General features: G+C 40.8%; 47 protein-coding genes and 5 tRNA genes (2 of these 52 running past the window's edge). 46 read left to right on the top strand and 6 right to left on the bottom strand.

What is annotated here, in order from left to right; translation table 11 throughout:
* The 5 genes in view from GPM24_RS01335 to GPM24_RS01315 are tightly spaced (at most 33 nt apart) and all read left to right on the top strand, a layout consistent with a single transcriptional unit that may run on beyond the window.
* Positions 1–378 carry the 3' end of a glycosyltransferase gene (locus tag GPM24_RS01335; RefSeq protein ID WP_158824941.1) on the top strand. 531 nt of this gene lie to the left of the window's left edge, so only the last 378 of its 909 coding nucleotides appear in the window; its start codon lies beyond the left edge, outside the window; the stop codon is at positions 376–378.
* Complete coding sequence (locus tag GPM24_RS01330; RefSeq protein ID WP_369409674.1) at positions 378–1,358, top strand: glycosyltransferase family 2 protein; 981 nt, start codon at positions 378–380, stop codon at positions 1,356–1,358. The genes GPM24_RS01335 and GPM24_RS01330 overlap by 1 nt, the downstream gene beginning before the upstream one ends.
* 28 nt (positions 1,359–1,386) lie before the next feature.
* Positions 1,387–2,433, top strand: a complete 1,047-nt coding sequence (locus GPM24_RS01325; protein ID WP_158824939.1) for a glycosyltransferase family 4 protein — start codon at positions 1,387–1,389, stop codon at positions 2,431–2,433.
* 33 nt (positions 2,434–2,466) lie between these two features.
* The gene (locus GPM24_RS01320; protein WP_158824938.1) at positions 2,467–3,390 is read left to right on the top strand and encodes a glycosyltransferase; all 924 of its coding nucleotides are present in this window, start codon (positions 2,467–2,469) and stop codon (positions 3,388–3,390) included.
* Positions 3,391–3,399: 9 nt separating this feature from the next.
* A complete protein-coding gene (locus GPM24_RS01315; RefSeq protein ID WP_158824937.1) occupies positions 3,400–4,542 on the top strand; it encodes a glycosyltransferase family 4 protein in 1,143 nt (380 codons plus the stop codon).
* A 23-nt stretch (positions 4,543–4,565) separates the two neighbouring features.
* Here GPM24_RS01315 and GPM24_RS01310 read toward each other — a convergent pair whose 3' ends face one another.
* On the bottom strand, positions 4,566–5,414 hold the full coding sequence (locus tag GPM24_RS01310; RefSeq protein WP_158824936.1) for a glycosyltransferase: 849 nt from the start codon (positions 5,412–5,414) through the stop codon (positions 4,566–4,568).
* A 198-nt stretch (positions 5,415–5,612) separates the two neighbouring features.
* On the opposite strand from GPM24_RS01310, the gene GPM24_RS01305 reads away from it, so the two are divergent.
* The 3 genes from GPM24_RS01305 to GPM24_RS01295 all read left to right on the top strand — a co-directional run bounded on the left by GPM24_RS01305 (position 5,613) and on the right by GPM24_RS01295 (position 13,462).
* Complete coding sequence (locus GPM24_RS01305; protein ID WP_233268701.1) at positions 5,613–8,432, top strand: TonB-dependent receptor; 2,820 nt, start codon at positions 5,613–5,615, stop codon at positions 8,430–8,432.
* Between the two features lie 79 nt (positions 8,433–8,511).
* Positions 8,512–9,975 (top strand): beta-helix domain-containing protein, encoded by a 1,464-nt coding sequence (locus GPM24_RS01300; protein ID WP_158824935.1) that lies wholly within the window; start codon positions 8,512–8,514, stop codon positions 9,973–9,975.
* 187 nt (positions 9,976–10,162) lie between these two features.
* The gene (locus GPM24_RS01295; RefSeq protein WP_158824934.1) at positions 10,163–13,462 is read left to right on the top strand and encodes a TonB-dependent receptor; all 3,300 of its coding nucleotides are present in this window, start codon (positions 10,163–10,165) and stop codon (positions 13,460–13,462) included.
* A gap of 90 nt (positions 13,463–13,552) precedes the next feature.
* On the opposite strand, the gene GPM24_RS01290 is transcribed toward GPM24_RS01295, so the two are convergent.
* A complete protein-coding gene (locus tag GPM24_RS01290) occupies positions 13,553–15,307 on the bottom strand; it encodes a bifunctional lysophospholipid acyltransferase family protein/GNAT family N-acetyltransferase (protein WP_158824933.1) in 1,755 nt (584 codons plus the stop codon).
* Between the two features lie 68 nt (positions 15,308–15,375).
* Between GPM24_RS01290 and GPM24_RS01285 the strand changes: the two genes are divergently transcribed.
* The 36 genes from GPM24_RS01285 to fcl all read left to right on the top strand — a co-directional run bounded on the left by GPM24_RS01285 (position 15,376) and on the right by fcl (position 51,284).
* Positions 15,376–16,245 (top strand): ComEA family DNA-binding protein, encoded by an 870-nt coding sequence (locus GPM24_RS01285; protein WP_158824932.1) that lies wholly within the window; start codon positions 15,376–15,378, stop codon positions 16,243–16,245.
* Complete coding sequence (locus tag GPM24_RS01280; RefSeq protein ID WP_158824931.1) at positions 16,242–16,769, top strand: adenine phosphoribosyltransferase; 528 nt, start codon at positions 16,242–16,244, stop codon at positions 16,767–16,769. Before GPM24_RS01285 ends, GPM24_RS01280 begins: the two co-directional genes overlap by 4 nt.
* 174 nt (positions 16,770–16,943) lie before the next feature.
* Positions 16,944–17,135, top strand: a complete 192-nt coding sequence (gene rpsU / locus GPM24_RS01275) for a 30S ribosomal protein S21 (protein ID WP_158824930.1) — start codon at positions 16,944–16,946, stop codon at positions 17,133–17,135.
* A 73-nt stretch (positions 17,136–17,208) separates the two neighbouring features.
* On the top strand, positions 17,209–18,099 hold the full coding sequence (locus tag GPM24_RS01270; protein ID WP_158824929.1) for a tyrosine-type recombinase/integrase: 891 nt from the start codon (positions 17,209–17,211) through the stop codon (positions 18,097–18,099).
* A gap of 12 nt (positions 18,100–18,111) precedes the next feature.
* Positions 18,112–18,462 carry an HPF/RaiA family ribosome-associated protein gene (locus GPM24_RS01265; protein ID WP_158824928.1) on the top strand — a complete coding sequence of 117 codons (351 nt, stop codon included), beginning with the start codon at positions 18,112–18,114 and terminating at the stop codon, positions 18,460–18,462.
* 156 nt (positions 18,463–18,618) lie between these two features.
* Positions 18,619–18,691 (top strand) — tRNA-Thr (locus GPM24_RS01260).
* 101 nt (positions 18,692–18,792) lie between these two features.
* Positions 18,793–18,873: transfer RNA gene (locus GPM24_RS01255), tRNA-Tyr, on the top strand.
* A 79-nt stretch (positions 18,874–18,952) separates the two neighbouring features.
* Positions 18,953–19,025 (top strand) — tRNA-Gly (locus GPM24_RS01250).
* Between the two features lie 45 nt (positions 19,026–19,070).
* Positions 19,071–19,142 (top strand) — tRNA-Thr (locus GPM24_RS01245).
* A 58-nt stretch (positions 19,143–19,200) separates the two neighbouring features.
* Positions 19,201–20,388: an elongation factor Tu gene (gene tuf, locus GPM24_RS01240; RefSeq protein WP_158824927.1), complete on the top strand. Its 1,188-nt coding sequence runs from the start codon at positions 19,201–19,203 to the stop codon at positions 20,386–20,388.
* A gap of 97 nt (positions 20,389–20,485) precedes the next feature.
* Positions 20,486–20,556: transfer RNA gene (locus tag GPM24_RS01235), tRNA-Trp, on the top strand.
* A gap of 20 nt (positions 20,557–20,576) precedes the next feature.
* Complete coding sequence (secE, locus tag GPM24_RS01230) at positions 20,577–20,771, top strand: preprotein translocase subunit SecE (RefSeq protein ID WP_158824926.1); 195 nt, start codon at positions 20,577–20,579, stop codon at positions 20,769–20,771.
* A 15-nt stretch (positions 20,772–20,786) separates the two neighbouring features.
* Positions 20,787–21,329 carry a transcription termination/antitermination protein NusG gene (gene nusG / locus GPM24_RS01225; protein WP_158824925.1) on the top strand — a complete coding sequence of 181 codons (543 nt, stop codon included), beginning with the start codon at positions 20,787–20,789 and terminating at the stop codon, positions 21,327–21,329.
* Positions 21,330–21,449: 120 nt separating this feature from the next.
* Entirely contained in the window at positions 21,450–21,893 is a 444-nt protein-coding gene (gene rplK, locus GPM24_RS01220) for a 50S ribosomal protein L11 (protein WP_158824924.1), read from the top strand.
* 25 nt (positions 21,894–21,918) lie between these two features.
* Positions 21,919–22,617 carry a 50S ribosomal protein L1 gene (rplA, locus tag GPM24_RS01215; RefSeq protein ID WP_158824923.1) on the top strand — a complete coding sequence of 233 codons (699 nt, stop codon included), beginning with the start codon at positions 21,919–21,921 and terminating at the stop codon, positions 22,615–22,617.
* Positions 22,618–22,619: 2 nt separating this feature from the next.
* Positions 22,620–23,141 carry a 50S ribosomal protein L10 gene (gene rplJ, locus GPM24_RS01210; protein WP_158824922.1) on the top strand — a complete coding sequence of 174 codons (522 nt, stop codon included), beginning with the start codon at positions 22,620–22,622 and terminating at the stop codon, positions 23,139–23,141.
* A gap of 66 nt (positions 23,142–23,207) precedes the next feature.
* Positions 23,208–23,588, top strand: coding sequence for a 50S ribosomal protein L7/L12 (gene rplL / locus GPM24_RS01205; RefSeq protein ID WP_158824921.1), 381 nt, complete (start codon positions 23,208–23,210; stop codon positions 23,586–23,588).
* A gap of 150 nt (positions 23,589–23,738) precedes the next feature.
* Positions 23,739–27,542 (top strand): DNA-directed RNA polymerase subunit beta, encoded by a 3,804-nt coding sequence (gene rpoB / locus GPM24_RS01200; RefSeq protein WP_158824920.1) that lies wholly within the window; start codon positions 23,739–23,741, stop codon positions 27,540–27,542.
* A 111-nt stretch (positions 27,543–27,653) separates the two neighbouring features.
* A complete protein-coding gene (rpoC, locus tag GPM24_RS01195; RefSeq protein ID WP_158824919.1) occupies positions 27,654–31,940 on the top strand; it encodes a DNA-directed RNA polymerase subunit beta' in 4,287 nt (1,428 codons plus the stop codon).
* Positions 31,941–32,081: 141 nt separating this feature from the next.
* The gene (locus tag GPM24_RS01190; RefSeq protein WP_158824918.1) at positions 32,082–32,393 is read left to right on the top strand and encodes a DUF3467 domain-containing protein; all 312 of its coding nucleotides are present in this window, start codon (positions 32,082–32,084) and stop codon (positions 32,391–32,393) included.
* A gap of 214 nt (positions 32,394–32,607) precedes the next feature.
* Positions 32,608–33,393, top strand: coding sequence for a polysaccharide biosynthesis/export family protein (locus GPM24_RS01185; RefSeq protein ID WP_158824917.1), 786 nt, complete (start codon positions 32,608–32,610; stop codon positions 33,391–33,393).
* Positions 33,394–33,417: 24 nt separating this feature from the next.
* The gene (locus tag GPM24_RS01180; RefSeq protein ID WP_158824916.1) at positions 33,418–35,775 is read left to right on the top strand and encodes a GumC family protein; all 2,358 of its coding nucleotides are present in this window, start codon (positions 33,418–33,420) and stop codon (positions 35,773–35,775) included.
* A 20-nt stretch (positions 35,776–35,795) separates the two neighbouring features.
* Entirely contained in the window at positions 35,796–36,782 is a 987-nt protein-coding gene (locus tag GPM24_RS01175) for a hypothetical protein (RefSeq protein WP_158824915.1), read from the top strand.
* Between the two features lie 56 nt (positions 36,783–36,838).
* Positions 36,839–37,963, top strand: coding sequence for a hypothetical protein (locus tag GPM24_RS01170; protein ID WP_158824914.1), 1,125 nt, complete (start codon positions 36,839–36,841; stop codon positions 37,961–37,963).
* A 68-nt stretch (positions 37,964–38,031) separates the two neighbouring features.
* On the top strand, positions 38,032–38,919 hold the full coding sequence (locus tag GPM24_RS01165; protein WP_158824913.1) for a glycosyltransferase: 888 nt from the start codon (positions 38,032–38,034) through the stop codon (positions 38,917–38,919).
* A gap of 29 nt (positions 38,920–38,948) precedes the next feature.
* Entirely contained in the window at positions 38,949–39,962 is a 1,014-nt protein-coding gene (locus GPM24_RS01160; RefSeq protein ID WP_158824912.1) for a polysaccharide pyruvyl transferase family protein, read from the top strand.
* A 35-nt stretch (positions 39,963–39,997) separates the two neighbouring features.
* Positions 39,998–41,056 (top strand): glycosyltransferase family 4 protein, encoded by a 1,059-nt coding sequence (locus GPM24_RS01155; protein WP_158824911.1) that lies wholly within the window; start codon positions 39,998–40,000, stop codon positions 41,054–41,056.
* A gap of 18 nt (positions 41,057–41,074) precedes the next feature.
* Positions 41,075–42,361 (top strand): glycosyltransferase family 4 protein, encoded by a 1,287-nt coding sequence (locus GPM24_RS01150; protein ID WP_158824910.1) that lies wholly within the window; start codon positions 41,075–41,077, stop codon positions 42,359–42,361.
* 144 nt (positions 42,362–42,505) lie between these two features.
* Positions 42,506–43,870, top strand: a complete 1,365-nt coding sequence (locus tag GPM24_RS01145; RefSeq protein ID WP_158824909.1) for a hypothetical protein — start codon at positions 42,506–42,508, stop codon at positions 43,868–43,870.
* Between the two features lie 8 nt (positions 43,871–43,878).
* The gene (locus tag GPM24_RS01140; RefSeq protein ID WP_158824908.1) at positions 43,879–45,039 is read left to right on the top strand and encodes a glycosyltransferase; all 1,161 of its coding nucleotides are present in this window, start codon (positions 43,879–43,881) and stop codon (positions 45,037–45,039) included.
* 56 nt (positions 45,040–45,095) lie between these two features.
* Complete coding sequence (locus GPM24_RS01135; RefSeq protein ID WP_158824907.1) at positions 45,096–46,232, top strand: XrtY-associated glycosyltransferase XYAG1; 1,137 nt, start codon at positions 45,096–45,098, stop codon at positions 46,230–46,232.
* 90 nt (positions 46,233–46,322) lie between these two features.
* Complete coding sequence (locus GPM24_RS01130; protein ID WP_158824906.1) at positions 46,323–47,117, top strand: glycosyltransferase family 2 protein; 795 nt, start codon at positions 46,323–46,325, stop codon at positions 47,115–47,117.
* An 8-nt stretch (positions 47,118–47,125) separates the two neighbouring features.
* Positions 47,126–47,692, top strand: a complete 567-nt coding sequence (locus GPM24_RS01125; protein WP_158824905.1) for a WcaF family extracellular polysaccharide biosynthesis acetyltransferase — start codon at positions 47,126–47,128, stop codon at positions 47,690–47,692.
* Between the two features lie 171 nt (positions 47,693–47,863).
* Positions 47,864–49,144, top strand: a complete 1,281-nt coding sequence (locus GPM24_RS01120) for a WcaI family glycosyltransferase (RefSeq protein WP_158824904.1) — start codon at positions 47,864–47,866, stop codon at positions 49,142–49,144.
* Between the two features lie 72 nt (positions 49,145–49,216).
* Positions 49,217–50,332: a GDP-mannose 4,6-dehydratase gene (gene gmd / locus GPM24_RS01115; RefSeq protein ID WP_158824903.1), complete on the top strand. Its 1,116-nt coding sequence runs from the start codon at positions 49,217–49,219 to the stop codon at positions 50,330–50,332.
* A gap of 10 nt (positions 50,333–50,342) precedes the next feature.
* Positions 50,343–51,284: a GDP-L-fucose synthase gene (gene fcl / locus GPM24_RS01110; RefSeq protein ID WP_158824902.1), complete on the top strand. Its 942-nt coding sequence runs from the start codon at positions 50,343–50,345 to the stop codon at positions 51,282–51,284.
* Between the two features lie 69 nt (positions 51,285–51,353).
* Here fcl and GPM24_RS01105 read toward each other — a convergent pair whose 3' ends face one another.
* The 3 genes from GPM24_RS01105 to porK form a co-directional block, all read right to left on the bottom strand.
* Positions 51,354–52,241: a class I SAM-dependent methyltransferase gene (locus tag GPM24_RS01105; protein WP_158824901.1), complete on the bottom strand. Its 888-nt coding sequence runs from the start codon at positions 52,239–52,241 to the stop codon at positions 51,354–51,356.
* A gap of 263 nt (positions 52,242–52,504) precedes the next feature.
* Complete coding sequence (porN, locus tag GPM24_RS01100; RefSeq protein ID WP_158824900.1) at positions 52,505–53,668, bottom strand: type IX secretion system ring subunit PorN/GldN; 1,164 nt, start codon at positions 53,666–53,668, stop codon at positions 52,505–52,507.
* Positions 53,669–53,736: 68 nt separating this feature from the next.
* Complete coding sequence (gene porK / locus GPM24_RS01095) at positions 53,737–55,098, bottom strand: T9SS ring complex lipoprotein PorK/GldK (RefSeq protein WP_158824899.1); 1,362 nt, start codon at positions 55,096–55,098, stop codon at positions 53,737–53,739.
* Positions 55,099–55,707: 609 nt separating this feature from the next.
* Between porK and GPM24_RS01090 the strand changes: the two genes are divergently transcribed.
* Both GPM24_RS01090 and rfbD read left to right on the top strand, forming a co-directional pair.
* Positions 55,708–56,295 (top strand): D-sedoheptulose-7-phosphate isomerase, encoded by a 588-nt coding sequence (locus GPM24_RS01090; protein ID WP_158824898.1) that lies wholly within the window; start codon positions 55,708–55,710, stop codon positions 56,293–56,295.
* A 14-nt stretch (positions 56,296–56,309) separates the two neighbouring features.
* The gene (rfbD, locus tag GPM24_RS01085; protein ID WP_158824897.1) at positions 56,310–57,176 is read left to right on the top strand and encodes a dTDP-4-dehydrorhamnose reductase; all 867 of its coding nucleotides are present in this window, start codon (positions 56,310–56,312) and stop codon (positions 57,174–57,176) included.
* On the opposite strand, the gene miaA is transcribed toward rfbD, so the two are convergent.
* Positions 57,148–57,671, bottom strand: partial view of a tRNA (adenosine(37)-N6)-dimethylallyltransferase MiaA gene (gene miaA, locus GPM24_RS01080; RefSeq protein ID WP_158824896.1) — the 3' portion only. Its footprint extends 391 nt past the window's final position; 524 of the gene's 915 nt are visible here — the last part of the coding sequence; its start codon lies beyond the right edge, outside the window; its stop codon occupies positions 57,148–57,150. The genes rfbD and miaA overlap by 29 nt on opposite strands.

Here is a 57,671-nt window from a genome sequence, read left to right as displayed (position 1 = left end):
GCAGTGGGTGAGAAATATACGGTAGCTGTTGTAAACGACATATTGCTAACGCATCTTTCACGGGGTAGTTATGATAAAATGTGGCTTACCGAAAGCTACAAGCTGCATAACAAATGGCGAAAGATATTGCCTAAGGCAACAGAAACTGTCACTAATAAAGAAGTTAGCTATTTAGAAAATGTAGCCTTTTGCCAATTGGTTACAACTGCTTTTAAACTGGAAGCAGGATATTCAATATTATATAAAGTATTTTTCAAATCAATTGGTGTTTTAAACATCAAAACTTTGATGATACCATTAGTAAAAACATTAAAACTTGAGATACAGAAGGGAAGGCGTAAAAAATTAGAAGGTACTAAACAAACTATTTCAATTTAATAATTATCGAAACGCAACCTACATACTTAGCCATCATTATACCTTTTTATAAAGACAGGTATATTTTGGATGCTTTGCAAGCTATTGAAAAGCAAACCAACCAAAACTTTACTGTTTATATTGGTGATGATAATAGTCCAAATTCTATTCAGAGGGCGTTAGATAGCGTGAGTGATGAATTCAGGAAAAAAATAGTCTATCATCGGTTTACTGATAACTTGGGCGGTAAATCTTTAACCAAACAGTGGGAGCGTTGCATTAATTTAAGCAGTGACGAACCTTACATTTGGTTGTTTAGTGATGATGATTTGATGCCAGCCGATGCTGTTGATCGCTTTTACCAATTTATTGGTGATGCATACTCAAGCGACAAAGATTTAATCAGATTTAATGTGCAAATTATTGATGATAACGGCACAATTATCAGACCTGCTCAACCTCATCCCCATTTTGAAACGGCCGAATCATTCTTAACGCGTCGTTTAACCGGCACATGCATCAGCTCGGCTTGCGAATATATTTTTTCGCGACGTATCTATATCGAGAAAAACGGATTTGTAGAATTTCCGCTGGCTTGGTGTGCCGATGACGCCGCCTGGATAAATTTCAGCGAGCAAACCGGTATATATACTATTGGTGGCGCACCAGCCTCTTGGCGAATGGGTGGATTTAATATTTCATCAGACAAAACCAGCAGCTATAAATTAAAAATTCAAGCTTGTATTGAGTTTTTAAAGTTTGCCGAGCAAAAGTTCAGCATTGATCCCCATATTAAAATTGATTGGCTGTTTGGCCATTTAGGCTTGTTGAATCAAACACAAAAAGTGAAATTCTACTTTCATAATGCGTTGTTGAGTAGTGGTTTGTTCGAAAAGACTTTTGTAGTTAAAACTATTGTTTCAAGGTCGGTAGCAAAAGTAAATGAAAAAGCAAAAAAGGCATTCAGTAAAGTTACAGGGCAACCCAAGCAGCTGAGTTAATAAATTAAATTCTAATACTATCCATATAATGAAGGTAAATATACTGGTTAACGGCGTGCCATGGTTCGGAAAATATTCGGGCTACGAATGTTTGGGTAATTACTTTCCGCAAGGTACTAAGGTAACAACAACCTACTCGCCCGATTCTAAACTTATCAGGGCCTTGGGTAAGGGTGTTAATATGTGGTACAACGGTAAGCTGGGCAACATCCGTAATGATGGTATTTGGGCAGCTTACAAGTTTTTGAGAAAAGGAACCAGTCATGATGTTTCCCATATATTATATGCTGATGGCAACCTTAAGCTTTTTGAAACTTTTAACAAAAAAAACAACCTGTTTGGTACTATACACTTTCCTGTGTCTTTTTGGAAAAAGGAGCGTTTAAAGCAGTTGGAGTACTTAAATAACGGAATCATCCTGTATAAAGAAGAACTTGAGCAGTTTGGCGAATATACCAACCCTAACCGGATGAAGTTTATCAGGCATGGCGTGGATACCAACTTTTTTAAACCCGGACCAACGCAGGACGTGAATAAAAAGAAGGTGTTGTTTGTGGGTTCTTTCCTTCGAAACTTTGATATGTTTTTGCAGGTATACAACATGATTGAAAGTAACCTGTCGCGCGAATTTGAATACCATTTCATTGTTCCCGGCCATCAGCGCGGTCATGCAGCGCTCCAAAAGCTGTCAGCTTTTTCGAATGTGTTTTTTCATGAAAAGTTAACTGACGAGGAAATGCTGTGGTATTACCAAACCAGCTACGTATTGCTGATGCCGATGGATGATAGCGGGGCTAATACCGCCATTATTCAAGCTATATCAACCGGCCTACCTGTTATCACTACCGATGTTGGTGGTATCCGATCATACGGTGGCGGCGACATTTATCCATTAATCGCCAATAATGACAGCGTAGGGATGGTAGAACTGTTCAGCAAATTTCAAAGCGATGAAGACTACCGGAATAAAATAGCCAAGCAGCAACGTGACTTTGCTTTAAATGAAATGGACTGGTACAAAATAGCCGGCGAACATTTACAGCATTACCAGCAGGTCATCAGCGCTAATCGTTAAGTCATATAAATTACAGCAAGCATTCATCCTCATATGTTAAGAATTTCGCTCATCATCTGTACACATAATCCTCGTTTAGAGTATTTGAACCGAGTATGGGAATCATTAAAAGTGCAAACTTTAGAATTTGCACAGTGGGAACTACTCCTTATTGATAACGGCAGCAAAACACAGCTTAGCGAAACAATTGATCTTTCATGGCATCCCAATGCACGTATTGTGCGCGAAGATAAGTTAGGCTTAACCCCTGCCAGAATATGTGGTATTGTTAATGCTAAGGCTGATATTCTGTTATTTGTTGATGATGATAACTGTTTGAAAGAAAATTACCTGGAGCTGGGGCTTAACCAGTTTCAGAAAAACCCACTCATCGGAACATTGGGTGCCGGCAAAATCATCCCGGAATTTGAGGTGCAGCCCACCAAAGAAGAAACGCCTTATACCATAATGCTTGCCTTACGTGAAGAGACCAGATCTTACTACTCAAGCGAGGTGAAGTTTAGCAAAGCTATTCCTTATGGTGCGGGTATGTTCATCTTAAAATCCGTAGCATTAAATTATGTTGAATCCTGTGCCAAACGTGCCATATCGGCCGGACTAGACCGTACCGGTGGAGCTTTGCTATCAGGTGGTGATGTTGACTTGGCTTTACATGCCTGTCAGTCTGAATATATAGCCGGAGTAATGCCCGAACTGGAACTGTTGCACATTATCCCTAAATCGCGTTTAGATCATGAATACTTGATCAAAATAGCTGCCGGGCATGCTTATTCACATTATATGCTGGGCAGAATTTGGGGTTACTTTAAAGACTATCCCGAAAATGCTATCTTGAAAAAAATTCGCTATCTGAGCAAAACCAAAAAGATAAGCGGCTTGCGTAAAGCCATATTTATGGCCGAGCATGAAGCCATTGAACAAGCCCGCACGGCCTGGCAAAAATCATCAACCGTATAATTTTACTACATGAAAATTGCTATAGCTAGCTTAGGCGACCCGCGTTCGGTAAAAACCTGGTCGGGTATCCCTGCATATATTATTCCTGCTCTTGAAAAACGCGGACATCAGGTAGTGGGTATCGCTTTAGATAAACCTGCTGAACCTTGGTATTACAACTGGCTTAGAAGATATTATTACCGCTTTCAAAAAAAGTGGTTTATGTCAAGCGTTGAAAAAACGGTATTGCAGGCCATTGGCCGCCAGTTTGACGCCGAGGTAGCGCGTATTCAGCCCGATGTGGTGCTGAGCATTCATGCCGATTTCTTAGCATATACTACATTTAAGCAACCTGCCGTATCTATACATGATACGACTTTTGCTACATTGGTGGGATATTACGGCGATTTTTGTAACCTGACTGAGCGAAGTATCAAAGCGGGTAATGATATGTACGGCAAAGCGCTCGATCGCACAGCGGCAGCCGTATTCTCGGCCGACTGGGCTAGTCAAAGTGCATTGTCAGATTATCATATGCCGGCATCTAAAGTGTTTACTATCCCACTTGGTGCTAACATTACCTATGTACCTAAACCTGATGAAGTAGATAGCTGGATTGATAAGCGTGTTGCTGATAACAATTGCAACCTGCTTTTTTTAGGTATTGCCTGGGAACGCAAAGGCGGGCCTGATGCGTTGCGCATGGTAGCCCATCTAAACAAATTGGGTGTAAAAAGTACATTAACCATTGTAGGAAGCACCCCTAAAATATCTGCCGAATTTGAACCTTTTGTAAACAACGTAGGCTTTTTAAGAAAAAACGTACCTGCCGAAGCGGCGAAGTTTGATGAACTGCTGAAAACTTCAACAGCGCTTATATTGCCTTCACTGGCCGAATGTTATGGCTGTGTGTTTTGCGAGGCTAACGCTTATGGTTTGCCATCATTAGGCCGTAATACCGGCGGCATTCCCGAAATTATAAAAGAAGGTGTAAATGGCTTTATGCTGGGTCAATCCGAATCGGCCGAAGCATTTGCCGAAAGATGGGCTGAAGTTTGGCAGGATAAAGAGCAATATCGATTACTTTCTAAAACCTCACGCAAAGAGTTTGAAACCAGGTTAAACTATGATGTTTTTGCGGAGAAGCTGGAAGAAGTAATCCGTAACATATAACAATCCTGCTTTGCACCTCATCCTCATTTAAGAGATTGCATAGCAAAAAACTTCAACAGCTTTAAATGATTCGTGCTGAAAGGCATTCTTGAAAAATATATTCTCCAATACCGCAGGCTTAAATTTTTTAAGCCTGCTTTGTATGCGCCTAAAATATAATGGTAATAATTGAAGTGCTCTATCTTGGCATTTGATTGAGTATTTATGCGGATAGGCAGTGTTTTTTGATACTTGCTGTGCAAAATGTCTGTTGCTGCGTACCATCCATTATCTATCCGGCCTGCCGAAAAGTGCTCTATTAAAATTTCGTTGGTTACCACAACATCCAGTTGGTATACCTTGGCTTCGAAAGCGATGTTAAGGTCATAACAGTGATAGCCGGGTATAGCTTCGTTAAAGGCTAAGCCGTTTGCTTTGTTTGTACAAATAAACACACCATCTACAGCGGCCACATTCGTATACTTTTCTTCACCTTGCCAACCCACATGCTCCATTACCGATGGATTGTTGGTTCTGTGTTGTAAAATGTGTATCACCCTGTTTTCAACACCATTATCCCATAGGGCAGAAGGGGCCTGAGTTTTGTATTTACTACCTGCAACGCCTAAACAGCCTAGCTTGGGCATTTGAGCAAAGTATTGTATAACCACCTGCCCCCAATTTGCGGTGTGGATATGCAAATCTTCATGAATAAATGCTACAATATCATACTTGGATTTCTGAAACCCTAAGTTGTAAGCTTTCGTTAGCGACATTGCGTTCGCATTTTCAATAACAATTAATTCGTATGCAGTACCAATGGTATCTTCAATATTAACTTTTAAATTTTGAAGTAGTTGTGGTTTGTAACTGGATACAACAATTGAAATCATAAAGCTTATTTGTTTCAATATTACTAATTAAAACAGGCTAAATGAAATAAAATCTTAAAGGCGACGCATGTATTAACTTATGCTAGTGAGTATTGAGTTCGTAATATTAGATTAACAATTCATATAAATACAGGTAATATAACAATAATATTCACCTAATGTAGGGCTGATACTTTTGCCGATATCAATCAGTTAAAAGTGAAACATTCAACTCCCCGCCTTTTATCTTATTCTCTGTTACTTTTTTTATTAGTTGCTATTCAATCCGGTTACGCACAAACAGCCGGAAAATTGTCGGGCAAAATTACCGATACCAAAACCGGCGAAACGCTTATTGGTGCTACTGTATTAATACAGGGTACCAACCTGGGCGCTGCTGCTAATGTTACCGGCGATTATACGGTTGTGAATATCCCGGCTGGTACTTATACAGTATTAGTAAGATACGTAGGTTATCAGAACAAATTAATATCTGATGTTCAGATTAAAGCTAATGCTGCTACACCGCTAAATATCACACTCGACCAGGCGAATACTCAGCAGCTAAAAGAGGTAACTGTTAGAGCTACCTACCGCCAAGAATCGGTTAACTCATTATATGCTCAGCAAAAAAACAGAGCCGTTATTTCAGATGGTATCTCATCCGATCAAATTGCCCGCAGCCCCGACCGTAGTACAGGCGAAGCATTGCGACGGGTAAGCGGTACTACCATTCAGGATAACCGCTTTGTGATAGTAAGAGGTTTGAGCGACCGTTATAATAATGCCCGGCTGGATAACACTACTTTGCCTAGCACCGAGCCTAACCGCAAAGCTTTTTCATTTGATATTGTTCCGGCCAACCTGGTAGATAATATTGTTATCAGCAAAACGGCAACCCCCGATTTGCCGAGCGATTTTGCCGGTGGCTCTATTCAGATTATCACCAAAGATATTCCGGATCAGAACTTTTTGACCTTGAGCGCTGGCGCAAGCTACAATAGCCAGTCAACCTTTAAAGATTTCAATTACGGACCGCGCTTTACAGAAAATTACTTTGCTTTTGATAATTACCGTCAGTTGCCGTCTAACTTTCCTAAAAGTGAAGAAGATTTTGATAACTTATCAAGTCAGCAGCAAATATCTGCCTTAAGAAGATTGCCGCGTGTTTGGACTATTGGTCAGTCAAAAGCCACGCCTTATCAAGATTATCAGGCAAGTATTGGCCGGGTTAAAGAATTTAAAAACGGCGGCCGCTTTGGGTTTGTAGGATCGTTAACCTATCATAACAACGAAACGGTTACACCCGAAATAACCAGAGATTATTTTGTGTATAATTTTAGCGATCGGGCTAATTTGTTTTCAACCAACATCGGCGGATTAGCTAACTTTTCTTACACAAAAGGTAAGAATAAGTTCAGTTTTAAAAACTTGTACAACCGTATTTTAGACGATAAGTATACTTATCGTACGGGTTATGATGAAAGTCGTGGTAGCGATATTCAGTATTACGCAATAGATATGCTTATTAAGGGATTGTTCAAAACAACCCTTGAGGGCGAACATCAGCTTAACGATAAAAACAAATTGAACTGGAATTTATCATATGCTAACGTGGTAAACATCCAACCAGATCAACGTAAGGTTGGTTATCAACGTAATATTACTGATCGGAACAATCCGAACGTGCCGTTTCTTTCAACCAGCACTTCCATTAACCGCGAGAATAATCGCCTGTTTTCTAATTTGAATGAAGACTTGTTTAATGGTAGTGTAAACGACCAATACAATTTCAATATGTTTTCCAAGCCAGCCATTTTGAAGGTGGGGTTGGGTGGTCAGTATCGTAAACGTAGTTTTGATGCTCGTTTAATAGGTCTTGCGTTAAATGCAGCAGATCCGGATATCCAGTCCAGACCATTAAGCACGTTGTATGGATTAGATTTAATTAATAGCGGTGCTTATCGTTTTGAGGAAATTACAGGGCCTGGTGATAGTTATGATGGACATTCGTATACCGCATTTGGTTATGCTATGTTGGATAACAGAATTGGTGATAAATCGAGAGTTGTATGGGGCTTACGTGCAGAAAAATTCAACCTGGACTTAACGCCGATGGGGGTGATTAACCAAGATGCTCACCTGGATAATCTTGACCTTTTACCATCAGTAAATTATACCTACAGCTTAACGACTAAATCTAATTTCCGGGCATCCTATTACCGAACGCTGGCAAGGCCGGAGTTTAGAGAGTTAGCTGTTTTCTCTTACTATGATTATGAAAATATCTTCACACTGCAGGGAAATCCTAATTTGAAGAGAACGCTGATAGATAATTTTGACCTTCGATATGAAATTTTTCCGGGAGCAGGAGAAGTGCTTTCAGTATCGGCGTTTTACAAGCACTTCAACAACGCTATAGAAACCGCTCTTGAAGACCGGAATTCTACTCCTCAAATCGATTATATAAATACAAAAAAGGCAACCGTTTATGGAGCAGAACTGGAAGTTCGTCATTCATTATCGTTTGTTGACAATGGTTCTGCATGGTTAAAGAATATATTTCTTTACGCAAACGGATCATTAATAAAATCTATTGTAAAAAACCCGACTAACGGGGATTTATACCTTCACGCCGAGCGACCTTTAGTGGGACAAGCACCCTATAGCATCAATGCTGGTTTACAATATAATGCCTTTCAAAATAAGCTGAACTTAAGTGCCTTGTACAACCGTATAGGCCGCCGCATACTTTACATCGGCCGGTCAAAGTTTGAAGATGTTTGGGAAGCGCCACGTGATGTACTGGATTTTCAGGCCAGCTACCGTGTGCTGAAAGGTAAAGGACAAATAAAACTAAATACCAGCAACCTGCTTAACAGCCGCACGCTATTCTACTTTGATTATACTAAAGATCATAAGTATAGCGGGGCCAGCACCATTACTGATTCATCAACAGGTGCAGTTCGCTCTGATGAAATATTCAACAAGTATTTTACTGGCATAACTATTTCATTGTCTGTTAATTACACATTTTAAGTAGCCTGCTTACAATCTTTTAACATACCATTCATATTCACATTAACTTCATTTAATTCTTTTGCACAAAACAAAAAGTATGAAAAAACCTCTATTAATTGCACTGTTAGGATTATCCTTATTTGCAACATCTTGCTCTAAAAACAATAGCGACGAAGATTTTACTACTACTAATCCGCCGGTTACCAATACCGGTAATGTAGTTGAAGTTTCGGGTGATATATCAGCAAACACAACCTGGACTGCTGACAAGATTTATTTATTAAAAGGATTTGTTTATGTTACCAACGGCGCAACTTTAACTGTTGAGCCAGGTACTATTATTAAAGGTGATAAAGCATCTAAAGCTACATTGGTAGTTACCAGAGGTGCTAAAATAATGGCTGTTGGTACTGCTGATAAACCTATCGTATTCACTTCAAACGTCGCTTCAGGCGGTCGTCGCGAAGGTGACTGGGGTGGTATCATCCTGTTAGGTAAAGCGCCGGTAAACCAAGGTTCAAACGTAGGTATTGAAGGTGGTTTAACGCCAACCGGCGGTGGCGACGCTGCTAAATACATTCAGTACGGTGGTTCTGATGCAGCCGACAACTCTGGTAAATTGAAATATGTTCGTATCGAGTTCGGCGGTATTCCGTTTTCAGTTGATAACGAAATCAACGGTTTAACCATGGGTGGCGTTGGTAACGGTACTGAAATTGATTATGTGCAAGTTTATCGTTCTGGCGACGACTCTTTTGAGTGGTTCGGTGGTACTGTAAATGCTAAGCACTTATTATCAATTGGCGCTTGGGATGATGACTTTGATACCGATTTTGGTTTCTCTGGTAAAATTCAATTTGCCTTAGCTCAGCGTTATCCGTTGGTAGCCGATCAGTCTGGCTCAAACGGCTTTGAATCTGACAACGATGGTAATGGTTCAGCTTTAACTCCAAAAACTTCAGCTGTGTTTTCAAACATAACCGTAGTTGGTCCTTTAGCTGCTGCTGGTACTAAAATTAACGGTTTCTTCCAACACGCTGCACAAATCCGCAGAAATTCATCAATCAGCACTTTCAATTCAATCTTTGCAGGTTTTCCTGAAGGTATTTATTTTGATGACGAGTCTAAAGCGGGTCTGTCTAAAGCTACTAGCACTAATTACACCAATGGCGACTTAATGTTCAAAAATAACCTGATTTACGGTTGCAACATTAAATCAAACGAAGTAAAAGGTACCAACAAAGCTGACTTTGAAACTAAGCTGCGTGCCGAAAATTCATTTGTAGCAGATAGCTATGCTGCTCTATTAATTGCTGATCCTTACAGATATCCGGCAGATATTGTAGCAGCTAGTGCTAATCCTGGTGCTCCTAATTTTACTGTAAAAGCTGGTTCACCTGCTGAAACTGGTGCTGCATTTACTGATACAAAATTGAACGACACATTCTTTGATAAAACAGTTGCTTACAAAGGTGCTTTCGGTACTACCGATTGGTCTGCTGGTTGGGCTGTTTACAATCCACAAACTTTACCTTACACCACTCCAGGTGCTGTAAAATAAAGTATAGTTAAATAAGGCGCCATTTGTTTAAGTGGCGCTTTATTTACAAAAATTTGCAAGTATATATTATACATCTTCTTTCAAAAACCACTTTAAATAATGATTAACTTAAGATGAATAACATAATTTTATCTTAACATACTCTTAACATGGGCTTGGCAATTTTGCGACAAACAAAATAAGCAAAATGAAAAGGCTCTACTTTATCATCTTATCCGCAATTTTACTGATAACGCATCAGGCGGCGATGGCGCAAATTACCACCGCTACAGTTACCGGACGTGTAACTGATGGCAAGGGCGGTACTTTACCAGGCGTAACTATTTCGGTGGTGAATACATCTACCGGTACACGCTATGGCGCACAAACTAATGCCGATGGTCGTTATACTATAGTGAATATCAACCCCGGAGGCCCCTATACTATATCTGCCTCTTTTGTTGGTTTTAAAAAGGACGAACGTGCGGGCATCAACTTAGGTTTAGGCAGTGTAACTTATAACTTTTTGTTAGGCGACGAAGCTACCGCTTTAAAGGAAGTTACGGTTAAAGCTACTACCGGCGGTACCCGTACCGGCACCGGAACACGCATCAATTCCAACCAGCTCAAAACCCTGCCTACCATTAGCCGTAGTTTGCAGGATTTTACCCGTACTACACCACAAAGCAACAACAATTCATTTTTGGGTACCAACTTCCGTTACAATAACGTAACGCTTGACGGTGCAATTAATAATGATGCCATTGGCTTCAGCCCATCTTTAGGCGGGCAGGGCGGAACATCAGGCCAGCCAGGCAGCAGTACCCGTACCAACCCGGTATCTATTGACGCTATTCAGGATATACAGGTTTACCTGGCACCTTACGACGTGAAAATTGGTAACTTTTTAGGTGGTAGTATAAACGCCGTAACTCGCAGTGGTACAAACGTTGTAAGCGGATCTGTTTATGCCTTTGGCAGAAATGCTAGCATTACCGGTAAGAACAAAGCTGGCGATAACTCTAAACTGCCTTCTTCTTTCCACGAGTATCAAACCGGTTTCCGTTTGGGTTTCCCAATCATCAAAAACAAGTTATTCTTCTTCACCAACGAAGAGATAACCCGTCGTCAGGATCCGGTTATTCTGGCCGCAGGTTCTGCTGATATGCCGATCATCAACCGTGCGCAGGCACAGCAAATACAGCAATATATGTTTCAGAACTATGGGTTAGATCCAGCTAACAATAGCATTGATAACTATAACATATATTCACGTTCAAACAAATTTTTTAACCGTTTAGACTGGAATATCAACGAGAAGAACCAGTTGTCTATCCGTAATAATACCATTACTTCACAAGCTACCAACCTAGAGCGCGATCAGCAAAACTTCCGTTTTGGCAGCATTGATTATAAGCAAGTCAACAATCAAAACTCTACCGTGGCAGAGTTGAAAACCCGTTTCAACAACAGCTTATCAAATAGTTTAATTGTGGGTTATTCAGACATTCACGATTATCGTCAGCCATTGTCAAACCCTGCTTTGCCACAAATTGAAATTGCATCAAACGGTGGTACTATATTTTTAGGTACCGACCGCGAGGCCAGCATTTTTGATATGAAGCAAAAAACTTTCGAGTTTACCGATAACTTTACCTGGGTAAAAGGTAATCATACCTTCACGTTTGGTACCCACAATGAGCTGTATAACATCACTTATGGTTTTGTGAACTCTTGGAACGGCCGTGTGGCGTATAGCAGTGTTGATGATTTTTTGAATAACCGTCCAAACCGCGTACGTACCAACTTTAACTATACAGATAACAGCCGCGATTATATTATAAACAATCCGCCGGCTAAGTTTAAAGTAAACTTGTTCAGCTTATACGGACAAGACGAAATTCAAATAGGGGATAACCTGAAAATTACACCAGGCATCCGTTTTGATTTAGCGGATATGCCAAACAAGCAACCTTTAAGCGCTAAAACAACTAACGCCCCGGTTGATCCTCGTTATGGAACTACTTACACGTATACATTACCAAAAGATATCCGCAATGATTTCTTAGGTCAGGTACAAATATCACCGCGTTTAGGCTTTAACTATGACGTGAACGGCGATCAGAGTATCATTGTACGCGGTGGTACCGGCATCTTTACAGGTCGTATTCCATTTGCCTGGTTAGGTTATGCTTATTATAACAACGGCGCAACTTACGGCGCGTTTGATAAGCGCTATACTTACACTGCAACAGCTACCACCCCAGTTTCACTGCCTGCTGCTGGTTCAGATCCTATTCGCGATGCGTTAACCGGCAGAGGTGAAGCTGGATTTGCGCAGAAACAAGGAGTAAACGTTAATGATGCTAATGGTGCAACACAGGTAGACTTAATTGACAATAACTTTAAAATGCCGCAAGCCTGGAGAAGCAGCTTAGCTGTTGATTATAAAACAGACAACCAGTGGCGCTTTACCATTGAAGGTATATATACCAAAGTTATTCATGATTTGCAGTTTAAGCACATCAACCTGGTTGATAATCCAATTTATTACCCGTATGATGTTAATCATCAACAGCCAATTTATCGTGGAATACCTGCACCTACTGCCAGTAACCCAAATGCAACAACACAAGCCATCAACCCGCTTTATACAAATGCCTACTTGCTGACCAATACCAATAAAGGTTATCGTTACAGCATTACCGGTCAAATTGGTAAAAGCTTCCCATTCGGACTTGATTTAAGTGCGGCTTATACTTACGGACAGTCAAAAGATCTAACCAATGGTATCCGTAACTCAATGGAGTCAAACTGGCAGTTAAACCAAGCGCTTAATCCAAACAACCCGGATCTGGCTTACTCAAACTTTGATATCCGCCATCGCATTGTTTCAACGGCTAATTACCGCGTAAACTGGAATAATGGTGGCAAATGGATTAGCAATTTTTCGCTGTTCTTTAACGCACAATCTGGTACGCCTTACTCGTTAGGTTTTGTGAATAGTACTATCGACGGTACTGCACAAACCGTAAGTTTGGTTTACATTCCAAAAGTAGGCGAAACGGCAAATTTCTTTGCCAATACCCCAGCTGGTCAGGGCCAAGCTGCTGCGTTTGATGCTTATATCAACAGTAATAAATACCTAAGCAGCCGTCGTGGCGATTTTACCGAGCGTAATGGTGCTCGCACACCATGGAACTACCAAGCCGATTTTCGTTTCTCGCAAGATTGGAACATTGGTGGCAATGGTAAGCACAGACATACCATCACCCTTACTTATGATATCATCAACCTGACTAACTTATTGAACAAAAAATGGGGTATTCAGTACTTTTCGCCAAACACGTTTAACTCAACCTCAAGCGTGGGCTTAAAACAAGCTACAGCGGGTACTGCTACTACTAACCCAATTTACACCTTTAGCCAAAATGATGTAACCAGCTATTCTAAAGATTTCTTTGCATCTCGCTGGCAAATGCAGTTCGGCGCTCGCTATAGCTTCTAAACTACAACTAAAACAATAACCAAAAGCCGCCTTTCTCTGTTGAGAAGGCGGCTTCTTTTTTATCTTGTTTGCTGAGTTATTTTTAATTGCCTACATACTCCGGCCAAGCTTTTCTAAAATATCCTTAGGTACTTTCTGTAAATCAAGCACTAAAAAGCCATCCAGGCAATCGGCAAATTTTGGGTCAATATTAAAGCAGATGATCTTGGCATTTAAAGCAATGTATTGGCGCAGCAATACAGGTACCTTTATATTATGTGTTTCAATTTCTGATATCAAATTGTCCAGCGCTTTAAACGTATCATCGCCTTCCAACAGCAAATCGGTATCGATGCTCGAAAAATCTACTTTAAATTGCTTACGTGGTTTCACATATTGCGCCATTTCATGATCGAAATGGTGCCGGGTAATGTAATCAACAATTAATGATTTAGAAAACTTCGAAAATGTATTACTGATACTTACCGGACCAATCAAATAACGATACCGCGGATTTTCTATTAAGTATTTTAAAATGCCTTTCCACAACAAAAACAGAGGAAGGGGTTTGCGCTGGTATTCTTTCCGTATCCAAGAACGGCCTAATTCCAGACTGTTTTTTAGTACATCGGTAAACTGCGATTTAATTTTGAACAGTTCGGCAATGTAAAAACCGTTTTTGCCCATACTCTCAAAAATCTCATCACCTAAACCAATACGGTAGGCACCCACAATCATCTTGGTTTTTACGTCCCAGATAAACAAGTGCTGATAGTAAATATCATATTCATCCAGGTCGGTGCTGTTATTAGTGCCCTCACCAATTTCGCGGAAGGTTACCTCACGCAAACGGCCGATTTCACGAATGATGTTTGGAATTAATGCGGTAGGGGCGATATAAACCTCATAGTTCTTTTCAGTCCATACCCGATAGTTGTCACGCAAAGGTATTACTTCCTGCTCCAGCAAATCGGCTTCGGTAGGTGGAACAATGTCTTTAGCGCTTTTCCAAATTTTAAACAAGTTACGCGGGTTGAATATCTTTTTCTCGTTTTCCAATCCGGCACCCAATGCATAAGTTTTGGCCCGCAAAAAATTCAGCAGCTTGGTAGTGTTATTATAGTAAGGTATATCCTGCACATATATAGGTTTACCAATGCGCAGCTTAATGGTATGTCCTTGTTTATTAAACAGCTCTGATGGTAATTTAGCCGTGCGCAGGGTAGGGTGTATCAGACTTAATAAATTGAACAGCAGCCCATTATTTCCATGAAAGTAAATAGGCACCACCGGAACCTTAGATTTGGCAATGATTTTACCTACTACGGGATGCCACATACGGTCGGTTACCTGCTGGGTGTCTAATTTATAGGTAGATACCTCGCCAGCCGGGAAAATGCCCAGAGGCGTACCATTCTTTAAAAGTTCTAACGTTGTTTTGATTCCGCTGATGCTAGAGGAGTGTTCCACGTTCTCGAACGGATTAACGGCTACAAAGTAATCGCTAAGATTCGGTATCTTCTTTAATATAAAGTTGGCCATTAGCTTAGCATCGGGTCGCGCCATGCATAGTATCTTCAACAGCACCATGCCTTCAATGCCACCATAAGGGTGATTGGCAATGGCGATAAAGCTGCCGTTGGCCGGTAAATTTTTCAACTCGTTTTCATCAAAATCAATGTTAACACCGCATCCTTCTAAAATAGCGTCTACAAACTCGGGGCCTTGTTTGGGCTGGGCCTGGGCAAACAGTTCGTTTACCTTGTTTATTTTCATGAGCTCCATCAGTAAAGCAGCCAAGCCAGGCATCCGCAACTTATTCAATTTAGTGGCCTTGGCAAACTCATCAGTGGTTAGTAATTTCATGGTATCAGGGGTATCAAGACAAATTTTATTAAAAATATGTAATTTAACGGCGCTATTCCTTATCAAGTTTGAAAACGCCCATTAAAAATTACCTTTCTATAACCAAAACCGAATGGAACGGTATGGTGGTGTTAATAGCATTGATTGCAATTGTGCTGGCAGCACCTTATATAGGTCAGTTGTTGCACAAAGATACGACAATAAATTTTAAGAAGTTTGAAGCTGCTGCTGCACAGCTTAGGCAAGCAGGAGGGGACGCCTACCTGCAGGATGACGAACCGGAAACCGGTGACACCGTAGTTGCTCATCCAACGCTATTCGCTTTTAATCCCAATCGCTTACCGGTAGCGCAGTGGCAAAAACTTGGACTCACTATGCGGCAAATTAAAGGCATCAAAAACTACGAGGCCAAAGGTGGCCACTTTTATATCAAAGCCGACGTTCAAAAAATGTACACTTTAACGGCTGATGACTATAAACGATTGGAACCTTATATTACTATCCCAAAAACGGCAAATGAAAGTTACGAGAAGCCATTTGTCGTTGTAGAGTTAAACACTGCCGATTCAGCTAAACTTGTACAATTAAAAGGTATAGGCCCCGGCTTTGCCAGGCATATAATCAGTTATAGACAACGTTTAGGTGGCTTTTGTAAGAAGCAGCAATTAAAAGAGATTTTTGGCTTTGATGATAGTAAGTATCAGGATTTGCAAAAGCAGATAACGGTTAACGCCCGTAAGGTGCATAAAATAGATATCAATCATGCAGAGTTCGAGGATTTGAAGAATTTCCCTTACCTGGGTTACAAGCAGGTTAACGCCATTATACAGTATCGCAAACAACACGGTAATTATGAAACGCTGAACGAGATGCGGAACATTGCCATTATGGATGACGAAATTTTACGTAAAATTGCGCCTTATTTAGTGTTTAAATGATAGAGCAGCAGATAAAGTCGGCCATACGCGATATTCCTGATTTCCCAAAACCAGGAATTGTATTTAAAGATATAACGCCCATTTTGAAAGACCCGATATTGTGTGAAAGAATCATTGACGCCTTTGTGCTGCAACTGTCCGGTACAAAAATAGATGTGGTGGCGGGAGTGGAAAGCAGGGGATTTTTATTTGGTTTACAACTGGCAGGCAAGTTGGGTGTGCCTTTTGTGCCCGTGCGCAAGGCAGGTAAACTGCCTTATACCGTTAAGCAAAAAGTATATGAACTTGAATACGGTAGTGCTACCATTGAATTACATACTGATGCTTTTAAGCCAGGGCAGCATGTACTACTCCATGACGATTTGTTGGCTACCGGTGGTACCGTAACGGCAGCTAGTGATCTGATACAGGAAATGGGAGGCATAGTAGCCGGCTTTTCATTCGTGGTAGGGCTAAGTTCATTAAAGGGTTGTGAAAAAATTGCACCGTTATCTGGTAAAATTGTAGTGTTGGCCGAGTACTAATATGCCGGTTTTAAGCTTTACACATTACTTACTTGTTTGATATTGCGAATTGACCGGGCTATAACATTGATAATCTGATTATTGTAGATAAAAATGAACTATTAATAATAATTTAAAAATTCCAATCCTATTACTTATCTTTGCAGTTCCTGAAAGGAGGTATTTAGAAGGATTATGATTATTATCAATGTAAAAGACGGCGAATCATTAGATAAAGCGCTGAAACGTTTTAAAAAGAAATTTGAAAAAACCGGTGTTTTGCGCGAACTGCGCAGTCGTCAGGCTTACGAAAAGAGATCAGTTACCCGCAGAAATGTGGTGAAACATGCCGTCTACAAACAAGGCTTAAATCAGGAGACCGTTTAATTTTTAAACATCCTTTTTTGATATATTAAAACTATTTGTACTTTGCCTTTCTGGCATTGCACAAATAGTTTTTATGTTTTTAGAGCAGTTTATACAATACATCCGGTACGAAAAGCGGTATTCACCGCACACCGTAGCTGCTTACGAGTCAGACCTGACTCAGTTTTATACTTTCCTTAATCATCCCGAAGCTGAAATAAATCACCCATCCGAGGTAACGCATCATCATATCCGTAACTGGATGGTAAGTTTAATGGATCAGCAATTAACCAGCCGTTCGGTTAATCGCAAAGTGGCCACGCTGCGCAAATATTTTAAGTTTTTATTGCAGGAAGGTATTATTGCCAGTACACCTACAGCTAAAATACAAACGCCCAAAATTTCCAAACAACTTCCGGCAGTAGTAGAAGAGGAGAAGCTATCCAAATTGCTGGATAGCGAAACTGTTTTTACCTCCGATTTCAGAGGTCAGCGCGATAAATTAATAGTTGAACTGCTGTTTGGTACTGGCATACGCCTGGCAGAGCTATTAGGTATAACTGAAAGTGATATCGACGTGTATGAGGGTACGGTTAAGGTGTTAGGTAAGCGCAATAAGCAACGTATTATTCCACTGAACAAAGAACTAAAACTCGTATTGAGCGATTACCTTACGTTAAAGAAAAATGAAATTTTTGCTAACAAATCGTTAAAGCTAATCGTTACAAATACAGGAGCCGACGCTTATGCCAAGATGGTTTACTTGATTGTGCAGAAATATTTAAACTATATATCAACCCAGAATAAAAAGAGCCCACACGTGCTGCGGCATACCTTTGCTACCAGCCTGTTAAACAAGGGCGCTGATCTGAATGCCATTAAAGATTTACTGGGGCACGCCAGCCTTAGTGCTACTCAAGTATATACACATAATTCTGTTGAGCGACTTAAATCTATTTATAAACAAGCCCACCCAAAGGCGTAAAAAGGAGGAAAAATGAAAATTACCGTTCAAGCTGTTCGATTCAGTGCTGACAAAAAATTGTTAGACTTTATTCAAAAAAAAGCAAACAAGTTAGACTTGTTTAGTGACAAGATTGTAAGTGGAGAAGTGTTTTTAAGAGTAGAAAACACCGAAGATGATGCCAATAAAGTAACCGAGATCAGACTAAATATTCCTGGTTCACAGATGTTTGCGCGCCATCAGTGTAAAAGTTTTGAAGAAGGAACAGATTTAGCGGTAGAAAGCCTCCGGAAACAGATTCAGAAGCATAAACAGAAAAAAGCCGCTCAGGAAGAAGCCTCCGTTAAGCCAGGAACCGTAGTGGTTGACGAGGATGAATTTTAAAAAGTAAAAAATAAAGTCGTCAAAATCAGCAGGTTCTGAGCCTGCTGATTTTTTTTGTAAAAAATATTTGGCGCGGCTCAGAAACTGTGTATATTTGCATTCCCTTTCGGAGAGGTAGTCAACGAAGCGGAACGGTTCTTTAAAAGTATAAAATAAGCCTCCTTAGCTCAGCTGGTAGAGCAACTGACTTGTAATCAGTAGGTCATTGGTTCGATCCCGATAGGAGGCTCAAATTTTTCAAATTCAAATTTTGAATTATCAATCAAGAAACTATCTTTGCGCCTCGCAAACGAAATCGAGAAAGAGATTTAAAGTAAGAATGAAGAGCCTGGGGAGGTACCAGAGCGGTCAAATGGGGCGGACTGTAAATCCGCTGCTTCGGCTACGAAGGTTCGAATCCTTCCCTCCCCACAGGTTAAGCACTAAAAATTAAAGTTCTAAATTCTAAATATTGTTTTAGGGTTTAGAACTTAGTGTTTAAAAGCAAATTGCGGAAGTAGCTCAGTTGGTAGAGCGATAGCCTTCCAAGCTATAGGTCGCGAGTTCGAACCTCGTCTTCCGCTCAAGATGAAGGTTCAAAGGGTGAACCCAGAAAGAATAAATAATAAGCCGACGTAGCTCAGGGGTAGAGCACTTCCTTGGTAAGGAAGAGGCCAAGGGTTCAAATCCCTTCGTTGGCTCGACGTAGTGAAATACGACAATTAAAGAATAAATTAACCTACAAATATTTTATAAATCATGGCAAAAGAAAAGTTTGACCGCAGTAAGCCGCACTTAAACATCGGTACTATCGGTCACGTTGACCACGGTAAAACAACCCTTACCGCCGCTATTACAAAAGTATTAGCTGACAAAGGTTTATCTGAGGCTCGTTCTTTCGATTCAATCGACTCTGCTCCTGAAGAAAAAGAACGTGGTATTACTATCAATACTGCGCACGTTGAGTATTCAACTGCAAACCGTCACTACGCACACGTTGACTGTCCAGGTCACGCTGACTATGTGAAAAACATGGTTACCGGTGCTGCACAAATGGACGGCGCTATCCTGGTAGTTGCTGCTACTGACGGTCCGATGCCACAAACTCGTGAGCACATCCTGTTAGCTCGTCAGGTAGGTGTACCTGCTTTGACTGTTTTCATGAACAAAGTTGACATGGTTGATGATCCGGAATTATTAGAATTAGTCGAAATGGAAATCCGTGAATTATTATCATTCTATGATTTCCCTGGTGACGATATCCCTGTAATCCAAGGTTCAGCTTTAGGTGGTCTGAATGCAGAGCCTAAATGGGTTGACAAAATTATGGAATTAATGGATGCAGTTGATGCTTACATTCCAATTCCTCCACGTCTAACTGATCTTCCTTTCTTGATGCCAGTTGAAGACGTATTCTCAATCACTGGTCGTGGTACTGTAGCTACTGGTCGTATTGAGCGTGGTGTAATCAACTCTGGTGATCCAGTAGATATCTTAGGTATGGGTGCTGAGAACTTAAAATCAACCGTAACTGGTGTTGAGATGTTCCGCAAAATCCTTGATCGTGGTGAAGCTGGTGACAACGTAGGTTTATTGTTGCGTGGTATTGAGAAAACTGATATCCGTCGTGGTATGGTTATCTGTAAACCAGGTTCAGTAACTCCTCACACCGATTTCAAAGCAGAAGTTTACGTATTATCAAAAGCTGAAGGTGGTCGTCACACACCATTCTTCAACAAATACCGTCCACAGTTCTACTTCCGTACCACTGACGTAACTGGCGAGATTGCATTAGCTGAAGGCGTAGAAATGGTTATGCCTGGTGATAACGTTACAATCACTGTATCGTTAATCAACGCTATCGCAATGGAAAAAGGTTTACGTTTCGCTATCCGCGAAGGTGGCCGTACAGTAGGTGCTGGTCAGGTAACTGAAATCTTGAAATAAGACCTAACCCCAAAATTCCCTAACGGGAGAAAAGGTATAGGTTAATTTAAAAACAAAGTACTTGGTGTTAAAGCTAAGTACTTTGTTTTAAACATACACGGGAATAGTTCAACGGTAGAATAGAGGTCTCCAAAACCTTTGATCAGGGTTCGAATCCTTGTTCCCGTGCTTCTTATCAAAGCAAATAAATGTCTTCAGTAGCTGAATATATAAAAGAGTCGTACATCGAGTTAACCGAAAAGGTTACCTGGCCAACATGGCGTGAACTGCAAAGCAGTGCGGTGCTGGTACTGATAGCAGCAATCATTATTGCATTGTTGATATTTGGTATGGACTCGGTTATAAACTATATACTGAGATGGTTTTACAGTTCACTTGCTTAATTAAAAAGGTTAAAGATGAGTGATCAGTTAAAATGGTATGTTATACGCGCCGTTAGCGGCAAAGAAAAAAAAGTGAAACAATATCTTGAAGCGGAAATTAACCGCTTAGGTATATCTCACTTAATTCCTCAAGTAATTATCCCTACCGAAAAATATTACCAGATGCGCGATGGCAAAAAAATTGCCAAAGAGCGTAATTACTTTCCGGGTTATGTAATGATGGAAGCAGCTTTAGATGGCGAGCTGGAACACATCATTAAGAACATTAACAGCGTTATTGGTTTCTTGGGTGATAAAGCCGGCAACGCAATCCCACTTCGTCAGGCTGAAGTTAACCGTATTTTAGGTAAGGTTGATGAAATGGCCGAGCAAGGCGAAACCATGAATGTGCCTTATTACGTTGGCGAAAACGTTAAAGTAATGGATGGACCATTCAACGGTTTTAGCGGAGTGATTGAAGAGGTGAATGAAGAGAAGAAAAAGCTAAAGGTAATGGTAAAGATATTTGGGCGCCGAACACCGCTCGAATTGAATTACATGCAGGTAGAAAAAGAATAAAAAATAATATTTGTATTCGGCCCGTAAAGTTCATATCTTTGCGGGCCGAATTTTTTATATTCGGTCTTAAATGTTACATGCTTCCAACTTACTAACATTTACACATTAAATTAATTAAAGATGGCAAAAGAAGTCGGTGCGTTAGTAAAACTACAAGTGAAGGGCGGCGCTGCAAATCCATCACCTCCAATTGGCCCTGCATTGGGTGCAAAAGGGGTGAACATCATGGAGTTTTGCAAGCAATTCAATGCACGTACCCAGGACAAACCTGGCAAAGTGTTACCGGTAGTTATTACTGTGTATACAGACAAGTCATTCGATTTTATCATCAAAACCCCGCCGGTGGCAATCCAGTTGTTGGAAGCTTCGGGTTTAAAAGGTGGTTCAGCAGAGCCCAACCGTAAAAAAGTTGCCAATGTAAATTGGGAACAGGTTGAGACTATCGCTAAAGATAAAATGCCTGACTTAAACGCATTCACAGTAGAATCGGCCATGAAAATGGTTGCCGGTACTGCCCGCAGCATGGGAATCACTGTATCTGGTACAGCTCCCTGGAATCAATAATTAACACACAAATCAGTTTAAGACAGTGGCTAGATTAACAAAAAATCAAAAAGCAGTACTATCCAAAATTGAGGCTAACAAAGCTTACTCTTTACAGGATGCAGCTGGTTTGGTGAAAGAAATCACTACTACCAAGTTTGACGCATCTGTTGATATCGATGTACGCTTAGGTGTAGATCCGCGTAAAGCCAATCAAATGGTACGTGGTATCGCAACCTTACCTCATGGAACCGGTAAAACTGTACGTGTACTGGTGCTTTGTACTCCTGACAAAGAGCAGGAAGCCAAAGACGCAGGTGCAGATTACGTAGGTTTGGATGATTATATTGCTAAAATAGAAGGCGGATGGACTGATGTTGACATTATCATCACTATGCCAAGCGTTATGGCAAAGGTTGGACGTTTGGGCCGTATTTTAGGTCCGCGTAACCTGATGCCTAACCCTAAATCAGGTACTGTAACTCCAGAAGTGGGCAAAGCAGTAACTGAGGTTAAAGCAGGTAAGATCGATTTTAAAGTTGACAAAACCGGTATCATCCACGCTTCAATAGGTAAAGTATCATTTGCTCCTGAAAAACTTTATGAGAATGCATTAGAAGTATTGCAGACTATCTCTAAGTTAAAACCTTCAGCAGCTAAAGGTACCTATTTCAAGAGTATTCACCTTTCTTCAACCATGTCTCGCGGCATTGAGGTTGAAACCAAAACAGTAGCGGGAATCTAATCATGAATAAAGAAGAAAAATACGAACTGGTTGAAGCTCTAACCGAGCAGATCAAAGAGTATGGTAATTTCTATATTACTGATACTGCCGACTTAACCGTTGCAAAGATTAACGATATCCGTCGCAAATGTTTTGATGCTGATATCACCATGCAGGTAGCTAAAAACAGCTTAATTAAAAAAGCTTTAGAAGCTGCTGAAGGCGATTATGCATCGATATTTGATGCCTTAAAAGGTACTTCAACCATCTTATTCTCTAAATCAGCAAAAGCTCCGGCGCAGTTGATTAAGGACTTAAGAAAAAAAGGTGACAAACCAGTTTTGAAAGCAGCTTACGTTTATTCAGCAGCCTTTGTTGGCGATAACCAGCTGGATGCGCTGTTAACGCTGAAATCAAAAGAAGAATTGGTTGGCGAAATCATCGGCTTATTGCAATCTCCTGCTAAAAATGTACTTTCTGCTCTTCAATCAGGCGGAACTACAATTGCAGGCTTGGTAAAAACATTACAAGAAAGAGAAGGTTAATCGAACGCCTTTACAAAAGTTCGGAATTAAAACAACAAAGCATTAAAAGCAAAAAATCAAAATAAAATGGCAGATTTAAAAGCGTTTGCTGAACAGTTAGTAAACTTGACAGTAAAAGAAGTTAACGAGTTAGCACAAATCTTAAAAGACGAGTACGGTATTGAGCCTGCTGCTGCAGCTGTTGCTGTTGCTGCTCCTGCTGCTGGTGGCGACGCTGCTCCGGCTGTAGAAGAAAAAACTGCTTTCGACGTGATCTTGAAAGAAGCTGGTGGTCAGAAATTAGCTGTTGTTAAATTAGTAAAAGACTTAACCGGCTTAGGCTTGAAAGAAGCTAAAGACTTAGTTGACGGAGCACCTAAAGAAGTTAAAACTGGTGTAGCTAAAGACGAAGCTGAATCTTTGAAAAAAGCATTAGAAGAAGCTGGAGCTGTTGTTGAGATTAAATAATTTCTCTCAATAAAGCCCTATCGCATAAGACTCCGACCTGTATTTGGTCGGGGTCTATTGCTGTTTATAACGTTTTCATTTTTGTTTGAAGTTCAGGAACAACTTTAAATAAACCAGTAAGAGTTTAATTCATATTAAATATATAATCCCTTGGCAAACAAAAATAACCAAAGAGTAAACTTTGCTACCAGCAGGCACGTCATCGACTACCCTGACTTTCTGGAAGTTCAGTTGCAATCTTTCCAGGAATTTTTCCAGCTTGAAACCACTTCAGACAACCGTCACAAAGAAGGTCTGTTTAAAGTGTTTGCCGAAAACTTTCCAATTTCCGATTCCAGAAACATCTTCGTTTTAGAGTTTTTGGATTATTTTATTGATCCGCCACGCTATGACATACAAGAGTGTATTGAGCGCGGTTTGACTTACAGTGTGCCTCTCAAGGCGAAACTTCGCCTGTCATGTAACGACGAGGAGCACGAAGACTTTGAAACCATTGTACAAGACGTGTACCTGGGTACCATCCCATACATGACACCTAAAGGTACGTTTGTAATCAATGGTGCCGAGCGTGTAATTGTATCGCAGTTACACCGTTCACCAGGTGTATTCTTTGGCCAAAGCCGCCACACCAACGGTACTAAGTTGTACTCTGCCCGTGTTATTCCTTTCAAAGGATCGTGGATAGAGTTTGCTACAGACGTGAACAACGTTATGTACGCTTACATTGACCGTAAAAAGAAATTCCCGGTTACTACCTTGTTGCGCGCCATTGGTTATGATTCAGATAAAGATATTCTGGAATTATTCGAATTGGCAGATGAAGTTAAAGTTAGCAAATCTGGCTTAAAGAAATTTGTTGGCCGCAAACTGGCTGCAAGGGTACTTAAGAAATGGGTTGAAGACTTTGTGGACGAAGATACCGGTGAAGTGGTATCAATCGACCGTAACGAAATCATTCTTGAGCGTGAAACGGTACTGGATGACGATAACATCGATATGATCATTGATGCTGGTGTTAAGTCAATTATCCTGAATAAGGAAGATGCGGCTACCAGTGGTGATTATACTATTATATACAATACCTTACAAAAAGATACTTCCAACTCAGAGAAAGAAGCGGTAGAGCACATCTATCGTCAACTACGTAACGCTGAACCACCAGATGAGGAAACTGCTCGTGGTATCATCGATCGTTTGTTCTTCTCTGATAAAAGATATGACCTGGGTGATGTGGGTCGTTACCGCATTAACCGTAAACTGAAGCTGGATACATCAGACGAGATTAAAGTGTTAACTAAGCAAGACATTATCGCTATTGTTAAATACTTAATTAAGCTGATTAACTCTAAAGCTGAGGTGGATGATATTGACCACTTGTCAAACCGCCGTGTTCGTACGGTAGGCGAGCAGTTGTATGCACAATTCGGTGTTGGTTTAGCCCGTATGGCCCGTACCATCCGTGAGCGTATGAACATCCGTGACAACGAGGTGTTTACACCAACCGACTTGATTAATGCGCGTACTTTATCATCTGTAATTAACTCATTCTTTGGTACCAACCAATTATCTCAGTTCATGGACCAAACCAATCCATTGGCCGAGATTACACACAAGCGCCGTTTATCGGCCCTTGGTCCAGGTGGTCTGTCACGTGAGCGTGCCGGTTTCGAGGTGCGTGACGTACATTACACTCACTATGGCCGTTTGTGTACCATTGAAACACCTGAAGGTCCAAACATCGGTTTGATTTCTTCATTGTGTGTGCATGCCAAAATTAATAACCTTGGCTTTATCGAAACCCCATACAAACGTGTGGACAATGGTAAGGTTGCGGTTGACGAGCCGGTTATTTACCTGTCTGCAGAAGATGAGGACGGTAAAACTATTGGCCAGGCCAATGCACAGTATGACGATCAGGGTATATTTGCTACACCACGTGTAAAAGCACGTTTTGAGGGTGACTTCCCGGTTATCGAGCCAGAGCGTTTGGATTATATGGACGTTGCACCTAACCAAATCACCTCGATTGCAGCTTCGTTGATTCCTTTCTTGGAACATGATGATGCTAACCGTGCGTTGATGGGTTCGAACATGCAACGCCAGGCCGTGCCACTGCTGCGCCCTGAAGCGCCAATTGTAGGTACTGGTTTGGAAGGCCGTGTGGCAAAAGACTCTCGTACGTTAATCAACGCCGAAGGTGATGGTGTAGTCGAGTATGTTGATGCTACCGAAATCCGTATTAAATATGACCGTAATGATGATGACCGTTTGGTGTCATTTGACGACGATATTAAACGTTACCGTTTAACTAAGTTCAAAAAAACCAACCAAAGTACTACCATGAACTTGAAGCCAATTGTGGTTAAAGGTCAGCGTGTAGAAAAAGGTCAGGTACTTTGTGAAGGTTATGCTACGCAAAATGGTGAGCTGGCTTTAGGCCGTAACATGAAAGTAGCGTTCATGCCTTGGCAAGGTTATAACTTTGAGGATGCGATTGTAATTTCTGAGCGTGTGGTATCTCAGGATATCTTTACTTCTCTCCACGTAGAAGAGTTTGAACTGGAAGTTCGTGACACTAAACGTGGTGAAGAAGAATTGACTCCAGATATTCCAAACGTATCAGAAGAAGCTACCAAAGACCTTGACGAAGACGGTATCATCCGTGTTGGTGCAGAGGTTAAAGAAGGCGACATCCTGATTGGTAAGATTACTCCTAAAGGTGAATCTGATCCATCACCAGAAGAGAAACTTTTACGTGCCATCTTTGGTGACAAAGCAGGTGACGTAAAAGATGCTTCTTTGAAAACTCCGCCATCTATCAGCGGTGTGGTTATCGATACCAAACTGTTCTCACGTGCTAAAAAGACTTCAAAAGCGGAAGAAAAAGCACAGTTAGAGAAACTGGACGTTAAGCACGAAAAGGCTATTAAAGACCTTAAGAATATCCTGATTGATAAATTGTTTGAAATTGTAAACGGTAAAACCTCACAAGGTATTTACAATGTTTACAAAGAGCTGCTGGTGCCAAAAGGTGTTAAATTCACCCAAAAAATTCTGGCCGAGATTAACTACGAAAACATCAATCCAACCAAGTGGACAACTGACGATGATAAAAATGATCAAATTAAGTTGTTACTGCATAACTATGGTATCAAAGTAAACGAAGAGCTGGGTGCTTACCGTCGCGATAAATTTGCGATCAGTGTAGGTGACGAGCTTCCGTCAGGTATCGTACAAATGGCTAAAGTTTACATCGCTAAAAAGCGTAAGCTTAAAGTGGGTGATAAAATGGCTGGTCGTCACGGTAACAAAGGTATCGTAGCCCGTATCGTTCGCGATGAGGATATGCCATTCCTGGAAGACGGAACACCAGTTGATATCGTGTTGAACCCACTGGGTGTACCTTCACGTATGAACCTGGGTCAGATTTATGAGACCGTGTTAGGTTGGGCAGGTAAAGAATTGGGTATGAAGTTCGCTACACCTATTTTCGATGGTGCAACTTATCAGGAAGTGGAAGACTGGATTGCCAAAGCAGGATTACCGGCCACTGGTCGTACCTACCTGTACAACGGCTTAACCGGCGAACGTTTCGACCAGCCAACTACTGTAGGTATTATCTACATGCTGAAACTGGGTCACATGGTTGACGATAAGATGCACGCCCGTTCAATCGGTCCGTACTCATTGATTACACAACAACCATTGGGTGGTAAAGCTCAATTTGGTGGTCAGCGTTTTGGTGAGATGGAGGTTTGGGCATTGGAAGCATTCGGTGCAGCTAACATCCTTCAAGAGATCTTGACCGTGAAATCGGATGACGTTATCGGTCGTGCCAAAACTTACGAAGCTATTGTTAAAGGTGAAAACCTGCCAACACCATCAGTACCTGAATCATTCAACGTATTGGTTCACGAGTTAAGAGGTTTAGGATTAGACATCACATTAGAATAATATATTGATTAGTGAGGGGTTGGATGAGTTGTCATCCAATCCTTTGTTAACTTTTACGTGCAAGGCGAGTGATTGTGCAACAATCCTCATCACTACATCAAACAAAAGAATATGTCTTACAAAAAGGATAATAAAATCAAAAGTAACTTTACCACTATTACTATCAGCTTAGCCTCACCTGAGTCTATCCTGGAGCGTTCAAGTGGCGAAGTTTTGAAACCAGAAACCATCAACTACCGGACCTACAAACCCGAGCGTGATGGTTTATTTTGCGAACGGATTTTCGGTCCGGTTAAAGATTACGAATGCCATTGCGGTAAATACAAACGTATCCGTTACAAAGGCATCGTATGTGATCGTTGCGGTGTTGAAGTAACCGAAAAGAAAGTTCGTCGCGAGCGTATGGGACACATCAACCTGGTGGTTCCGGTTGCGCACATCTGGTATTTCCGTTCGTTACCAAACAAAATTGGTTACCTGCTGGGCTTACCAACCAAAAAACTTGACTTAATTATTTACTACGAGCGTTACGTAGTTATACAGCCTGGTATTAAAGAAGGTGATGGAATCTCTAAAATGGATTTCCTGACTGAAGAAGAATACCTGGACGTATTAGACACTCTACCTAAAGAAAACCAGTACCTGGACGACAAAGATCCTCAGAAATTTGTGGCCAAAATGGGTGCTGAAGCTTTAGAAGAGTTGTTAAAACGTATCGACCTGGATCAATTATCATATGATTTACGTCACCAGGCAGCAAACGAAACTTCTCAGCAACGTAAAAACGAAGCGCTGAAACGTTTGCAGGTAGTTGAGGCTTTCCGTGATGCAAAATCACGTATAGACAACAACCCTGAGTGGATGATCGTGAAAATTGTTCCAGTTATTCCGCCAGAACTGCGTCCATTAGTGCCACTGGAAGGTGGTCGTTTCGCAACTTCCGATTTGAATGATTTGTACCGTCGTGTAATTATCCGTAACAACCGTTTAAAACGTTTGATCGAGATTAAAGCACCAGAGGTAATTTTACGTAACGAAAAACGTATGCTGCAGGAAGCTGTGGATTCGTTGTTTGATAACTCACGTAAAGTTAACGCGGTAAAAACTGAAGGTAACCGTGCGCTGAAATCACTTTCAGACATCCTGAAAGGTAAACAAGGCCGTTTCCGTCAAAACTTGTTAGGTAAACGTGTGGATTATTCTGCCCGTTCGGTAATTGTTGTAGGACCAAACCTTAAATTACACGAGTGTGGTTTACCTAAGGATATGGCTGCTGAGCTGTTCAAACCATTCATCATTCGTAAAATGATTGAGAGAGGTGTAGTTAAAACGGTAAAGTCAGCTAAAAAGATTGTTGACCGTAAAGACCCACTGGTTTGGGACATTTTGGAAAACGTGCTGAAAGGTCACCCAGTGTTACTTAACCGTGCACCTACGCTGCACCGTTTAGGTATCCAAGCCTTCCAACCTAAATTGGTTGAAGGTAAAGCGATTCAGCTGCACCCGTTAACCTGTACCGCGTTCAACGCTGACTTTGACGGTGACCAGATGGCTGTGCACGTACCACTTGGTAACGCCGCTATTTTGGAAGCCCAAATTTTGATGTTAGCTTCGCACAACATTTTGAACCCTGCTAACGGTACGCCAATTACAGTACCTTCACAGGACATGGTGTTGGGCTTATATTATATCACCAAAGGCCGTAAAACTGATGAAACACGCGTAGTTAAAGGTGAAGGTTTGACTTTTTATTCTGCTGAAGAGGTAATTATTGCCTATAATGAGAAGAAGGTTGACCTGCACGCTTTCATCAAAGTAAAAGGTAACGTAAAAGAGCGCAACGGTGAAATTGTTAACAAATTGATTGAAACCACTGTAGGTCGCGTACTGTTCAACCAGCACGTACCAGAAGAAGTAGGTTATATCAACGAATTGTTGACTAAAAAATCACTGCGTGATATTATCGGGGAAGTTGTTAAAAACACCGGTATGGCCCGTGCTGCACAGTTCCTGGACGATATTAAGGAATTAGGTTTCCAAATGGCGTTCCGTGGTGGTTTGTCGTTCAACCTGCAGGATGTTAACATCCCTGCACAAAAAGTTGATCTGATTGAACAAGCGTCACGCGAGGTGGAAGAGGTAATGAATAACTATAACATGGGTTTCATTACCAACAACGAGCGTTACAACCAAATTATCGATATTTGGACCCGTATCAACAACCGTTTGACTGCAAACGTGATGGAGATTCTGTCTACCGACAACCAAGGCTTCAACTCAGTATACATGATGCTGGATTCAGGTGCCCGTGGTTCTAAAGAGCAGATCCGTCAGTTGGCTGGTATGCGGGGTTTGATGGCGAAACCGCAAAAATCAGGTTCAGGTGGTGAGATTATTGAGAACCCGATTCTTTCAAACTTTAAAGAAGGTTTGTCGGTATTGGAATACTTTATCTCTACCCACGGTGCTCGTAAAGGTTTGGCAGATACGGCGTTGAAAACAGCGGATGCTGGTTACTTGACCCGTCGTTTGCATGACGTTGCGCAGGATATGATTGTTGGCGAAACAGATTGTGGTACTTTAAGAGGCATCTTTACTACTGCACTGAAAGACAACGAGGATATTGTAGAGCCTTTATATGATCGTATTTTAGGCCGTACTTCACTGCATGATGTGTTTGACCCTATTACCAACGAGTTGTTGGTAGCAGCCGGTCAAGACATTGACGAGGAAATTGCTAAAAAGATCGAAAACTCGCCACTGGAAGGTATCGAAATACGTTCGGTATTAACTTGCGAAAGCAAACGCGGTGTATGTGGTTTATGCTACGGCCGTAATTTGGCCAGCGGTAAACGTGTACAAAAAGGCGAGGCTGTGGGTGTAATTGCTGCACAATCAATCGGTGAGCCGGGTACACAGTTAACCCTGCGTACATTCCACGTGGGTGGTACTGCATCAAACATCGCTGCTGAGTCACAAATCAATGCCCGTTACGATGGTATCATCGAATTTGAAAACGTACGTACCGTACCTTTCGAGACCGACGAAGATGGCACTGTAGAAGTGGTATTAGGTCGTTCAGGTGAGTTCCGTATCATTGAGCCAGGCAGCAATAAAGTGATCATGACCAATAACATTCCTTACGGTTCTTACCTGTACATTAAAGATGGCAGCAAGATTACCAAAGGTGAGCGTATCTGTTCATGGGATCCGTACAACGCGGTGATAATTTCTGAGTTTGCTGGTGTGGCGCAGTTTGACGCTGTATTGGAAGGTATTACTTTCCGTGAAGAGTCTGATGAGCAAACCGGTCACCGCGAGAAAGTAATTATCGACACCCGCGATAAAACCAAAAACCCGGTAATTCAAATTGCTGATCGTGAAGGTATTATCAAAGGATACAACATTCCGGTAGGTGCACACATCGCTATTGAAGAAGGCGATAGAATTCAAACCGGTCAGGTAATTGCTAAAATTCCGCGTTCAACTGGTAAAACCCGAGATATTACCGGTGGTTTACCACGTGTAACCGAGTTATTCGAAGCACGTAACCCATCAAACCCTGCGGTAGTAACCGAAATTGATGGTGTGGTAACCTTAGGTGGTGTTAAACGTGGTAACCGCGAAATCACTATCGAGTCGAAAGACGGTCAGGTGAAAAAATATCTGGTACCATTGTCTAAACACATTTTGGTACAGGATAATGACTTCATTAAGGCAGGTATGCCTTTGTCTGACGGTTCAATTTCTCCTGCCGACATCCTGGCCATTAAAGGTCCGGCTGCAGTGCAAGAATATCTGGTTAATGGTATTCAAGAGGTTTACCGTTTGCAAGGTGTGAAAATCAATGATAAACACTTCGAGGTTATCGTTCACCAGATGATGCAGAAAGTATCTATCGAGGATCCGGGAGATACCCGCTTCCTGGAAAGAGAAGCTGTTGACAGCTGGGATTTCATGATGGAGAACGACGAGATTTACGACAAGAAAGTTGTTGTTGATCCGGGAGATTCTAACACGCTTAAACCTGGTCAGATTGTATCATTACGTAAACTGCGCGATGAAAATTCAGTGCTGAAACGTAAAGACATGAAACTGGTTGAAGTACGTGATGCTATTCCGGCTACTTCAAGCCCGATACTGCAAGGTATCACCCGTGCATCATTAGGTACCAAGTCGTTTATTTCGGCTGCATCGTTCCAGGAAACTACCAAAGTACTGAATGAAGCTGCTATCGCTGGTAAACGCGATTACATGTTAGGTTTGAAAGAAAACGTAATTGTAGGTCACTTGATTCCGTCAGGTACCGGTTTACGCGAGTACGACAACATCCGTGTAGGTTCTAAAGAAGAGTTTGACCGCCTGATGGCTTCTAAAACAGAAGACGTAGGTGCATAAAGCTTACTAATAAATATTAAAGGCCATCCTGTAAAGGGTGGCCTTTTTGTTTGTCGGGATATTGGGTTTGAAAGTTAAAATATAAGTTGTTGTTTAAGAATTATATCATTCAATTCGCATTGTGTTTAGTAATTTAGCGGGATGGAAGAGAACAACGAAAATCAGTTAAATATTGAATTGACAGACGAGATTGCTGAAGGTATTTATTCCAACCTGGCAGTTATCACACATTCAAATGCTGAATTTGTGGTTGATTTTATACGCATCATGCCCGGAACGCCAAAGGCTAAAGTAAAGTCGCGTATTATTTTAACGCCAGAACATGCAAAACGCTTTCTTTCAGCTTTAAACGATAATATTGAGAAGTTCGAAGCCATAAATGGCCGTATAAAAGTTCAGCCGGATACGCCAGATTTTCCGATGAACTTTGGTGGAACCATGGGACAAGCATAATAACATTTGCGTTTTAAAATTTAAACGCTTAATTTTATTAAATAATTAACGAAGCTGCGCGTTTATTGCGAACTTGTTAATTGACTATACCTGACATAATCTGTGTTTAACAAAGTATTTGATGTTTTCATATTTGTTAATATCCGGAAAAGGTATGTCGATTTCTAAATAGTTGATAGCTGATATAAGATACCCTAACGGACATACCATTAAAATGGATAGATACATCATAGTTAAATTGTGCTTACTGCTTGGTTGTTTGTACTTATTCTCTTCCTGTGGCTCATCAAAAAGGTTAGTATATTTTAAAAAAGGTTTAAATGAAAGTGATACTATTTCGGTAGCACAACCTTATGTTTCTAAAATCAACAACGGGGATATTCTTTCAATATATGTTAACTCGTTGAATCCATCTGCAACAGAATTTTTTAATCCCTACAATGGTAACAGCAGCCAGGCTTCGGGTAATTCAGGAATAAATTCAACTGTTGCACCCGGCTTTCTGGTAAACGAAAAGGGGACAATTGAATTGCCTCTAATTGGGTCTGTTAAAGTTGTAGGATTAACGACGAGTGATGCCCGCGACACAATCAAACAACGGTTAAAATATTATTTGAAAGAGCCAATAGTAACCGTCAGGGTATTAAATTATAAAATTTCAGTACTTGGTGAAGTTGGTAAACCTAATGTGTACACCATCCCCAATGAAAACGTTACCTTACCCGAGGTCATTACTATGGCCGGTGATTTAACTTCGCTGGGTAGCCATGATAATATTATGGTGATAAGAGAAGTGGATGGCAAAAAACAGTTCGGCCATGTAAATTTGAATGACCGCTCGGTATTTAAATCACCCTATTACTATCTGCATTCTAACGACATGGTATATGTTGAACCTATTGCAGCTAAAAATCTTCAAAATAGTAATTTCTTCCGTATAGTGCCATTAGTAGCCAGCGTAGCTACTTTGATGTTAGTAATCATTACGCGTGTGTTTTAATTTTAGTCTTCTGCCTATACTTTTATGACGAATACTGACGACGAACTCTATACTGAATCTTTTCAGTCAGGTACTGAAGAGAACGAAAGTAATATAGGAGAGCAAATTTTTAGATATCTAAGACATTGGAAGTGGTTTGTACTATCACTGGTTATAGCCATGAGTGCAGGTTACTTCTACGTTCGTTCGCAAGTTGCTTTATATAGCATCCGGACAGATATTCTAATTAAGGATAGCAAAACTACTGCCGATGAAACAGTACTGCAACAGCTCAATATCAACGCCCCAAACACGTCAATAGACAATGAGATTTTGATATTGAAGTCGCTGACGCTGGTGGAACAAGTAGTAGACACGCTCGATTTGGAAACCAGTTATTTTGATAAAGGGCATTTTAAAAAGCGCATGCTATATAAAAATGCACCTGCCACTGTCAAATTACTGGTACCCAACAGCAAAAGTTATGGCAAGGAATGGTCATTGCAGTTATTAGATAGTAAAAGAGCGTTATTTAATGGTAAGCCGGTAGCAATGAATGATACCGTGCAAACAGATGCCGGTACCCTAGTTATAACGCCAGCTACTTTTTTGGATAAACACCTTACCTATGTTACCTTCAATACTGTATCGGCGGTTGCACAGCAGTATATAAATAAACTGGGCGTTAGTCCGGCTGCTAAAGGCGGCAACATGTTATTTATTGTCACGGAAGATGAAGTTCCGCAAAGAGGAATGGATTTTCTGAATACACTGGTTACCGAGTACATGAAAGCTTCGGTAGAAGATAAAAGCCAGAGTATTGCTCAGATGCTGAAATTTATTAACGACCGATTGAACGACTTGGCTAAAGAGCTTGACGTAGAGGAAAGCCATGTTGAAGATTTTAAGAAGCAAAACAACATTTCTGATATAGATGCGCAAAGCACTGCGCTGTTTAACCGCATTAACACCAACGATGCGCAAATTCAGCAAGTGGATTTGCAACTGGTAATTCTGAAGAATATTGAACGTTTCTTAGCCAGCCCAGAAAATGCTGATGTTACTCAGCCATCTATGCTTGGCTTGCAGGATCAAACAGTAGCTTCGATGGTTTCTGCACTGGGCGAATTAAAGTTAAAAAAGCAAAGTTTATTAAGAACAGTAACTGAAAACAACCCGGTTGTTACAACTATTGATGACCAGATCATCTCGCTAAAAAACTCATTGCATAGCACCATACCATCAGTACGCAGCAACCTGTTAACCACCCGTAGTGAGTTAGCACGCCAAAGCAGTTCTTTTAATGTGAGTTTAGGCAATATTCCGGCTAAAGAACGTGGTTTGATTAATGTAATGCGCCAAAAAACAATAAAGGATAACCTGTTTGGGTTCTTGTTGCAAAAGCGCGAAGAAACCCGCTTGTCGCTAGAGTCAACATCATCTGATAGTCGTATTATTAATAAAGCCGTAAGTTCGGGCGCACCAATCAAGCCAGTTAAATCTACGCTTTATGCTATCTTCTTTATCATAGGTATTGGTATACCGTTTGCAATAATCTTTATCAAAGAATTTTTAAATAACACGGTACGTAGAAAATCAGACATTACAAAAGTTACACAAGTTCCAATACTGGCTCAAATTTCTCATTCTGTTGATACCCAGCCACTGGTCATCGTAACAGATCCACGCTCAATGGTATCAGAGCAGATCAGAGGTTTGCGAACTAACTTGCAGTTTTTAGCATCGGGTAAAAACAGTAAAGTGATTTTGTTTACGTCCAGCATCAGCGGCGAGGGTAAATCTTATCTTTCGCTTAATTTAGGTGCAAGCTTAGCACTGGCCGGCCAAAAAGTAATTATACTGGAGTTTGACTTGCGGAAGCCTAAATTGCTATCTACCTTAAATCTGCAAAAAAATGTGGGTTTATCAGAATATTTGATAGATAAAGCAAACTATCAGGATATTGTAAGACCTATTCCTGATGCCGAAAACTTTTACTTGATTGAAAGTGGTACCATTCCGCCAAACCCGGCCGAATTGTTAACCAAAAAAAGCTTAGGCGATTTAATAGAACAACTGAGAAAAGAGTACGACTATATATTAATTGATGCGCCACCTGTTGGTTTGGTAACAGATGCGCAGATATTAAGTCAACACGCGGATATTACCTTCTTTTTAGTACGCCATAACTTCACCCTTAAAAAGCACATTACACTACTTAATGAGATTTTCTTGAAAAAGGTGTTCAAAAATATCAACATCATTTTCAACTCTGTTGAGCAAGGCGGGTTGGGCTATGGCTATGGGTACGGCTATCGCTATGACTATAGCTACTATGGCGAGTCTAAATCCAAGCCGTCATTCTTGCAACGGATATTAGGCCTCAAAAAGAAATCATCGTAAATACAGCATCAACTAAAAGCATGGCATCAGTAATTTGCACACTTTTCGAAAATCATTATCACTATGGTTTAGCTGTATTGGTTAATTCATTGCATAAACAGGGATATAAAGGTGATATTTATGTTGGTTACAAAGGCACTTTGCCTGCTTGGGTCACTAGCTCTTCGGGTACAGAAAATAGGGGGCAGTTCTACGAATGGCCAAGCGCTTGTTTGTTTAAAGCTACGGCCGGCATTCAACTTGTTTTTTTGCCGTTAGATACCGATTACCACCTTACTAATTACAAGCCCGATTTTATGTTGCAGCTGCTGGCCGGCCCAGCCAACGGTGCAGATAAAATTTTCTACTTCGACCCGGATATCATCATCACTGCACCCTGGCAGTTTATTAAAAATTGGCCCGATTGCGGTGTTGCCGTTTGTGAAGATGTAAATTCTCCGTTTCCGCAATATCATCCGCACAGGGTTCACTGGCGCAATATATTTAAGAACGCTGGTATCGAGTTGACGTTTAAAGACGCCTTTTATGCTAATGGCGGTTACATAGGTTTAAAAAGGGAAGACTATGCCTTTTTAGAACTCTGGAAAAAAGTTCAGGAGGCCATGGGCCCTCACATTGGTGGGTTAAGCCGGTCTATATTCAAATCGGCAGCTGTGTTAACCGGTTTGGAAAAAGGCCCATTTGCACCGTTTGGCCGTACCGATCAGGATGCGTTAAATGCAGCGATGGAAGCCTGGAACAAACCAGTAAGTATGATAGGTAAAGAGGCTATGGCATTTAAACATGGTGGTGCTTCATTACCGCATGCGTTAGGCAGTCCTAAGCCGTGGGAAAAAAAATATTTAAACAGAGCCTTTAAAGGCCGTTCGCCTGGTACCATTGATAAATTGTTTTGGAGCAACTTATCGGGGGCTGTGCCCATCAAGGCATCGGATGCGGGTGTTGTAAAACGCAAGCTGGCCGCTATTGCAGTTGCTAAGTTTATAGGGCGTTTTTATAAAAGTTAATATTGTATTTGCTCATCACAAATACGCGTAACGTATAGTAATTAATTGTAACTGACATGAAACTGGCCATTATATGCGGAGCTTTAGAGCCCGGGCAAGACGGGGTAGGCGACTATACCCGAAGGCTGGCCGGTGAATTGGTTCGGCGAAACCACCAAGTGGTAACTATTTCGCTGAATGATAATTACGTTAAACAATTTACTGAAGAAACACAGTATGCCGATGGCACGGCTATTACAGCCATGCGTTTGCCAAAAGCAATGGAAGAAGCCGATCGGTACAAAAAATTAAACGCTTATTTAAAAGCTTTTAATCCGGGTTGGGTAAGTTTGCAGTATGTACCCTTTTCGTTTCACCCAAAAGGTTTGGCTTATAGCCTGAGCAAAGAATTGGTAAAGCTGAAAGACGCCTATAAGTGGCACATCATGTTCCACGAGCTTTGGGTGGGGGTAAACGGCACATCATCAACCAAAATGGCTTTGTTGAAGTTTTTACAACGGCGACTTATTAAAAGCTTTGTAAATAGATTTAAGGCCGATTGTATAACTACCAGCATTCCCTTGTATCAGCAACAATTTGCTACTGGTAAGTTGCAGTTGCTGCCGTTGTTTAGTAATATACCCGTTTGTCATAATAATGATGTTCAGGTTAGCGAAACCTCACAGCAATGGTTTACAGGCGTACATTTTGGTAGTTTTTCGGGCGCAGTTTCCGATTTTGAAAAGCAAATTCGCTACCTGGAAAAGGCTGCAAAAGCTTTTAATCTTCCCTTTAGATTGGTAACTATGGGCAACGGTGGTACGCACAAAACGCGTTCACTACAAATAGCTGCTGATGTATTAGGCGCCGGTGCAATAATTGAAAAAGGTTACCTCACCAATGAAGAAATATCTGCCGAATTGATAAAAGCACAAATAGGCATATCCAGAGCGGATGTATTATTTTATGGCAAAAGCGGCTCAACCATGGCCATGCTTGAACATGGTTTACCCGTATTGCTTAGGGGAGACAGCGAACCGGCTATATCCGGCATCAACCGTAACGAATTATATCAAGACAGGTTGTGCTTTGTAAATTCAAACACCACTCAATTGCCAGTAAAGCAAAACACCGAAAATGCTTTGTCGAAAATAACTGATCAATTTTTACAGCTTTTGGCTAAGCACGGCAATATTATTTAGTAAACAGATAAAAATTAAAAATATCAAGGTTGAGTTGGGCATAATGCTTACCTCTTCATCATCAAATAATGGAAAATGCAATTGTAATAGTCGTTAACCAGTCGTTTGCGCATTATGCCAAGCCACTGATTAATTCCATCCAAAAAAACTGGACTAACCATCCTGCAATTCTGTTATTTATGAGTCCGGATGTAACTGCAGAAATGGAAAGCCGCTTTGCAGGCATTCCTAAAGTTATCATCAAACGGTTTGACCCTAAGCAGTATGCTTACAGAAAACTATTGTTGGATGGTGCAGACAAGTTTGATTCAAGCAGCTTTAATGATGCCGGTTTCTTTATTGTTAACTTTTGGGATGAAACTTTTCCGGAATACGATAACCTCCTTTTTTTAGACGCCGATATGCTGGTGCTGAAAAACTTGGATAAGGTATTTGAAAAAAATGATTTTATGGGTGTAAGTGCTGCCAATGGCCGGGCATTTCCAATATTTTCATTCAACCAGCCACTGCTGCAAAAAAGTGTAAATCTGTTAACTTATTATGCAAAGGCGCTGGCCATGGGCATTGTATTACGCCCTCATGTGTCACTTAACTCGGGCCTGGTACGTATAAGCAAAGCGGATCGTACCAAAAGCAAATTCAACGTAATGCTGAAACTGCTTAAAACTTTTAGAAAGGCATGTTTAGGCGATCAAGAAATTATTACTATTTGGATGAGTAAGTATGGTAAAAAGCTTTCTTATGATTTCAGAATGAATTTTCAGGTACGCTTTTATAACGGTCTTGAAAATCATGATCTGCCCCAGCGTTACTATGAGCACATCAAAAAGGCTGCTGAAGATGTACATGTGATACATTTTAACGGACCCAAGCCCGATTCGCCGGAGTTTTTGGGCCACCCCTGGACAAAAGGGCGCAAAGATTTAGTAGAGCTTTATCAAAGCTATTTAGGATAATATATAGGTTGTAAATTAACTCATACATAATGAAATATTACTATCAGGTAGAAGGCGGTATACGAAACAACATCGGAGACGTTTTGCAAGGCATTGTAGCCAAAGCATTTCTTCCGCCAAACAATGCTCATGTTGCCGACCGCGAAGCATTGGCTGATATAGACAAATCAGAAGAAGCATTGTTGATAGCTAATGGCTGGTATATGCATTCTTATGAAAAGTTTCCGCCGCCGCCAAATGTAAAGCCGGTTTATGTATCTATGCACATCGCCAAATCGTCATTACTGAGTTCAAAAAAAGTACGTGACCATTTCAAACAACATGCACCAATTGGTTGCCGCGACCAAAAAACATTAAAATTGTTTTTAGGTTGGGGCATTCCTGCTTATTACTCCGGTTGTTTAACTACTACTACACGCCAGCGTGCACCTATCAATAATACCGGAACCGGTGAGGTATTGCTGGTAGATAATATTGATCACCAGGTTCCGCAAAACGTAGTTGATAAGCTGGAACAACTGTTAGGTACCAAGTTGGTAAGAATATCACACGATCCGGAAGATACTTCGGGCAATATTGAAGAATACAGTGCCCGTTGCGAAAAGCACATGGATTACTTACTGGAGCGTTACTGCAAAGCCCGTTTAATTATTACTACTAAAATACATTGTGCTTTGCCTTGTCTGGGTATGGGTGCCAACGTAATGTTAATTCACCCGCACCCTTCTGAAAAGCGTTTGGCTCCTGTTGCCGAGCTGGCACATATCACTTCATACGAAGAAGTGTTGTCGGCTACTGAACTGGTTAAACCCCCGGTAAAAACAGAAGCGTTAAAAGCCCGTCAGGAATTTTTGTCTAACATATGCCGTGGCTCTGTAGCCAAAGGATATAATGTTATGCAAAATCCCGACAGCGAAGAATTTAAGAAAGTAAAACGTGATAGCATACGTCAGGCAAAATTGTATGGTATGGCTGTTTCGGGTATGTTAAAGCTGGGCCTGGCGAATGATACCATGAAAAAAGTTTACGGTAACAGCATATAACTTAACCTTAAGTAAGGTTTTAAACATCATGCCTAATGGGTAAATTGCTAGTATACACTACACAACATCTGGAAACGGGCGGCATCGAAAGCCATTTGCAGGAGTTTTGTAAAAACATGGCCGCCGCCGGAGCTGAAATAGACTTGGTGGTGCTTAACGCTGCTATGCTTCCAGAAACGGAAGCTATGTATCGTAAAGTTTGCCGTAAAGTGTATTTTGGTAGGCATGGCCGTTCCTATAAACGGCTGGCATGGTTAATAAAAACCGGTTTACAAGTGCGTATTAACCGCTATGATGCGCTTTACACCAACGGTCAGGGTAACAGTCCGGGCTTGTTTGCCAAATTGGTACGCTCTAAAAATTGGGTACATCATCACCACACCGCGGGCGATGCTGCAGATCAATCGTCTTGGAGTGATGATTATGCAAAAACGCTTAAAACTGCCAACCATGTCATCGCATGTGCCCGCCGCAATGCCAATGATATGGCAGCTTTCTTAAAAAGAAGCATTGATACCATTCCATGCTTTTCCAGAAAAGTGGAACTGGGGTCACATCCTGTTGCTGCAACAGGTGAGGTGAATTTTGGTTATTTCGGCAGATTAATTCCTGAAAAAGGAATTGATTTAATATGCAGATTAAGTGAAGAGCCAGAGTTGAAGGATATAAGATTCAACATATGGGGCGAAGGACCCAAATATCCGTCGTCTTACTTTGATGGATTTAAGAATGTGTATTATCATGGTACTTATACAGGCAAAGAAGGGTTAACAAACGCTATTGCCAAGCTAGACGCATTTTTGTTATTATCCACGCACCCCGAAGGTTTACCCATAAGTTTGTTGGAAGTAATGAGTGCCGGAGTGCCTTGGATGGCCACCAACCGTGGCGGTATAGCTGATATTGCCTGCGACCCGGTTTCAACACGTTTGTTACCCAATGTTGATAATTACGATCAGGTAAAACAAGCAATTACACAGCTGCATCATGATATAGTAGCTGGTAAAGTTTCCAGAGAAACACAGGTTGAATTGTATGAGCAAAACTTTTCTTCGGCCGCGTTGGTAAAGCAATGGAGCAACAAGTTATTCTAAACAAATAACACACAAAAGATGATTATACTATCGCAGATAACGGGTAATGCCAATGTAAAAGCAGTTGCACACGGTTTTGTAGAAGCTGATCTCTTAACAGCTTACTATGTATCGTTAGCTGTATTTCCGGGAAATCTGCTTGACCGTATCAGCCAGATGAAGGGGCTTTCCGAAATCAGGCGCCGTAGTCATGATCCCGAATTACAACCTTTTACTAAAACTTGGCCTTGGGTAGAATTAGGTCGTATGCTGGCTATGCGTTCGGGTATACCATCGCTTAGTGTTCCGCCAACATCGCCTTTCCATGTATACAGCGTTATAAAAAAGTTTGATAAGCATGTTGCTGCACAGCTTTTAAAAGAATTGAAAAATGGTGCTAAAGCAATTTATAGTTATGAAGATAACGCGTTAGCTACTTTTCGTAGAGCCAAGCAGCTGGGTTTAACTTGTTTGTATGACTTGCCTATTGGTTACTGGCGTGCAGCTCACCGCTTACTTGATGAAGAGCGGGAACGTTGGCCGGAATGGATACCTACGTTAACGGGCTTAAAAGATCCGGAAGAAAAGCTAGCCCGTAAAGATGAAGAACTTGCATTGGCCAACCATATTTTTGTGGCCAGTAATTTTACGGCCAGTACATTAAAAGAATATCCGGGCAAATTGGCACCGGTAGAAGTTATACCGTACGGCTTTCCGCCGGTGGCCAAAAATCGCATATACCACGAAAACTTTGACAAGCGCCCGTTGAAATTGCTTTTTGTGGGTGGCTTATCACAGCGTAAAGGTGTGGCCGATTTATTTGCCGCGGTTGAAGCTATAGGTAAACACGTAGAACTTACAGTAGTAGGCACTAAAAAGAATGATGAGTGTAAGCCATTAAATATTGCTTTGACCAAACATCGGTGGATACAAACCTTGCCCAATGAAGAAATACTCAAACTAATGCGGGATCATGATGTACTGATTTTTGCTTCATTGTTTGAAGGGTTTGGTTTGGTTATCACCGAAGCCATGTCGCAAGGCACCCCGGTTATTACCACCGACAGAACGATTGGCCCTAATTTTATTGAAGATGGTGTAAACGGTTGGCTGATTAAAGCCGCATCTACTCGTGCTTTACAGGATGCCATTGAAAATATATTAGAACGCCGTCGTGATATACCAAATATAGGTTTGGCAGCTATGGAAACAGCCAGCCAGCGCCCTTGGCAAATTTATAGTAATGAAACTGCTACTGCGGCTGCAAGAGTTGTAGGCCGGTTAAATCAGAATAATTATCATGAAAGCAAGTCATATACTTCGTGATTACTCGTATTTTGAAGTACGATGCTTTGTTGCTGAAAATGTGGCGAAAGTGCTTAATTTTAAATTTCGCTTGTTAGCACTGGCTGTTATTAGTTAATTAAATAGCATGATTTTATATAACATCATGCAAAAAGGTAAAACTGTATGCCGGTTTCAAATCTAGCGCTTCATGCTAAAAATATAAAAGCTCAGAAACCGCTCATCAAGCGGAATGATCCCATTAGCAAACTTAAAAAAGTACTATGGCTTTATATTCTTTTGCTTGTATTTGAGGGGGCATTACGTAAATGGGTGTTGCCATTTCTATCGGGCCCACTGCTCATTGTGCGTGATCCGGTTGCTTTGTACATCCTGTTTTTAGCAGGTCAACAAAAAATAGTTTACAAAAGCGCGTACATTGCATGGATGGTGGCTGTCGGATTCATCGGCATACTTACCGCTATGGTAATGGGGCACCATGATTTTGCTGTGGCTTTATATGGCGCTCGTATCTATGTGTTGCATTTTCCGGTCATATTTGTCATGGGTAAGGTCTTTAACAAAAAAGACGTGATTCAGGTAGGGCGGTTTTTTGTTTACTCGGCCATCCCTATTGCAGTGCTTATTGCGTTGCAATTCAAAAGTCCGCAGTCCGCTTTTGTAAACCGTGGGGTTGGTGGTGATGAAGCCGGAGCCGGATTTGCCGGTGCAATGGGTTATATGCGGCCCCCTGGTACCTTCTCATTTACTAATGGCAACACATTGTACTTTCAGTTGGTAACCTGCTTTATATTTTATTTTTGGTTGTATCAAAATGAAATAAAACGCATCGTACTATTATTAGGAACAGGTGCTCTGCTAATGGCAATTCCGTTATCTATCAGTCGGGCTTTGTTTTTCTTCGTAGCAGTATGTGCCGGATTTACATTGGTTGCAGTAGCTCGTAAACCTAAATATGCATCTAAAATAATAGGTGCCGCTATAGGAATTTCGGTGTTGGCCATCATCATCGCCAAAACGTCGTTGTTTGGCACGGCTCTCGACGCTTTTTTGGCCCGCTTCAATGGTGCCAATGAGGCAGAAGGCGGTGTTGAGTCCGTATTTCTCGACCGGTATTTAGGCGGTTTAATAAACTCGTTAGGGTTCGCAGAAGGTAATTCTATATTTGGCAAAGGTATTGGTTACGGAACCAGTTTAGGTGCACAACGGCTTGGTCCATCGTTTACCGAAGGGGAGTGGGGCCGGATCATATTTGAGCAAGGCCCTATATTTGGGATGATCATCATTATTGTCAGAGTTGCTTTCTCGTTTGATATATTTTTTAAGAGTTTTAAAATGCTTAAAAAAGAGGAGTTTTTGCCTTGGATATTGTTTAGCTTTCTTTTACTTAACGTACCACAGGCACAATGGAAGCAGCCCACAGCACTTGGATTTAGTGTTGTTATCGGTGGCCTGGTACTGGCTGCATTTCGGGTTCCAAAGTTGGTTAAACCACGCATTGCGCCTAAAAATGTATCACCTATTAGCTAATGGTTTGTATGCGAATAGTATTTTTTACCCATCCGCCATTTTTAGGTTCACAAAGTATGCCACGCTTTGCGACCATGCTAAATGCAGGTATGCAAGCCAGAGGGCATCAAACAGAAGTTTGGACACCACAAGGCTTTTTTTTAAAATTGCCCGTGCCTGCAAGCTTAAAAAAATGGATGGGATATTTAGATCAGTACATTCTTTTTCCAGCCCAGGTTCGTAAGCGCCTCAAAGCTTATCCGGCCAATACTTTATTTGTATTTACTGATCAAGCATTAGGGCCCTGGGTGCCGTTGGTAAAACACCGGCCACATGTAATACATTGCCACGATTTTTTAGCCCAACGATCAGCCTTAGGAAAGATTCCGGAAAATCCGACGGGTAAAAGCGGGCAAGCTTACCAGGCGTATATACGTAAAGGGTATCAGCAAGGTCAAAATTTCATTTCGGTTTCCAAACAAACACAGCATGATTTGCACCAGTTTTTGGATCGTACACCTAAACTGTCGGAAGTAGTTTACAATGGTTTAAATCAGAAGTTTCAGGCCGATAGTGCGGCTAAAGTAAGACAGGTAATAGGTGACGATATCAAAGTTAAACTAACCACTGGCTACCTGCTTCACATTGGCGGCAACCAGTGGTACAAGAATCGCATAGGCGTAATCGAGATATATAATGCCTGGCGACAATTGTACAATACGGATTTACCACTAATTATGATAGGTGCTGCACCAAATGGTAAACTACAAGAGGCTTATAGCCAATCGCCATATCAAAAAGATATTTATCTGCTAACCGGTAAATCAGATGAGTTTGTTCGGTTGGCTTATCAAGGTGCATCTGTGTTTATATTCCCGTCATTGGCAGAGGGTTTTGGCTGGCCTATTGCTGAAGCCATGGCATCAGGTTGCCCGGTAATAACCACAAATCAAGCCCCCATGACAGAAGTTGGCGGCAACGCAGCCTATTATATTGTCAGCCGGCCTCACCGTCAGCCAGAAGTAAATGCTTGGGCCGAAATGGCTGCATCTAAAGTTAACGATTTACTTAGGCTGTCGCCCGATGAACGGCAAATGACCATAGAAGCTGGTATTCAGAACGCAAAAAGATTTGATTCGGATAGTTCATTGGCTGCCATCGAAACAATTTACAAGCGTGTTTTGGTATAAATTAAAACTTAATTCATAACAACACGTAACATTACTCCAAGCATACATTAACCTGCATGAAAATACTTCACATCGTACCATCTTACAAGCCAGCTTACATTTATGGAGGGCCGATTGAATCGGTAGCACGTTTATGCGAAGGATTGGTTATACAAGGGCATACGGTTGATGTTTACACAACTACCGCCAACGGGCCGCAAGAATTAGATATTGCACCCGGTAGCACACTAAATGTGGATGGTGTGCAGGTTACTTATTTTAAACGTATTACTAAAGATCCCACCCACGTTTCGCCTGCCTTGTGGGAACAATTGTTTAAAACGGTTAAAGAATACGATATTGTACACATCCACTCCTGGTGGAACATACTGGTAATGGTAGCTGCCAAAATATGTTTAACTAAAGGTGCTAAGGTAATTATTGCACCTCGTGGGATGCTAAGCCATTATATTTTTAATTCTGGTAGCAGCAAGGCCAAAAAAATGATGCATAATTTGTTTGGGCGCAGCATACTGGCAAAAAGCTATTTCCATGCAACAGCACCGGCCGAGTATAAGGAATGCCGGGAACTGATTGGCGGATGGAAAGGTTTTGTATTACCGAATATTATATCATTACCCGACGTCCCGATTACGCACTCAGATAACCAAGTGTTTACGCTGCTATTCATGTCGCGTATTCATCCCAAAAAAGGTATCGAAATACTTTTTCATGCCATCAGTCAACTTAAATTTCCTGCACAACTCAAAATTGCGGGTAGCGGCGATGATGAGTATATCCAACAACTTAAACAATTAGCTGATGAGCTGAATATCGCTTCCAGTGTTCAATGGCTGGGTTGGAAAAGCCGCGAAGAAAAATTTACGGAGCTAATGAGCGCTGATTTATTTGTATTGGTATCGCTTAATGAAAATTTCGCCAACGTGGTTGTTGAATCTTTGCACATGGGAACTGCAGTGCTGGTATCACAAGATGTAGCCTTGTCTGACTTTGTCGCAAAGCAAAATTTAGGCTGGGTAACCTCTCTGGATGCCACTGATGTAAGTGAAAAATTATCTGAAGCAAAAGCTGATCAGGATAAATTACTCCACCTGCGCAATCATGGAAGAAGCATTATTGAAAGCCACTTTTCTGAAGCAACACTTATAGCGCAGTATGCGGCAGAATATGATAAAATAATAACTAATAAGTAATATATCATGTTGTATTACCTTCCTTAAGACGGTTCTACAGGTATATAATGTGTCAATAGCTGAGAAAAACTGTGTATATTTGTAAATATTATGGAGACTGTTAAGCCCGAATTATTGCAAGCGGTAATACTATCAAAAGATGAGGAACCTAATCTGCAAAGAGTGTTGGCAAAACTCACCTGGCTTGACAGAGTAGTAATTGTAGATAGCTTTAGTACTGATGCAACGCTGGCTATAGCTGCTTCCTTTCCAAACGTAACGCTGGTGCAACGGGTTTTTGATACGCATGCCGGTCAGTGGAATTACGGCCTGTCTTTGGCAGATAGCAAATGGATATTGAGCTTAGACTCTGATTATGTACTGACTGATGAGTTTATTGCCGAAACCAGGCGTTTTATACAAGCTGACGATAAGGTAGCTTATGATACTAATTTCAAATTTCTGGTATTTGGTAAAGAGTTGAAAGGTAACAACACTACTCCAAGGCCAGTATTGTTTAAAAAAGAGTTTTGTTCCTATTATGATGACGGCCATACACAGCGTTTGCGCATTAATGGCGATACCGGCGTTTACAAATCTATCATTCTGCATGACGACCGTAAATCATTAACCCGCTGGTTAAGCAATCAGGCAAAATACTCACAAAAAGAGTCAGACAAACTTTTAAATGCCGATCCTGAAACACTAGGATTTAGTTCAAAAGTGCGTAAGAATAAAGTGGTTGCACCCATATTTGTGTTTTTCTACTCGTTATTTGTTAAAGGGTTAATTTTTGACGGATGGGCCGGATGGCACTATACATTGCAAAGAACCATGCTGGAAATGCTGGTAGCCATGCGACTGGTTGAGGAAGAAAACCTGAAGGGTAACTCACATGCAAAATAAAGACATTCATGAACGATACGCTGAAATATACATCCCGCGTAAAGCTCAATGATTTTCATCCGTCTAGCTTTAACCGCGGTGCCAGCAAGCTTAAAGAGATTGTTTGGTATGCCGTTAAGATGATCTTCTTTTTATCAGCCATGCCTTATCCCAATAAATTGAAGGTGGCTTTTTTGAGGCTATTTGGTGCAAAAGTTGGCAAAGGCATTATCATTAAGCCTCGAGTAAACATTCACTTTCCATGGAAACTGCAGCTAGGTAGTGATGTGTGGATAGGAGAGGAGGTGTGCATCTTGAATTTTGAGAAAGCAACCATCGGCAGTAACGTTTGTATATCACAACGAGCCTTTTTATGTGGTGGCAATCATGATTTTAAAGATCCGACCATGCCATATCGTAATGGACCTATAACATTACAAGACGGCGTTTGGATTGGTGCCTCTTGTTTTATAGCACCAGGCGTATATATAGGAGCTGACACCGTGGTGGTAGCAACCAGCACGGTTACAAATAGTTTAGAAAGCAATGGTATATACCGAGGCAACCCTGCTATATATATAAAACCAAGATGGTGATTAAATTGTAATTTTTATAATAAAGTTGGTTTACATTTAAGATAATTGTATTTTAAGAGGTTTCTGAATGATAAGTTTAGAAACAGTGGCGGGATAATTTTAATAAATATTGATACAGTTAGTTTTTTATTGTTATAAAGAACTATATATAATAACAGAAAGCAGCCTTAGATGAAAAATAAGAGGATTCTTTTAATCAGCCATAACTATTACCCTGAGCCTACCGGCATAGGTAAATATAATGGCGAGATGATGGAATGGCTGGCCCGGGCTGGATATGATTGTACTATTGTAACCACTTACCCATATTATCCATACTGGAAGGTACAAAAGCCCTACAATAGCAATTGGTATAAAAAAGAAATAGTTAAATACCCGGAGAGCGGAGGTCAGATTACTATCTACCGCTGTCCTTTGTATGTGCCTAATAATCCTACCGGAAAGAAGCGTATGGTGCAGGACTTATCATTCTGGACATCAAAATTCTGGATAATATTAAAACTCCTTTTTTCAGCCCGGAAGTTTGATCTGATTATTACTGTTGCACCTCCCTTTCATTTAGCATACTTAGGATTGATGTACCGCAACAGAAAAGGTGGAAAACTTTTGTATCATATTCAAGATTTGCAGATTGAAGCGGCACAAGATTTAAATATGTTGTCGAGCAGTCAGCTTTTTAATCGTCTGTATAAAATTGAAAAGAAAATTCTGACCAGTGCCGATTTTGTAAGCAGTATATCAGACGGAATGATTAACAAAATAAAGGCTAAGGTTGATCGTGATGTAATAATGTTCCCTAATTGGGCCGATACAAGTTTTTTCTCACCATTACTCAATAAACAATCCTTAAAACAGCAATGGGGTTATAAATCAGATGATTATGTATTTTTGTATTCGGGGGCCATTGGTGAAAAACAGGGGCTGGAAGGCATAATACAAGCAGCCGAGCATTTAAAGTCGGATAATAATGTTAAATTTATCATTTGTGGTTCGGGGCCTTACAAAGAAAAGTTAATTCAACTGGCTGAGGAAAAGCAGTTAAAAAATTTAGATTTTTTGCCTGTGCAGGAAAAAGAAAGGTTCAACGAGTTTTTAAATATGGCAGATTTTCACATGATTTTACAAAAAGCTAATGCAGGTGACTTGGTCATGCCATCGAAACTAACTACTATTTTGGCTGTTGGAGGTATCAGCGTGGTAACATGTTCGTCAGGCACCACTTTGCATAGCGTAATTAGTAAGCACGATTTAGGCTATATCGTTGAACCTGAAAATGCACAAATGCTTGCTGATAGCATTTTGAAAATAAAAACCGACACAAAAGGAATAGAACGCAAAAGGGAAAATGCCCGCCGTTATGCCCTTAAATATCTTAATATAGATAACGTAATGACTGAGTTTGTAAATAACTTTTTACTAAACGAAGCACCTGCGGCATCAACCTTTAATTAACATATTACATTGAGTATTGGGAAGCTGTTTATTATATATTCACTAAATCATTAAAACAAAACATCACTACGAATGAAAAAGAAAGCCCTGCTTACTGGGATCACAGGCCAAGATGGTGCCTATTTAACTGAGTTGCTTCTATCAAAAGGGTACGAGGTACATGGCATTAAACGTCGGTCATCGTTGTTCAACACCGATCGTATTGACCACCTGTATCAAGATCCGCACGAAGACAGCCCCCAAATGGTTCTTCACTATGGTGACTTAAGTGATTCTACCAACCTTATTCGTATAATACAGCAAGTACAGCCCGATGAGATATACAATTTGGGTGCCATGTCGCATGTGAAGGTAAGCTTCGACACTCCTGAATACACTGCCAATGCAGATGGCATTGGTACCCTGCGTTTGCTGGAAGCTATCCGCATCCTGGGATTGGAGAAAAAGACCCGCATTTACCAAGCCTCTACTTCTGAGTTGTATGGTTTGGTACAAGCCGTACCACAATCAGAAACTACACCTTTTTATCCCCGCTCACCTTACGCTGTAGCTAAACTGTACGCTTACTGGATTACTGTCAACTACCGCGAAGCTTATGGCATTTATGCCTGCAACGGAATATTGTTCAATCACGAAAGCCCGCTAAGAGGGGAAACCTTTGTTACCCGTAAAATCACCCGTGCAGTAGCTAAGATAGCTATGGGCTTGCAAGATAAGTTATATCTGGGTAACCTGGATGCACAGCGCGACTGGGGCCATGCTAAAGACTATGTAGAGGCTATGTACCTGATTTTACAACAAGATACACCAGAAGATTTTGTAATTGCCACCGGCGTAACCACCCTCGTACGCGAATTCGTGCGTTTGGCGTTCCAGGAAGTAGGCATCGAGGTAGAGTTTAAAGGGGAAGGGGCAGATGAAAAAGGATATGTTGTAAGCTGCAGTAACCCGGATTTCCAGGTAGCTGAAGGTACAGAAGTTGTTGCAGTTGATTCTAAATATTTCAGACCTACCGAGGTAGATTTATTAATTGGCGATCCAACCAAGTCTCAAACTAAATTGGGCTGGAAACCTAAATACGACCTTCAAGGTTTAGTAAGTGAAATGGTGGCGGCAGACGTTGATCTGTTCCAGCGCGAAAAATTACTGAAAGACTCGGGTTATCAAATCAAAAATCAATTTGAATAATAAGTTGTGGATGGAAAAAAGAGCAAAGATTTATATAGCCGGTCACCGCGGGATGGTGGGATCGGCTATTCATCGCAAACTGCAGCAGGAAGGGTTTTCTAACTTTGTTTTCCGTACATCTGCCGAACTGGACTTGCGCGATCAACAAGCAGTTGCTGATTTTTTTGAGCAAGAAAAACCTGAATATGTTTTTTTGGCAGCAGCAAAAGTAGGTGGTATAATAGCCAACAATACTTACCGTGGCGAATTCTTGTACGATAATCTTCAGATACAAAATAACATCATTCACTCGTCATACCTGAATGGTGTTAAAAAGTTGATGTTTTTAGGTTCAAGTTGTATTTATCCTAAAATGGCCCCGCAGCCTTTGAAGGAAGATTACTTATTGACAGGACCTCTGGAACCAACTAACGAGCCATATGCCATTGCTAAAATTGCAGGTATCAAAATGTGTGATGCTTATCGCGATCAGTACGGGTGTAATTATATTTCGGTGATGCCTACTAACTTGTATGGCTATAACGATAACTACCATCCGCAAAATTCGCACGTGTTACCGGCAATGATACGCCGGTTTCATGAAGCTAAGGATCAGCAATTGTCTTCTGTAACTATTTGGGGTACCGGCTCTCCTAAACGTGAATTTTTGTTTGCTGATGATTTGGCTGCTGCCTGTTACTACTTGATGGAAAACTACAATGAACCTGGCCTGGTTAATATTGGCACAGGCGAAGATGTAAGCATCAAAGAACTAGCCGAGCTGGTAAAACAGGTTGTTGGTTTTGAAGGGATCATTGAATATGATACCTCTAAGCCAGATGGTACGCCACGCAAGCTTATGGATGTGTCTAAGTTGCATAGCCAAGGTTGGAAACATACTATTGATTTGCCTGAAGGCATTAAATTAGCCTATCAAGACTTTTTAGCAAATTATGCGCTAACTGCTATTTAAAATTATTATTATAAACAAAAAAGCCCGGCTTGATCACTCAATGCCGGGCTTTTTTGTTTATAATATTGTTTAGTACAAAGGCGATACAGCTTTTTTTGCTACACACATAAGTGTTAACGCGCTGTTAAGGGATGAAGGATTACGGCCAGATAGGATATTGCCTAAGCGGTATTTTAAATCGGCTTTGCCGGTATTACCTGCCAGTACTTCTTTACCCAGATCATGGTTGTGCGGATATACCTTTACATCAAATCCATGTGGTTCTAAGACGCTTTCAAACATCTCTTTTTTTACACCATGGCCAGGTTTGTGATGAATTTCACACGCTAAACCCCATTTTTGCTGTTCTGATGTTTTATGAAAGCCATGCCCTGTTACGCGGTACCACAAAAGGCGGATGTTCCAAAGCAATTTAGCTGCGCCTTTATAGTTCCATGCACTAAATTGTGGGTCGTGATCAGTTACTAATACGCCTCCGGGTTTTACCAAACGGGCAGCCTCTTTTAACACAGCGTCCATGTTTTCACAGTGGTGCAATGCGGCATTAAGCACAACAATATCAGCAATGCCCGATTTGAAGGGAAGATTATGTGCATCAGCCAATACCGGCGTATAACCTAATTGTCCCGCCAGTTCCAGCGATTTTGGTGCTACGTCTACGCCTATCAAATACGCAGGTTTTCCGTTATCCTGAAGCGTTGCATAAATGTTGCCGGGGCCACAGCCAATATCGATCACTGTTTTACCCGACCAGTCGCCGGTAGCAGCTGCCCACCTGCTTTTAAAGGTATCACTGCGATGGCAATAAGTTAAGTACTCTTCGGCCCATTCGGTGTTTCCGAAGTAATAAGCATTAGCTTCTAAAGCTTTTGATCTTCTTCGTATCGGGAATTCAAAGTAATAACCTTTGTCCGAAAACTTGGCATCGTCGTTTAAAAGTGGGCGAATGTCAGTCATATCAGTAAATTATTTTATGTCAGGTAAAATAGTATCAATAACTGCAAATTACAGCAGCCGAGCAAATAGCACAAATATGTTAAAAGAGTGAAATTTCTACTAAAGATAAGGAAAAATCTAAAGTTTATTAGCAAAAATAACTATGTGTTGAATAATTAATAATTTATTAATATTTAACCATTAGTTTATGGCTATTATAGGTTTAAAAATAAAAAAGGAGATACAAATTATGCATCCCCTTTTTTAATGGCCTGTTTTATCTATTAGGCCTTAGCTTTTTCTGTTTTAGCTGTTTTAGCAGCTTTTTCAGTTTTTTCCTTTGGTGCTTTTTCTTTTTTTGCCGCTTTTTCTTTTTCAGCCTTGGTTTGCACCTTGTATTGCCATAAGTTCTCTTTGTAGTTTTGCAGTTTGCTTTCTACTAGTTTGGCGTTTTCTGCTTTTTGTTTAGCTTCATCCTCGGGTGATGCGGTAGCAATTGTACCTGCTTGTGCTAGTGCAGAGCTGGAAATAGTGTTGCCATTAGCGCCGCTGGCCCTTACAATAGTACTAGCATACTTTCTTTGTACAAATATGTCGTCCATGCTGGTATCATAAAGGTTACGATCTGGATCCGACACGTCTTTAGTAGCAAAGAAGTTGCGGCATTGTGGAAAGTACAGCCAGAAAGCAGGGGTTTCACCAATGGTTTGACCACCAGCTTGAACACTCATCAAAGGGGCAATGCCAATAATACGGGTTACTACTAATGAGCGTTTTTTATCAAAGTATACGTCTTCTTTAACTCTGAATTTAGTAATTCTTTCAGGATTAAAATCGTTCAATACCATTCTTGAGCCAATTTTGTTACCGTCTTTATCATACTGGTCAACCATCGCGCTGTCTTGTAATTTTGACATGGATTGTCTTACTGATAAACGTTTAGCGAATGTATTATCGCTATTGGTCATGCTGGCTTCATAGGCGGTTAATTTGCCGGTTTTTACACCTTCCAGCACAATATCAGCTAAAGTAGCTCCGGGCGCATCAAAGATGTAGTTCTTTTTGTCTTTGGTGTCAATATCACGCCATACACGTTTATAAAATTTAACGTTGGTATTATCAACCGGTGGATATGCAAACGCTTTAGCATTGTTAAAAGATGCGTTTCTTATGAAACCATCAATAGGGGTGATAGTATCAATCGGCATCTGGTCTTGAGCCATCGTATCTGCAGGTAACTGTGCACTGGTTTGATCAACCGGAACAGCAGGAGTATTGTCTACAGGAATGCTGGCCGATTTAGTAGTTCTGGCCTTAGTTGTGCGTGACTTTGTTGACTTAGTAGTTCTGGCTTTTGACTTTTTTTGAGCATCGGCCGGATGACTTACAAAGGCAAGGCTTAATGCACATAAGCCCGATACGCAAATTTTATAAGCTAAATTTTTCATCTGTGGTCGTTAGTTTGGTAGTATTTAAAACTAAAACGGTGACGTTTACTTAAATGGAATATCTAAAATTAGTTCTTAGCAAATTTCCGTGTTTTAGATTGTTCCAGAATAATATCCGGAGCAGCCATTACACATCTGAAACCTATATAAGAGTGGCTGGTATTTTGCAATTCATAACCACGGGTAGATGGATTTAATTGGCTGGCGTTATCCTTCCATGAACCGCCTCTAACCACTTTACGTCTCATTACTTCACTTTCTTTATCATCAGCATCATATAACAATACAGGGTTCAAATCGTGTACCAGTTCTTTGTATGATGGGCTGAAAGCGTCTAATGTCCACTCAGATACGTTACCTAACAAGTTATAAATACCTAACGCATTTGGTGCGTATGATTTAACAGGAAGGGTAAAGGTACCGCCGTCTTCATTATAATCACCTTCTTGCTGTTTAAAGTTAACAGCCAGTTTATTTACCTTTTTCTTTTTATCCTTTACTTCAACCGACGCCATTTTATCCATATCTTCTTGTTTTACAGATTTAGATGCTGCGTAAGTCCATTGTGCTTCAGTAGGCAGGCTAAATTGCAGGTTTAAAGTTTTGATAAGCGAGTTAACACCTACCAACCGGTAAATGGTTTTGCTGCGCCAGTCGGTATAAGCGCGGGCCTGTTTCCAGTTTACACCTACTACCGGGTAGTCATTATATCCTCTGTTGGTGTAGTAGTTGTTATCCATAACTTCCATTTGTGAGTTAGGGAAATCTTTCGACCAAACTTTTAAATCAGGTAATATGGCAATATAGTCGGTAACGTATTTTGAATTGCCACCCAAATCTGCAGTTAAGTGAGTAAAGGAGTATTTAACCGCATCCTGATTTAAAACCGGGTTACCATTAATAATGGTGTAAAGTGGCCCCATCAGTTTAGACATGATAGCCGGATCTTTACTTTTCCAAAGTGGTGCAGAGCCGTCTACTTTTGCCCAGTTAATTCTTTTGGTCGAATCTACGGTAACGGCAGCAGCATTTTTGCCTTTACCTTTTAATTCACTTTTGGTGATGATGAAATATTTAGGGTCTTTTATATAATCAGTGATTGCAACAGAATCGGCTACCCAATCCACAAATGTGCGGTATTGCTTGTTGGTTACTTCTGTTTGGTCCATAAAAAAGGCACTTAAGCTAACTGTCTTTTTAGTGGTATCGGCCGCCATGGTGCTGTCAACCGGAATAACAGGGTCTTTTTCTAAAATAGTTCCGGCAGGAACAAAAACCATTCCCGGAGGAGCCATGGCATTAAGCGATTGTACGCTTGTTTTTACGGTAGGGACATTGTAAAAGCCACCCAAACGTTTGTTGGATTTACAAGCTGTAAAAAGCAACGCGACTGAGCATGTAACTGCAATGTGTGATAATTTGATATTCATTGACCGATGAAATTATAATTCAAAGTGAAAATTACTTGGTTAAAATGTTGAATTGTTTGTATCTTCTTAAAAAATCAGATGCTGTAACATGTGAAGTAAACCAACGGTTTTATATAAATTGTAAGTAAATGATTATTAGATAGATTAATCTTATAACTAATTACAACTGCAATTTATTTCACACCCTCATTACACCTAAACGCTATATTGCACACTTTTGTTACAGATACTTGTAAGTTGATGAAAAAAAGACGTTATTCATTACAATATTACCAATAAAAACTTAGCTAAGTGTGAAATTTTGTAAAATAAATGAAGGTATTCGTGTATTGTTGCTTTGTGGTTAAAATATTGAAGCTCTGTGATATTATGTCTGTTTTTATTAAACGTTTATGAAAAAATTTTAATAATTAGGGTTAATCAAAATAGACTTATTTTCAATCTTCACAACTGCTTAATTTACTAAGCTGTATCTATTAAGCAGTTGTGAATAAACAAGTGCAGTATAATATATTCATTGTATCAAACAAAATGGTAAAAGCGGAGTTATTCGGCGTTGAAGAATAAAACCTAATTTTCCATTACATTTACTCGGCTTAATCTACCTACATGCAATCTACTATACAATCTCAAATTGAAGCTTCGATACAGGTTAAACAATCTATCCTAAGCAGCAGTCACCTCATCCAGCAAATTGAACAAGCTGCAAAGCTAATTACCCAAGCCTATCAAAACGGGAAAAAAACGTTGTTAGCCGGAAACGGCGGTAGCGCAGCTGACGCGCAACATATATCCGGCGAGTTTGTAAGCCGTTTTAATTTTGATCGCCCAGCCATTCCATCTATAGCTTTATCAACAGATACCTCTATCTTAACCGGTATTGGTAACGATTACGGTTATGAGCGTTTGTTTGCCCGCCAAATTGAAGCTCATGGCAATGCTGGAGATGTATTTATTGCTATTTCAACATCCGGTAATTCACCTAATATTCTTAAGGCATTGGAAATTTGCAAAGCCCGCGGCGTACAATCTATCGGGTGGACTGGTGAAACCGGTGGCAAAATGGCCGATTTATGTGACATTTGTATTAAAGTTCCTTCAACTACGACACCACGTATTCAGGAATCGCATATTTTAATTGGACATATTATTTGTAATATTGTCGAAGATGAACTATTCGGGCATCTAAAAAAATAATATATTAAACTGACATGAGCGAAATTGTAGTTTTTGGCGCTTCGGGCCAATTAGGGCACTGTTTGAAGCAGGTAGCGGCCGAACAACATATCACGGATATTTATTTTCCGGTAGAAGATGAAGCTAATATCCTGAATGTTGAAGCCCTGGAAAAATTGTTTGCCGAACAAAAGCCAGCTTATTGCATCAACTGCGCAGCTTACACCGCTGTTGATAAAGCCGAAGATGATGTTGATGTGGCCCGTAAGGTGAACAAAGACGGCGCTGCTAACCTGGCCCGCTTATGTAAGGAACATAATGCTGTACTTATCCATATCTCTACCGATTTTGTTTTCGAGGGCAACTCGGCAAACCCATTGGTTGAAACTGATGAGGCCAACCCAATCAGCGTATACGGTTTAACCAAATTAGAAGGCGAACAAGCCGTTACCGAGCTTTTACCCGAACATTATATATTGCGCACCAGCTGGTTATATTCAGAGCATGGTAACAATTTTGTGAAAACCATGCTGCGTTTAGGTAAAGAAAAAGAAGAGCTGAAAATTATTGCTGATCAAATAGGTACGCCAACTTATGCTATTGATTTAGCAGAATGTATTTTTACCATCATTAAATCAAACGCTGGCAAATACGGTATATATCACTTCAGCAATGAAGGCGTAACCTCATGGTATGATTTTGCTAAGGCTATTTTTGATTTGTCGCACACTACGGTTAAAGTATTTCCGGTGCGTACAGCCGAGTACGTTACCCGTGCCGTTCGTCCTGCTTACTCGGTAATGGATAAAGCCAAAGTTAAAAGCACTTTCGGTATCGAAATTCCATACTGGCGCGATAGCTTGGAAACTTGCATCAAGAAGCTGGCTGTTCAGCAAGCTTAGTATCAATGTAACCCTCTATGCCTGCTATATCGGCAGGATGAAACCATTTTATATCCGTGTCTTTACGGAACCAGGTGAGTTGCCGCTTGGCAAATCGCCTGGTATTTTGTTTGATCATGGCAATGGCAGTATTTAAATCGGTTTTGCCATCTAAGTAGTCAAATATCTCTGAATAGCCTACCGTATTTAAAGCATTCAGATGCCGGTAGGGTAAAAGGCTTTTTACTTCGTCTACCAATCCCTGCGTTATCATTACGTCTACCCGCTGGTTAATGCGCTCGTATAATTCCTCCCGCGGCATGTCCAGTCCGATTTTAATATTGTTGAACGGCCTTTGCTGCTGCGTGCCTTTGCGGTATGATGAGTAAGGCAAACCGGTGCTTTCAAAAACTTCAAGGGCTCTTATTAATCGTTGCGGGTTGTGCTGGTCTACCTGCTCAAAATAGGTAGGGTCAACTACCTTCAACTTTTCCTGTAAATAAGTAATACCCTGTT

Source organism: Mucilaginibacter lacusdianchii (genome assembly GCF_009770985.1).
GTDB lineage: Bacteria > Bacteroidota > Bacteroidia > Sphingobacteriales > Sphingobacteriaceae > Mucilaginibacter > Mucilaginibacter lacusdianchii.
The sequence above is the reverse complement of the archived record's forward strand: the minus strand, read 5'-3'. Positions and strand labels throughout refer to the sequence as shown.

Excerpts from the sequence above, each read along its gene's own strand:
- GPM24_RS01270 (WP_158824929.1), top strand. The coding sequence starts at position 17,209 with ATGTTTTTAGAGCAGTTTATACAATACATCCGGTACGAAAAGCGGTAT.
- rplK (WP_158824924.1), top strand. The coding sequence starts at position 21,450 with ATGGCAAAAGAAGTCGGTGCGTTAGTAAAACTACAAGTGAAGGGCGGC.
- porK (WP_158824899.1), bottom strand. The coding sequence starts at position 55,098 with ATGAATATCAAATTATCACACATTGCAGTTACATGCTCAGTCGCGTTG.
- gmd (WP_158824903.1), top strand. The coding sequence starts at position 49,217 with ATGAAAAAGAAAGCCCTGCTTACTGGGATCACAGGCCAAGATGGTGCC.
- GPM24_RS01290 (WP_158824933.1), bottom strand. The coding sequence starts at position 15,307 with ATGAAATTACTAACCACTGATGAGTTTGCCAAGGCCACTAAATTGAAT.
- GPM24_RS01310 (WP_158824936.1), bottom strand. The coding sequence starts at position 5,414 with ATGATTTCAATTGTTGTATCCAGTTACAAACCACAACTACTTCAAAAT.
- GPM24_RS01170 (WP_158824914.1), top strand. The coding sequence starts at position 36,839 with ATGAAACTGGCCATTATATGCGGAGCTTTAGAGCCCGGGCAAGACGGG.
- GPM24_RS01145 (WP_158824909.1), top strand. The coding sequence starts at position 42,506 with ATGCCGGTTTCAAATCTAGCGCTTCATGCTAAAAATATAAAAGCTCAG.
- GPM24_RS01320 (WP_158824938.1), top strand. The coding sequence starts at position 2,467 with ATGTTAAGAATTTCGCTCATCATCTGTACACATAATCCTCGTTTAGAG.
- GPM24_RS01140 (WP_158824908.1), top strand. The coding sequence starts at position 43,879 with ATGCGAATAGTATTTTTTACCCATCCGCCATTTTTAGGTTCACAAAGT.
- GPM24_RS01090 (WP_158824898.1), top strand. The coding sequence starts at position 55,708 with ATGCAATCTACTATACAATCTCAAATTGAAGCTTCGATACAGGTTAAA.
- GPM24_RS01155 (WP_158824911.1), top strand. The coding sequence starts at position 39,998 with ATGGGTAAATTGCTAGTATACACTACACAACATCTGGAAACGGGCGGC.
- GPM24_RS01105 (WP_158824901.1), bottom strand. The coding sequence starts at position 52,241 with ATGACTGACATTCGCCCACTTTTAAACGACGATGCCAAGTTTTCGGAC.
- GPM24_RS01160 (WP_158824912.1), top strand. The coding sequence starts at position 38,949 with ATGAAATATTACTATCAGGTAGAAGGCGGTATACGAAACAACATCGGA.
- GPM24_RS01180 (WP_158824916.1), top strand. The coding sequence starts at position 33,418 with ATGACGAATACTGACGACGAACTCTATACTGAATCTTTTCAGTCAGGT.
- GPM24_RS01150 (WP_158824910.1), top strand. The coding sequence starts at position 41,075 with ATGATTATACTATCGCAGATAACGGGTAATGCCAATGTAAAAGCAGTT.
- fcl (WP_158824902.1), top strand. The coding sequence starts at position 50,343 with ATGGAAAAAAGAGCAAAGATTTATATAGCCGGTCACCGCGGGATGGTG.
- porN (WP_158824900.1), bottom strand. The coding sequence starts at position 53,668 with ATGAAAAATTTAGCTTATAAAATTTGCGTATCGGGCTTATGTGCATTA.
- tuf (WP_158824927.1), top strand. The coding sequence starts at position 19,201 with ATGGCAAAAGAAAAGTTTGACCGCAGTAAGCCGCACTTAAACATCGGT.
- GPM24_RS01130 (WP_158824906.1), top strand. The coding sequence starts at position 46,323 with ATGGAGACTGTTAAGCCCGAATTATTGCAAGCGGTAATACTATCAAAA.
- nusG (WP_158824925.1), top strand. The coding sequence starts at position 20,787 with ATGAGTGATCAGTTAAAATGGTATGTTATACGCGCCGTTAGCGGCAAA.
- rplL (WP_158824921.1), top strand. The coding sequence starts at position 23,208 with ATGGCAGATTTAAAAGCGTTTGCTGAACAGTTAGTAAACTTGACAGTA.
- rpsU (WP_158824930.1), top strand. The coding sequence starts at position 16,944 with ATGATTATTATCAATGTAAAAGACGGCGAATCATTAGATAAAGCGCTG.
- GPM24_RS01325 (WP_158824939.1), top strand. The coding sequence starts at position 1,387 with ATGAAGGTAAATATACTGGTTAACGGCGTGCCATGGTTCGGAAAATAT.
- GPM24_RS01125 (WP_158824905.1), top strand. The coding sequence starts at position 47,126 with ATGAACGATACGCTGAAATATACATCCCGCGTAAAGCTCAATGATTTT.
- GPM24_RS01175 (WP_158824915.1), top strand. The coding sequence starts at position 35,796 with ATGGCATCAGTAATTTGCACACTTTTCGAAAATCATTATCACTATGGT.
- rplJ (WP_158824922.1), top strand. The coding sequence starts at position 22,620 with ATGAATAAAGAAGAAAAATACGAACTGGTTGAAGCTCTAACCGAGCAG.
- rfbD (WP_158824897.1), top strand. The coding sequence starts at position 56,310 with ATGAGCGAAATTGTAGTTTTTGGCGCTTCGGGCCAATTAGGGCACTGT.
- GPM24_RS01190 (WP_158824918.1), top strand. The coding sequence starts at position 32,082 with ATGGAAGAGAACAACGAAAATCAGTTAAATATTGAATTGACAGACGAG.
- GPM24_RS01280 (WP_158824931.1), top strand. The coding sequence starts at position 16,242 with ATGATAGAGCAGCAGATAAAGTCGGCCATACGCGATATTCCTGATTTC.
- GPM24_RS01120 (WP_158824904.1), top strand. The coding sequence starts at position 47,864 with ATGAAAAATAAGAGGATTCTTTTAATCAGCCATAACTATTACCCTGAG.
- GPM24_RS01295 (WP_158824934.1), top strand. The coding sequence starts at position 10,163 with ATGAAAAGGCTCTACTTTATCATCTTATCCGCAATTTTACTGATAACG.
- GPM24_RS01300 (WP_158824935.1), top strand. The coding sequence starts at position 8,512 with ATGAAAAAACCTCTATTAATTGCACTGTTAGGATTATCCTTATTTGCA.
- GPM24_RS01165 (WP_158824913.1), top strand. The coding sequence starts at position 38,032 with ATGGAAAATGCAATTGTAATAGTCGTTAACCAGTCGTTTGCGCATTAT.
- GPM24_RS01315 (WP_158824937.1), top strand. The coding sequence starts at position 3,400 with ATGAAAATTGCTATAGCTAGCTTAGGCGACCCGCGTTCGGTAAAAACC.
- secE (WP_158824926.1), top strand. The coding sequence starts at position 20,577 with ATGTCTTCAGTAGCTGAATATATAAAAGAGTCGTACATCGAGTTAACC.
- GPM24_RS01185 (WP_158824917.1), top strand. The coding sequence starts at position 32,608 with ATGGATAGATACATCATAGTTAAATTGTGCTTACTGCTTGGTTGTTTG.
- GPM24_RS01135 (WP_158824907.1), top strand. The coding sequence starts at position 45,096 with ATGAAAATACTTCACATCGTACCATCTTACAAGCCAGCTTACATTTAT.
- rpoC (WP_158824919.1), top strand. The coding sequence starts at position 27,654 with ATGTCTTACAAAAAGGATAATAAAATCAAAAGTAACTTTACCACTATT.
- GPM24_RS01265 (WP_158824928.1), top strand. The coding sequence starts at position 18,112 with ATGAAAATTACCGTTCAAGCTGTTCGATTCAGTGCTGACAAAAAATTG.